Genomic DNA, 54,909 nt, shown 5'->3' with positions numbered 1-54,909 from the left:
GGGAGTTCGAGCGCAATCGCCGCGAGCAGCGGGTCCGGGTCAGCGGCCAGCTGATCTTCAACAGCATCTTCCACATCCGCGATGCCACGCTGGAGGGCTTTGGCCTTTCGTACCTGATGGAAGACCTGGTACGCGACGCGCTGGCCGATGGCCGGCTGGAGGCGGTGCTGGAAGACTGGTCGCCGCCCTTTGCCGGCTACCATCTCTATTATCCCAGCCGACGCCAGCCGACGCCGGCCTTCGCGGCGATCGTCGAGGCACTGCGCTGGCGCCCGGGGCGCGAGGCCCGGTCAGGCTGACCGGGCTCCGCCTCCCCTTGCATCAACGCAGCGAATAGGCCGTGATCGTGCCCCCGGGCGCCGTGCCGTTGATGATCGGCGTCACGATCAGCCGCCCCTCCGCGCCGATCGCCAGCGTGCCCGGCGTAGGTGCCGACCAGACGGTGGCATGCGTGTCGAGCGACACCGCATAGACCTTCGCGGAGGTGGAGAAGAGGACGAGATTGTCGGTGACAAGGATATTGCCGAGGAACGTCTCGCCTGCCGGAACCGGCCAGGACCAGCGGACCGCGCCATCCTCCTCGCCGATCGCGTCCAGCTGCCCGCGCGGATTGCTCGCGGCGAACAATACCCCCTTCGCCAGCGCCGGCGCGTTGCTGTAAGTGCCGGCGGTACGCCAGGCGATCTTGCTGCCCTCGATGTCGTAGCTGACCAGCGGGAAGGAAATGGGATAGATGCCCATTCCCGTGCCCGAATAGGCGATCGCGTTCTTGCGCGCGCCCAGGATCGGGCCGCCGGCATAGGAATAGCCGTTCCACACCCAGAAGGGATCGGCGATGCTCTTGACCAGCGCGCCATCCGAGCGGCGATAGACGTCGAGGCTGCCCGAGTAATAATAGACATACTGGTCGTCGGCCGCGGGCGTGGCGCCGTCCCAAACCTTCCCGGACACGCCGTTCGCCGTCCAGCGGGTGACGCCGTTGTCGAGATTGTAGCTGTAGACGACGTTGCCGTAATAGCCGGATGCCAGATACAGCTCACGCCCGACCGCGGTAGGCTGGGCGAAGACCGACCATTGCGAGGCGAACAGCATGTTGCGCACGAACTGGCCGTTCGCGGCCGTGAGCGTGACAATCCGATTCTCGCCGGAAGAAGTGAACATGGTGACGACCTGCAGCTGGTCGCCGCTCACCGTCGGGCCGCTGCCGTCGGAGATCGGGCCCAGGTCATAGGCCCAGCGCTGCGCGCCGGTGGCGCTGTCGAGCGCGTAAACGCTCGTGCCCGCGCTCGCCTTGCGCGTCAGGAAGATCGTGCCGCCCTTGGTCGATACCGGGCGGAAGCTGCCGGCATCGGCAAAGCTCTTGTCCCACAGTTTCGCGAACTTGGCCGGATCGAAGCTGGCATGGACATAGGCGGTGTGCCCGGCCGAGCGCTGGAACATCTCCCAATCGTTGAGCTTGACGTCGAGCGTGTAGCGGAAGGTCTGGGTGGAGCCGGGATATACCTCCGCGCACGCCGTGTCGCGGCAGAGCCGGAAGGTGACATCGCCGCTGCGCGACTCCGCGCTGAGGCCGGCAAGGCTCTTCAGCGAGACCGTGTAGCTCTTGCCCGACTGGACGATGTCCCCGTCCTGCGACAGCAGTTTGTCGTCGAAGCTGATCCGGGGATAGATCGCCGTACTCGCGGTGCCGCTATAGGTGGCGACGAAGGAGAAGCTCGCCCGGCTGTCGCTCTCGATTGCCGTCTGGCTCTGCGTCGCCTTGTCGAGCGTGACCGCCAGGGTCGGGACGGGTGTGGGAGTCGGCGTCGAGACACTGCCGCCCGTGCCACCACCCCCGCCTGAACAGCCGGCGAGCAACAACATCCCGCCGAACGGCATCAACTTGCGCATGGAAATCCCCCTCTTTGCCGCGCCACCCCGTGCCATCGGCACCGCGGATGTGACAGGCTGAGGAGTGTTCAACAAGGCACTGAGAAAAGGGATTATCCCGATTCGGTGAAATCACCCGGGCAAAGAAAAGGGCCCGCGTTGCCGCGAGCCCCTCTCATGCGTTTCGGGTTTCCCCGGACGATCAGTCGTCGGCGCCGGTGAGGAACGCCGGCAGGCCGATGTCCTCGCCGCCTTCGTCCTTCGACTCCGAGCGCTCGCGGCGCGGGCCGCGATCGCCCCGGTCACCGCGCGGACCGCGATCCCGGTCGCCGCCTTCGCGACGCGGACCACGATCGCCGCCACGGCCACCATCGCGACGACGGTCACCGCGGTCGCCACGATCACCGCGCGGCTCGCGCGGTTCGCGGGCCGGACGGGTGTCTTCCAGCTCTTCGCCGGTCTCCTGGTCGACGACGCGCATCGACAGGCGAACCTTGCCGCGCGGATCGATCTCGAGGACCTTGACCTTGACTTCCTGGCCTTCCGACAGGGCGTCCGAGACCTTCTCGACGCGCTCGTTCTTGATCTCCGAGACGTGGACGAGACCGTCCTTGCCGCCCATGAAGTTCACGAAGGCGCCGAAATCGACGAGGTTGACGACCTTGCCGGTGTAGATCTTGCCGACTTCCGCCTCTTCGACGATGCCCTTGATCCAGTTGATCGCGGCTTCGATCTGCGAGACGTCGCTCGACGAGACCTTGATCACGCCCTCGTCGTCGATGTCGACCTTGGCGCCGGTGGTGGCGACGATCTCGCGGATCACCTTGCCGCCGGTACCGATCACGTCACGGATCTTCGACTTGTCGATCGTGAAGGTCTCGATGCGCGGTGCGTGCGCCGAGAGCTCCGAACGGGTTGCCGACAGCGCCTTGTTCATCTCGCCCAGGATGTGGGCGCGACCGTCCTTGGCCTGGTTCAGCGCGGCTTCGAAGATCTCCTTGGTGATGCCGGCGATCTTGATGTCCATCTGCATCGTGGTGATGCCTTCGGACGTGCCCGCCACCTTGAAGTCCATGTCGCCGAGGTGATCTTCGTCACCCAGGATGTCCGACAGGATCGCGAAGTCCTTGCCCTCGAGGATCAGGCCCATGGCGATGCCCGAGACCGGACGCTTGATCGGCACGCCGGCGTCCATCATCGCGAGGCTGCCGCCGCAGACCGACGCCATCGACGACGAGCCGTTCGACTCGGTGATGTCGCTGGTCAGGCGGATCGTGTAGGGGAACTCTTCCTTGGTCGGCAGCACCGGGTGCAGCGCGCGCCAGGCGAGCTTGCCGTGACCGACTTCGCGGCGGCCCGGGGCACCGAAGCGGCCCACTTCGCCGACCGAATAGGGCGGGAAGTTATAGTGCAGCATGAAGTTCTGGTACGACAGGCCACCCAGGCCGTCGATCATCTGCTCGGCGTCCTTGGTGCCCAGGGTCGCGGTGGCGATGGTCTGGGTCTCGCCGCGGGTGAACAGGGCCGAGCCGTGCGCACGCGGGAGGAAATGCGTCTCCGCCTCGATCGGGCGGATCTGCGTGGTGGTGCGGCCGTCGATGCGCTTGCCGTCCTTGAGGATGGCGGTGCGGACGATCTCGGCTTCCAGCTTCTTGGTCAGCTTGATGCCGGCCATGACTTCCTGGGGCGAGAGGCCGTCCTCGGCGAACTTCGCCTTCGCCTTCGCACGCGCCTCGTTGAGGGCGTTCGAGCGGGCCGACTTGTCGGTCAGCTTGTAGGCGGCCGCGATGTCCTTGCCGACCAGCTTCTTGATCGAGTCCTTGAGCTTGGCGTTGTCGTTCGACGACGCGATTTCCCAGGGATCCTTGGCGGCCTGCTCGGCGAGCTTGATGATCGCCTTGACGACTTCGCGGCACGCATCGTGCGCGAACAGCACGGCACCGAGCATGATCTCTTCCGAAAGCTCCTTGGCTTCCGATTCGACCATCATCACCGCGTCATAGGTAGCGGCGACGACGAGATCGAGATCGCCGGCGGCGACCTGCTCGTCGGTCGGGTTCAGGATGTACTCGCCGTCGACATAGCCGACGCGCGCGGCGCCGATCGGGCCCATGAACGGCACGCCCGAGATGGTGAGCGCTGCCGAAGCGGCGACCATCGCGAGGATGTCCGGCTCGTTCTCGCCGTCATAGCTCAGGACCTGAGCGATGGCGTTGATCTCGTTGTAGAAGCCTTCCGGGAACAGCGGGCGGATCGGGCGGTCGATGAGACGCGAGACCAAAGTCTCCTTCTCGGTGGCGCCGCGCTCGCGCTTGAAGAAGCCACCCGGGATACGGCCGGCGGCCGAGAACTTTTCCTGATAGTGGACGGTCAGCGGGAAGAAGTCCTGGCCTTCCTTCACGCTCTTGGCGGCGGTCACCGCGCAGAGAACCACGGTTTCGCCGAGGGTCGCCATCACGGCGCCGTCAGCCTGGCGGGCAACCTTGCCCGTTTCGAGAGTCAGCGTCTTGCCGCCCCACTCGATCGATACAGTCTTCTTGTCGAACATTGTTTTTCCTTCACACCCGCTGCCCGATGCAGCGGGGGCCTATGGAGAGAGCCGTACGTGGCTCGTGGGACTGGCCGAATTGCCGATCCCCCGTCTGCTCCGCTGCGTGGGAGCCTGACGCCGGCACTAGCCTGCCGGGATGACAAAAAGGCGACCCGAAGGCCGCCTTTCCGGTTACTTGCGAAGACCGAGCTTCGCGATGAGGTCGGTGTAGCGACCCTCGTCCTTCTTCTTCAGATAGTCGAGGAGGCTACGGCGCTTGTTGACCAGCATGAGCAGGCCGCGACGCGAATGGTTGTCCTTGGCGTGCGTCTTGAAGTGCTCGGTCAGGTTGGCGATGCGCTCCGAGAGGATCGCGATCTGCACTTCGGGGCTGCCGGTGTCGGTGCCGCCGCGTGCATGTTCCTTGATCAGCGCTTCCTTGCGCTCTGCAGTGATCGACATAGTCTTTCCTTCGACATCGCTTAGATATTGAAGCCGCGGACGACCCGGATTTCACCGGATAGAGCCTCCACCAGCGCGATCGGGGTCTCCCCCAGGCACGCGAAATATTGGCCGTCTTCCTTGGCGATCCCGGCCAGAACCCGCCCCTGTCGGAGCAGCCCTGCCTGGTCGGGGGTGAGGGATAGAGCCGGGATGTCGTCCAGCCCCGCCCTCAATGGCAGGAGAAGTTGTTCAAGGGAGCGGCCCTTAGCGGCTTCGTCCAGTTTGTCCAGCGAAATCGCGGACTCCAGAGTGAAGGGACCAGCCTTCACCCGGCGCAGCATTGTGACATGGCCGACCGTGCCGAGCGCCAGCGCAATGTCACGCGCGAGGCTGCGGATATAGGTGCCCTTGGAGACATGGGCGGTGAAAGTGGCTTGGTCCAGCGGGCCTTGATAAGCGGGCATCAGAGCAAGCTGGTGGACCGTCACCGCACGGGTCGCCAGTTCGACGTCCTCACCCTTGCGGGCGAGATCATAGGCGCGCGCGCCATCCACCTTCAGCGCCGAATAGGCTGGTGGCACTTGCTCGATTGCCCCGGTGAATTGAGGCAGCACGGCCATCACGGCGTCGCGCGTAGGGCGGACATCGCTGGTCGCGATCGCCTTGCCTTCCAGATCGAGCGTGTCGGTCTGCACGCCGAACCCGATCGTAAAGTCGTACACCTTGTCGCTGTCGAGCATCCGCCCGGCCAGCTTGGTCGCTTCACCCAGCGCGATCGGCAGCACCCCGGTCGCCAGCGGATCGAGCGTGCCGCCATGGCCGACCTTGAACTTGCCGTACTTGCCGTCGCGCAGCGCGCGCTTGACGGCGCTTACGCCCTGGGTCGAGCCAAGGCCCAAAGGTTTGTCGAGAATGATCCAGCCATGCATCCGCGGCGCCCTAGCGGAGCCGCGGGCGCAGAGCCAGCATCACAGGGCCAGTATCAGGCTGCCGGCTTGGCCTTCTTCGCTTTCTTCGCCTTCACCGGCGGCGGTCCGCTGTGCACGATATTGGCGATCTGGCAGCGCTCGCGCCCGGCGAAGATCGTATCGCCGCGATCGATTTGCGAGGCACCCGGGAATGTCTTGAACCCGACGCCGATCGCGAAGGGCAGGTTGTTGCAGCGACCGAAGAACGAGACGTAATACCAGTTGCGCCGGGCATCCTGGATATAGACGCCGTCGCCGCTATCGGTGGCATCGAAGGTGCGGATGTCGCTCCGGGTGAAGAACGGGATAGAGGCCTGCTCGCCCGACTTGGGCCCGGGCGTCGGGCCCGATTGCTGGGCCGAGGCGGCGGTGGCGGCGAACATCAGCGGCAGGGCACAGGCGAGAATGGTCTTGCGAAACATGGGTCTTCTCCTTTGCGGAGAACGAGATGGGGCGCTCCTTGCCGCGCTTGTATAATACTTAGGCTGTACGCTGCATGAAGTGGCGGCGGCACAGCGCCACATAGCGCTCATTGCCCCCCACCTCGCGCTGCTCGCCCTGCCGCACCGCGTTGCCCTCGCCATCGACGCGCAGGTTCATGATCGCCTTGCGCCCGCATTCGCAGACCGACTTGATCTCGACCAGCGAGTCCGCGAGCGCGAGCAGCTCCGCCGAGCCGGGGAACAGCGCCCCCTGGAAATCGGTGCGCAGGCCATAGCAGAGCACCGGGATGCCGACCTCGTCCGCGAGATGCGCGAGCTGGCGAACCTGGATGGGCGAGAGGAACTGCGACTCGTCGACCAGGATGCAGGCGAGCGGCGCCTCGTAATGCGCATCCTCGGCAATGCGGCGCAGATCGGTGTCTTCCTCGAACGGGATCGCGCTGGCGCTGATGCCAAGCCGCGAATCGATCACGCCCCTGCCGCCGCGATCATGGATGCCGGCGGTGAACAACAGGGTGCGCATGCCGCGCTCGCGATAGTTGAAATCGGCCTGAAGCAGCGTGGTCGATTTGCCCGCGTTCATCGAGGCATAGTAGAAATAGAGCTTGGCCATGGGGCGATCTGCGCCCGCCGTCGCCACGCGGTCAATCGCCCCGTGCGCTTATCCTGTGGATGCAGGAAGCCTCAGCCCGCGGCGCCGTCCTCATCGCCCAGGTCCTGCGCCACCTTGGGATCGCGCAGCAGCTTGTCGATATGGCTGCCCTCGTCGAAGCTCTCGTCCGCAAGGAACTTGAGCTTGGCAGCGTATTTCATCTTCACCCGGTGGGCGACTTCGCGCTGGAGATAGGCGGTGTTGGTGCGCAGCGCCTTGATCACCACTTCCTCGTCCTTGCCGAGCAGCGGCTTCACGAACACCGTCGCGTGGCGCAGGTCGGGCGACATGCGCACTTCGGTGATCGAGACCATGTGCTTGGCCAGCACCTCGTCATGCACGTCGCCGCGCTGCAGGATCTCGCTCAGCACATGACGCACCTGCTCGCCCACGCGCAGAAGGCGGACGGAACGTTCTTCGGTGGTGGTCTGCGTCTTCATGGCCTGATCTCCGCTCCCTCCCCCACCTTGCAGGCAAGGAGAGGGAGGGAAAACAGCTTAGAGCGTACGCTCGCGCATCTCGACTTCGAAGGTTTCGAGATAGTCGCCCGCCTTGATGTCGGTGAAGTTCTGGCTGAACGTCACACCGCACTCCAGGCCGGCGCGCACTTCGGGGACATCGTCCTTGAAGCGGCGCAGCGACGCGATCTCGCCCTGGTAGATGATGACATCGTCCCGGGTGATGCGCGCCTTGAGCGCCTTGCGGATCGCGCCCTCGGTGACCAGCAGACCGGCAGCCTTGCCGTGCTTGCCTGCCGAGAAGACTTCCTTGATCTCGGCGCGGCCGACGACGGTTTCGAAGGCTTCCGGACCAAGCTGGCCGGCCATGCCCGCGCGGATCTCGTCGGTCAGGTCGTAGATCACGTCATAATATTTGAACGCGACCTTGTTGCGCTCGGCGATCTCGCGCGCCTTGGCGTTCGGGCGGACGTTGAAGCCGATGATCGGGGCACCGGCGGCGCCGGCGAGCGACACGTCGCTCTCGGTGATGCCGCCCACGCCCGAATGGAGCACGCGCGCCTTGATGTCGTCGGTGCTGATCTTGTTGATCGCCGCGACGATCGCCTCGACCGTGCCCTGGGTATCCGCCTTGACGACCAGCGGATATTCCATCGCCTGCTTTTCCTTGAGCGCCGAGAACATGCTCTCGAGGCTGGCAGGAGCCTGGGTCGTGCGCTTCTGCAGCGCAACGCCCTGGCGATATTCGGCGACTTCGCGGGCACGCGCTTCGTTCTCGACGACCTGGAGCGGATCACCCGCCATCGGCACGCCGGAGAGACCGAGCACTTCGACCGGAACGGCCGGGCCGGCTTCCTTGACCTGCTGGCCCTTGTCGTTGACCAGCGCGCGGACCTTGCCGCTCTCGGCGCCGACGACGAACACGTCACCGACCTTGAGCGTGCCGCGGTTGACCAGGATCGTCGCAACCGGGCCGCGGCCCTTGTCGAGCTTGGCCTCGATCACCGTGCCTTCGGCCTCGCGGTCCGGATTGGCCTTGAGGTCGAGCAGTTCGGCCTGGATCTGGATCTTGGCGATCAGGTCGTCGAGGCCGATCTTCTTGAGCGCCGAGACTTCGACGTCCTGGGTCTCGCCGCCCATCTCCTCGACGATCACTTCATGCTCGAGCAAACGCTCGCGCACGCGCTGCGGATTGGCGCTGTCGAGGTCGACCTTGTTGATCGCCACGATCATCGGCACGCCCGCCGCCTTGGTGTGATTGATCGCCTCGATCGTCTGCGGCATCAGGCCGTCATTCGCGGCGACCACCAGCACGACGATGTCGGTGATGTCGGCACCGCGGGCGCGCATCTGGGTGAACGCCTCGTGGCCCGGGGTGTCGAGGAAGGTGATCTTCGACTTGTCCTTCAGCGTGACCTGATAGGCGCCGATATGCTGGGTGATGCCGCCGGCTTCGCCCTTCACCACGTCGGTGCCGCGCAGGGCATCGAGCAGCGAGGTCTTGCCGTGGTCGACGTGACCCATGATCGTCACCACCGGGGCGCGCGGCTTCAGCGTCTCGGCCGCATCGGCCTCGGCCACGTCCAGGTCGACGTCGCTCTCGCTGACGCGCTGCAGGTTGTGGCCGAATTCGGTGACCAGCAGCTCGGCGGTGTCCTGGTCGATCGTCTGCGTGATGGTGACCGGCATGCCCATCTTGAACAGCGCCTTCACCAGGTCGCTGCCCTTCTCGGCCATACGATTGGCGAGTTCCTGCACGGTGATCGCCTCGGGGACGACCACGTCGCGGACCTGCTTCTCGCGCGGCGCCGACGAGCCACCGTACGAACGACGATGTTCCTTCTCGCGGGCGCGCTTCAGCGCGGCGAGCGAGCGGGCACGGGCGCCGTCCTCGCCACCCAGGGCGCGATTGACGGTGAGCTTGCCCGACTGGCGGCGGTCGTCGCCCTTGCGGTCGCGCTGCTGCGGACGCGCGGGCTCGGGGCCACGGCGCACCGGCGCACCGCCCGTGGGGGCGGGACGCGATGCGGGCGCACCGGCGCTGGCCGGGCGCGCGGCCTGAGTCGGGGCCGGGGCAGCAGCCTCGGGCTTCGGCTCGGGCTTGGGCTGCGGCTTGGGGATCTCGGGACGCTGCACCGGGGTGAACAGGCGCGGCGCCGGGCGGCTCGGGTCGAGCTGCAGCGCAACCGGAGCCGGCGGCGGGGCCGGAGTCGGTGCGGGTGCCGGAGCGGGCGCAGGCTTGGGCGCGGGCGCCGGAGCGGCGGCCTCCACCTTCGGCGCTTCCGGAGCGGGCGCAGGCGCGGGTGCCGGAGCAGGCGTGGGCTCGGGCGCCGGCGGCGCCTTGGCGGCCTCCGCTTCGGCACGGGCCTTTTCCTCTATGCGGCGCGCTTCGGCCTCGGCGGCCTCGGCACGTTCGCGCTCCTCGCGGCGGCGCGCTTCCTCGAGCGCCTGCATGCGCTGCTCGTCGGCCTCGCGCAGCAGACGGGCCTGGCGCTCCTGCGCGGACTCGTTCGAGACCGGCGGACGCGGGGCGGGCGGCGGAGGCGGCGGCGCGACCGACTGCGCAGGTGCTGCGACCTGCGGTTCAGGGGCGGGCGCTTCCGCCGGGCCTTCGCCCGGCTTGCGGAAGACGCGCGCCTTCTTGGTCTCGACGATCACCGTGTTCGAGCGACCATGGCTGAAGCTCTGCTTCACCTGGCCCGTCTCGACCGTGCGCTTGATCCCCAGCGGCGCGCGCATGCCCAGTTTCGGCTTATCGTTGTCCGTGTCGCTCATGCGGCTGCCTAAAGTCCTTCAGTCTGTCGTTCGTCTACGGACGCTTCCGACGGAAGCGCCGATGCGCCTTGCGAAGCGGTTTCGCAAGGGCGGGAGGTGGAATCGGGTCCGATAAAGTGCAGCCACCGATCGAGTGCTTCGCTCGTCCGGGCGGCTGCTTTGGCGTCGGTCAGGCCGGCATGTACCACATTTTCGCGGCCAAGCGCCAAGGACAATATGGTGCGCGGGATCGGCAATGTTAAGCCCTTGCGCCCGCTTCCTTCTTCATCGAGGCCGACGCGCCAGGCCTGGGCGAGCTTGCGCGCCCCGTCCTCGCTCGCGTCGCTCGCATGGAGCAGCAGGTGCAGGCGGCCGCTGCGCGCGGCTTCCTGGATACGGTCGCCGCCGATCGCGACATGCCCGGCCTTGAACTCGAGACCCAGCCGGTCGAGCGCGTTGCGCTGCAGCTGCTCCTCGATCCGCGCGCCGAGATCCTCGGGAATGCGCAGCTCGGCGCCCTTGAAGGCACGCGCCAGCACGCCCCGGAGCTTCTTGCCAGACGCTTCGAGTTCCGTCCGCGTCACGCCGATCCAGGCGCCGCGGCCCGGCGCCTTGGCGCGGACATCGGGCAGCACTTCGCCATCCGGCGACAGCGCGAGTCGAATCAGCCCGTCGCGCGGGGCTTCCGCACGCGACAGCACGCAGGTGCGCACCGGATCCTTCCCCTCCCGCGCCGCGGAAGGAGTGGTCCCTTTGGCCTTTAGCCGAGCGCTATCATTGTGAGGGTTCCGCATGCGCGTCTCCCTGCACCGGCGCGGCGTTGCGGTCAGCGATCAGCTGCCCGCCCGCACCGTAATTCTCGAGGCTCAGTTCCGTGATGTTGACCTGCACGGCAGCCGCCGGCTTGCCCAGGCGCGCGACCATGGAGGCCGTCACGTCAGCGACGATGCCGGCCTTCTGCTCGCGGGTAGCCGGGCCGGCCAGACGGATGTCGATGAACGGCATCAGGCATCACCCTCCGAGGCTTCGGCGGTCTCGGCCGCGGGGGCCTCGTCCTCGAACCAGTGGGCGCGGGCCGCCATGATGATCTCGTTGCCCTGCTCGTCGCTGAGGCCGTACTCGGCGAGGATCCCGCCCTTGTCCTGCTCGCGCTTCGGCGCGTCCTCGTTGCGGCGGCGCGGCTCGGCGCGCTTCTTCTGCACCAGCTCGTCGGTCGCCAGGTCGGCGAGGTCGTCGAGCGTCCGGATGCCGGCCTTGCCGAGCGTGACCAGCATCGCCTCGGTCAGATACGGCATGGTGGCGAGGTCGTCCTCGACGCCCAGCTCGCGGCGGGCGGTGCGATTGGCTTCCTCGCGGCGCTCCAGCGCTTCCTGCGCGCGGCTCTGCAGCTCCTGGCCGAGCTCCTCGTCGAAGCCCTCGATCGAAGCGATCTCGTCGAGCTCGACATAGGCGACTTCCTCGAGGCTGCTGAAGCCCTCGGCGACCAGCAGCTGGGCCAGCGTCTCGTCGACGTCGAGCTCGTTCTGGAACATCTCGCTGTTCGCGACGAACTCGGCCTGGCGCTTCTCGCTGGCGTCGGTCTCGGTGAGGATGTCGATCGCCTTGGCGGTCAGCTGCGAAGCCAGGCGCACATTCTGGCCGCGACGGCCGATGGCGAGGCTGAGCTGATCGTCGGGAACGACGACTTCGATGCGGTCCTCTTCCTCGTCGATCACGACGCGGCTGACATTGGCCGGCTGCAGCGCGTTGACGACGAAGGTCGCGGTGTCGGGCGACCAGGGGATGATGTCGATCTTCTCGCCCTGCATCTCCTGCACGACGGCCTGGACGCGCGAGCCCTTCATGCCGACGCAGGCGCCGACCGGATCGATCGACGAATCATGGCTGATGACGCCGATCTTGGCGCGCGAGCCCGGATCGCGGGCAGCGGCCTTGATCTCGATGATGCCGTCGTAGATCTCGGGCACTTCCTGCGCGAACAGCTTCTTCATGAAGTCCGGATGCGCGCGGCTGAGGAAGATCTGCGGGCCGCGGTTCTCGCGACGGACGTTGAGGATGATCGAGCGGACGCGATCACCGACGCGAACCACTTCGCGCGGGATCTGCTGGTCGCGGCGGATCACGCCTTCGGCACGGCCCAGGTCAACGACCACATGGCCGAACTCGACGCGCTTCACCACACCGGTGATGATCTCGCCCATCCGGTCCTTGAACTCGTCGAACTGGCGCTCGCGCTCGGCGTCGCGGACCTTCTGGAAGATGATCTGCTTCGAAGCCTGGGCCTGGATGCGGCCGAACTCGATCGGGGGCAGCGGATCGACGATATAGTCGCCCACGGCCGCGCCCTTCTGGAGCTTCTGCGCCTGGTTGACGTCGACCTGCTTGAAATAGTCATCGACCAGCTCGACCACTTCGACGACGCGCCACAGGCGCAGATCGCCGGTGTTCGGGTCGAGCTTGGCGCGGATGTCGTTCTCGACGCCGTAGCGATTCTTCGCGGCGCGCTGGATCGCGTCTTCCATCGCCTCGATGACGATGGCCTTGTCGATCAGCTTTTCCTTCGCGACCGAATCGGCGATGGCAAGCAGCTCGGCCTTGTTGGCGGAAATGGCGGTGGCCATCAGTCGTTTTCCTCTGCTTCGTATTCTTCGGCGCCCTCGGCGGAGAGCGGCACGGTTGCGGCAATGAGCTTGTCGGTCATCAGCAGCTTGGCGTCGGCGACGGCGCCGAACGGAACGCTGACCACCTTGTACTTGCGGACATCGATCGAGATCATGTCGCCCTCGGCGCCGATCAGGTCGCCGGTGAGCTGCTTGCGCCCGTCCTCGAGCGGCTCGACCAGGTTGAGGCGCGCCTCATGGCCCTTCCAGTCCTCGAAATCCTGCGCGCGGGTCAGCGGCCGGTCGATGCCGGGCGAGCTGACCTCGAGGCGATAGGCATGGTCGAACGGGTCCTTGCCCGCTTCCTCCAGCGCGTCGAACACATCGGAGATGCGGCGCGACAGGTCGGCGCAATCGTCGATGGTGAGCTGGCGGGTATCCGGGCGCTCGGCCATCACCTGCAGCGTCGGATCGCTGGTCCCGCCGAACATCTTGACGCGCACCAGCACGAGTCCGAGCGCCTGTGCTTCGGGTTCGATCAGCTTGGTGAGGTCGGCAATATTCGCCACGCGGGACTCCGGTAATGGTCAAGCAGCTTCGGAGCCGGAGCCCTGCGGGCCCCGACCTCGGCATGTTTGACGATGTCGAGAAAGCACTGGCGATATACGCACTTGCCCGGTTGGGGGCAAGAGGGGTTGGGAATCAGGGGAGACACCCCCTGCTCCTTCCCTCCGTCACCCCGGCCTTGTGCCGGGGGGCCACCGGGAGGCAGGCGCTGGACAAGAGGTTCTTTGCCGTATTGCGCAAGGCGCAGTGGACCCCGGCACAAGGCCGGAGTGACGATCGGAAACGAAGGAAGCCGCGCCTCCGCCTACCCGGGATTATGCGCCTCGAGGAACCTGCCCACCCGCACCAAGAAATCCGCCTCGTTCGCCGGATCGCGCATCGTGTGATCCTCGCCCGGATAGACGATGAACTCATGCGCCTTGCCCGCCCGGGTCAGCGCATCGTGCAGCCGCTCGGACTGGTCGACCGGCACGGTCTGGTCGGCAGTGCCGTGCGCGATCAGGATCGGCATCGCCAACTGGCCAGCATAGGTCACCGGCGAGATCGATTCGAGCGACGGCGCCCTGCCCTGGATGCGGGCCCGCCAGGCACGGAAGGCACGCTCCTCGAAGGTCTTGTGATCGTAATCGAGCTGGGCGCGCACATCGGAGATGCCGGCATAGCTGATCGCGCAGCGATAGGTCCGGTTGTCGCGCGCCGCCGCCCACATCGCGGCATAGCCGCCATAAGAGGCGCCCATGATGCACACCCGTTTCGCATCGATCGTGCCGCGCTTCGCCAGCCAGGCGACGCCGTCGTCGACGTCATCCTGCATGCCGCGGCCCCATTCGCCGTCGCCGCGCGCGGTCATCGCCCGGCCGAATCCGGTCGAGCCGCGATAATTGGGCTGGAGCACCGCATAGCCCTCGCCCGCGAGATACTGGACCCAGGGGTCATAGTCCCAGCTGTCGCGCGCGAACGGCCCGCCATGCGGCATCACGATCAGCGGCAGGTCCTTCGCCGCGCGTCCGGCCGGCAGGGTCAGATAGCCGTCGATCTTCAACCCGTCGCGCGCCGCATAATGGATGGTCGTCACCGGCGAGAGCTGCTTGCCGTCCAGCGCCGGGTTGATCGCGGCGAAGCGCCGGGCCTGGCCCTCCGCGAACAGATAGTAGATGCCCGGATCGCTCGCCGAGGCGCTATAGATGAGCAGCTCGCGCTGGTCGTCGCTGGCCGAGACCACCCGGTTGACCCGCCCGGGCAGCGCCGCGTCGATCGCCGCCTGGCGGGTGCGCATCGCGCCGTCGAACCACAGCATCCGGTCGCGGTCGTCGGTATAGGCGACGCCAGCGGGCTTGCCGTCCGGGGTGAGCTCGAACCCGTCGAGATCGGCCTTGCCATTCTCATAGACCAGCGCCCCCAGCCGGCCGGCACGGAAATCATAGGTGTAGAGACCAATCCGCCCGGAAGGGGCTTCCGCCAGCGCATAGCCCTGGTCGCTGCCCTGCACCGGCGCGAATTGCGCGATCTCTGGATCGGTCCCAGCGACGTCGTTACCTTCGCGGCTGAACCCGTCGCTTTCCCCCCGCCGATAGACAAGCCAGGCCCTGTCATCCTTGGCCCCCACGCCGGCGCGCACCACGCCGGCGCCATCGACCACCCAGTCCTGGACATGCGGCTGCGCCGCGACCGCGAGCGTCGCCGCGCCGCTGGCCAGGTCGATGCGCCACACCGAAGGCGTATCGCGGCGGCGGTCACGCGTCTTGAGCAGCAGAAAGCCGGCCTTGCGATCGACATGGAGCAGCTCCTCGCCCCTTCCCGCCGCACGCGCCTGCCCGAGCTGGGCGAGCGTGCCGCCCGCCACATCGATCTCGACCAGCCGGGTGGCCGGCTTGCCCTCGTCGCGAGTCAGGCTGGCGAGCAGCCGGCCCGGCGCCAGCCAGAAGACCCATTCGAGCCGCTCGCCCTGGGGCAGCGCCACGGAATGCGGTGCAAGATCGGGGCGTTTCGGATCGAAGATCGCCAGCCGCCGTTCCGCGCCGATCCGCGCGACGATGCGGCTGCCGTCAGGCGAAAGCTGCGGATCCTCGATCGCCGCCGGGGCGAGCAGTTCGGCCGCGCTCGGCGGCGTGGAAACCGGCCCGGGATCGGCCCGCGCCACGGTCATCAAAGCGAGAATGGCCGCCAATCCGGCGGCGCCTGCCCGGCGAAACTGCGTCAACGAAACCCCCACCCGAGTTCGACACCAAGGATGGAGGGAGACCGAAAATTGCGCAATACTGTAGATTTGCGCAACTTATTGAAACGGCAGCGTTATGACCTGCAATGCGGCGGCAAGCTTTGCCTTGGCAGCGCCCGCCGGACTGCACAGAATGGCGCGACATGCGGAGCCGGTGCCCGAACGGTGCGTTGGCTCCGCCAGAACCAAAGAGGGATCGTGGACATGAAGACGAAGCTTCGCGCGGCACTGCCCGCCATCGCCCTGCTCGCGGCGTGCAATGCCGGTGCAGGCGTGTCCGCCGAGCCCCAGGCGACGCCCAGCCCGGCGCCCGATCCCGAACTGCCCTTCACCATGACCCAGGTCGCCGATTTCGATACGCCCTGGGCACTGGCCTTCCTGCCCGACGGCCGCATGCTGGTGACCGAGAAGGCCGGCAAGATCCTGCTCGTCTCGGCGGACGGCAAGCAGTCGCAGACCATCGCGAACGTCGATGTCGTGTTCCAGGGCCAGGGCGGCCTGCTCGACGTGATCCCGGCGCCGGACTTCGCGAAGAGCCGCCAGGTCTATTACACCTATGCCGAGCCGCGCCCGGACGGCTCCAGCCTCGCGCTGGCCCGCGCCACCTTCGTCGATGGCACGACGCCCGCGCTCACCAATCCGCAGGTGCTGTGGCGCGCCGGGGCGGACGGCAAGGGCGGCCAGTTCGGTGCGGTCATCGCCTTCGCGCCCGACGGCAAGTCGCTGTTCCTCACCTCGGGCGAGCGCCAGCGCTTCACCCCCGCCCAGGATCCCAACCAGGCGCTCGGCAAGATCCTGCACCTGACGCTCGACGGCAAGCCGGCGGCCGGCAATCCCTGGGCGGGCAAGACCGGCAGCGCGACCGTGACCGTCACCGATCCGCCCAAGAACACCGAGCTCGCCAGGACCGCGCCCAGCCGCACCGTCGCGGTGGAGGGCACGAACCTGGTTCCCGCCGAGACCTGGAGCCTCGGCCATCGCAATCCCTATGGGCTGGTGTTCGATGGCGGCGGCCGGCTCTGGGAAGTCGAGATGGGCCCCAAGGGCGGCGACGAGGTCAACTTGATCGTCAAGGGCCGGAACTATGGCTGGCCCAATGTCTCCAACGGCGACAATTACGACGGCACGCCGATCCCCGATCATGCGCCGGGCGACGGCTATGAGGCGCCCAAGGTGTTCTGGAACCCCGCCATCTCGCCGGGCGGCATGGCCTATTATTCGGGCAATCTCTTCCCGCAGTGGAAGGGCTCGCTGCTGATCGGCGCGCTTTCCGGGCGCGGGCTGATCCGCGTGGCGCTCAACGGCGACAAGGCGAGCAAGGCCGACCAATGGGTGCTCAACATGCGCATCCGCGACGTCGTCCAGGGGCCGGACGGCGCGGTGTGGCTGCTCGAGGATGCCGGACGGGTCAACGGGCGGTTGTTCAAGCTGATGCCGAAGTAAGGGCTGCGGACAAACCCGTTCCCCGGCGAAAGCCGGGCCCGGGGTTTCTCTGCCGTGTCGCTCTTTTACCCTGGGCCCCGGCCTTCGCTGGGGAACAGGCAGGCTGGGAAGCGCAAGACCGGATCGACTGCTCCCACCGCTTGCAATGCAGGATTGCGCCTGCCGGGCTGATGCGGTCGGCTCCCCCGGGGCCGGCCGCTGTTTGCCCCTGTAGGAAAGATAGGATCGCGTGCACGCAACAATGTTGCGAGATGCGACGCGGACCCGGGAAAGTGGGCAGAATAGCAGCCCGCCAAACCGGCTCTTGGGCCTGTACTTCGTGTACTTTCGCGGGCCTCGCCCCAGTCGGTGTAGGACGCCGCCCTAGCGCAGGATCAGGTAGTTCATCCGCGCCGCGGCGATCGGCCGGTCGGGCTCGTCCTGCCAGGCGACTGCCTCGACATTGGCGACGCGGGTGCCGAGCCGGGTGACGATGCCGCGGGCACGCGTCGGCTTGTCGCGGCCACCGCGCATGTAATCCACCGTCAGGTTGATCGGCTTGACCTGGGTCTCGTCGGTGCCGAGCGCCTGCCATAGCGCGCCGACCGCCGCCATCTCGAGCAGCCCGCCGATCGCGCCGCCATGCAGGAAGCCGGGCCGGCCGAGCACATCGGGGCCGAAGGGCATCACCAGTACCGGCGCATCCTCGCCCGGTTCGACCGTGAGGCCGAGCAGTTCGGCGTAAGGGGGCAGGATCACCGGTATCCCTCCGTCGCCATGAAGGTACCGGCGACGTGCGCGATCGGGTCGTTCGGATCGCCGTCATGCGCCTGGCCGCGCACGAACGCGATCGAGCGGGTCAGGCGGTAGCATTCACCGCGGCCGATCACCGCGCGTCCGGGCGTTGCGGGGCGCAGATAGTCGATCCGCAGGTCGAGCGTCGCCTGGGGCACGAAGGTGCCGGCGCGCAGCCAGACCGAGACGGCGGTGGCCATGTCCATCAGCGCCAGGATCGGCCCCGATGCGAGCACGCCCGACGCCGGGTCGCCGATCATGTCCTCGCGGTACGGCAGCTCGAGCTCGGCCCAGTCCGGGCCATGGTCCCGGTAGCCGATGCCAAGCCGCGTGCCATGGCTGGCGAAGCGCAGCTCGAAGAAGCGCAGGGGATCGAAGGTGGAAGGGGCCGCTTGGCTCATAAGCCCGGCCCTAGCGCGGCGGCGGATGGCACGCAAATGGGGGCAATTACATGCTTGTAAGATGCACCATATCGACCCGCCCCTAGCCTCCCCTTTGTCGGGTCCTTCCCGGAAGAGGGGGAAATATGGGGTTGCTGAAGATCGATCTCGGCGAGATCGCCGAGCTGGGTACCAATGTCGCGATGCACGGCACGCTGGCCGCCGTGGATCGGGACGTCGATGACCTGTTCGAGCTGATCGTCGGCATCGCGATCCTGATCTACGAGATGGTGCCCGACTTCGCATGAACGGGATCGACGCGGCCACCCGCGCCGCGATCGTCACCGCCCGGGCTGCGGCGCCCGGCACGGTACGGGCGTGGCGCGCGGGGCCTGCCTATCGCACGCTCGCCGCCCGCTTCGCCGACTGCCCCGCCGGCGATGGGGAAGCAGCGATTGCCCTTGCCGCGGAGATGCTATGCGACGCCAGCTGGGCCGAGGCGCTGCTCGACCCTCTGGTCGAGGTGCTTGCGGCCGATCCGCTGTTCGAGCCGCCCTTCCGGGTAAGCCGCGATCCGCTGCGGATCGGCGCGGTGCTGTTCGAATGCCCGGCGGTGAAGCTCTCCGCCAGCGTCACCAGCGCGGCGGAGATGCGGCGCAGACCCCCGCCGTCCAGCTGCACCTTCACCGGCCGGCTGGCAGTGACGCGCTATGTCCGCGCGGGTGGCGCCACGCTGCGGCGCTGGCGCACGGCCCCTGCCGAGGCTGAATTCCGCGCTGATGCCGCTCCGCCCTGTTTGGAGGAAGCGCCGCTCCACCTTGCCGATGGCGCAGTGGTGGCGATCGACGGACGCAGCGAGGCGCAGTTGCTCGCCGATGCGACCCTTGACGTGGTCACGCTCGTCGCCACCGCCCGTGCCGGGGCACCGCTGATGCGCGAGCATGCGATCGCGGACGGCCGGCTGCTCCGTATCGCCAGCGGCGACGACCGCGCCTCGCGCACCGAGATGCTGCTCGCCTTCCTCCGCCTGGCCGGCCGCGCCGATGCTGGCCCCTGCTTCGAGCAGGCGACCCATGATCCGGCCTTCCACCTGCGCTGGGCGGCGATGCGCGAATGGCTGGCGCTCGACGCCCGCGCCGCCCTTCCGCGGCTGGGCGCAATGGCGGAAAGCGACCTCCATGCGGAGGTGCGCGAGGCAGCGGGCCGGACGCTGGCTGTGGTGCGCGCAAAGCTGGAAACGCCATGCCTCGCCTGATCGATCCCGGCACGGGCAATGCGATCGGCCTCTGCGATCTGGTCGAAGCGCTCGACGCCAACCCGGTCGATGCCCGTGACGAGGACGCCTTCGCCAGCTGGGGCCCGCTGCTTGCCCGACTGGGTCGAAACCCGGATTTCCTCGCCGATCTCGCCATCGCCGAGCTCAAGGCGAATTGCGCCGGGCAGGTCACAGGCAATGGCTATGGCGCCCAGGTCTTCCTGCTGCGCCCGCCCAATGGCCGCTATGTGCTGCGCGCCAATTTCTGGCCGGCACGCGAGGACCCGATCACCCGCGCCAGCGGCCCGGCGGCGTTCTTCTATGATCTGCCGCACGATCATAATTTTCCATTTCTGACATGGGGTTATCGCGGCCCGGGCTATTGGAGCGACTATTATGAGTATGATGTCGCCCCGCTCGCCGGCCTGCCGGGCGAGGATGCAGGGCTGCGCTTCGTCGAGCGATCGCGGCTCGAGCAGGGCAAGCTGATGCTCTACCGGATGCGGCGTGACATCCACCTCCAGCTGCCGCCGGACAGCATGTCGGTCTCGCTCAACATCCTCGGCGCCGATCCCGCCCAGCCCTGGCTCGACCAGTATCGCTTCGACATCGCACGCGGCACGATCGCGCAAGGCCTGACGGTGACCGCAGCCGAGGCGCTGGTCGCGATTGCCGTGCATCTCGGCAACGGCCTCGACCTGGCCGAACGCTTTGCCCGCGACCACCCCTGTTCCCGGATGCGGGTGACGGCGCTCGACGCCCTTGCCTCCGCGCTGCCGGGCGAGGCGGCGGCGCGCTTCGAAAAGGCGGTGGACGATCCCGACCGTATCGTCGCCGGTCACGCCCGGGCGCGACTGGGTCCGTAACGGACATGATCGCCACGGAAACGGAGCTATCGCCGTTACCCTCGCACCGTGACCGCCATCGTCGCCTGTAATCTGGAGATGCCCGGCCTGGCCGAAGCCGCCGCCGCACGCGGCCTTGGGCTGGTGCGGTTCGTACCCGGCGTGGCGGCGGATGCGGCGCTGGTGAGAGGAAGGCCCGAGACGATCGCGCGCATCCACGCGATCGGATGGCAGGGACCATTGCTGCTCCTGCTGGCCGATAGCGACAGCGTCGCCCTGGCGCTCGATGCCGGTGCCGAGGACGCGATGCCCGCCTCCGCCAGCGTCGAGGAGATCGTCGCCCGGCTTGCCGCGCGCATCCGGCGCCGGCCCGAGATCGTGCTGGGCGAACTGCGCATCGATCAGGTGGAGCGGCGGGTGACGCGGGCGGGCCATCTCATCCGGCTGCTGCCCCGCGAATATGCGCTGCTGCTCCATCTCGTCCGGCAGGGGGAGCGGCCGAGCGGGCGGAATGAACTGCTGTCCGCGGTGTGGGGGCTGGGATTCGATCCTGGCACCAACGTTGTCGAAGTTCATGTCTCAAGATTGCGTGCAAAGCTCGATCGCGGCTTTGCGATTCCGATGCTGCGCACCGACAAGGGGCGCGGCTACCGGTTGTGCGCGGCGTGATCGCGCCGCTATCGTGCCCCCATATAAGGGAGAGAGCCAAGCCATGACCGAGCAGCGTGTCACGATCGACATCCACGAAGGCGTCGCCGACGTAAGGCTGGCCCGGCCGGACAAGCTCAACGCGCTCGACCCGGCGATGTTCACCGGCATCATCGCCGCGATCGCCCGGCTGGACCAGGAACCCGGCCTGCGCGCCGTCGTCCTTTCCGGCGAGGGGCGCGGCTTCTGCGCCGGGCTCGACATGGCGAGCATGGCGCAGAGCGGCCTGGGCGGCGCCAAGGACCTCGACATCGCCGCGCGCACCCACGGCCTGGCCAATGACTATCAGCAGGTCGCCTGGGGCTGGCGCACCCTCCCGGTGCCGGTGATCGCCGCGCTCCACGGCGTCGCGTTCGGCGGCGGGCTGCAGATCGCCAGCGGCGCGGACATACGCATCGCCGCATCCGGCACCCGCCTGTCGGTGATGGAGATGAAATGGGGCATCGTGCCCGACATGGCCGGCTATGCGCTGTGGCACGGCAATGTCCGCGACGACGTGCTGCGCGAGCTGGCATATACCGCCCGCGAGTTCGAGGCCGAGGAAGCCCAACGCCTGGGCTTCGTCACCCGCATCGCCGAGGATCCGCATGCCGAGGCGATGGCGCTGGCCCAGGCGATCGCCGGGCGCAACCCGCACGCGATCCGCGCCGCCAAGCGCCTCGCCAACCTGGAGGGCGACGCCGGCGACATCCTGCTCGCCGAGAGCCGCGAACAGGCCGCGCTGCTGCGCACGCCGAACCAGATGGAAGCGGTGATCGCCAACATGCAGAAGCGCCCGCCAGTGTTCAAAGACTGACGTCGATCGCCTCGACCCGGTCGGGATAGAAAGCGAGATGGCCCCGGATCGCCTCGACCGCGGCATAGGGCGCCTCATAGCTCCACACCGCATTCTCCACGCCGCCGACGATCGAATAATAGGACGCGTCGCCCTTGTACGGGCAATAGCTGACATGGGCGGTGCGGCCGAGCAGCGCCATGTCGGCATCCTCGCGCGGGATGTAGAGGACCGGCGGATAACTGGCCTCGCGCAGCTCGAGCGCGCGGCGCGTATCCGCGATCACCCTGCCGGCGGCACGGACCACGACATGCGCGTCCGAACGCGTGATCGTGATCGGATGATCGGGCCCGGGAATCAGGATCGGCTTGCTCACCATGCACCACCTCCGACGGGCGATATGGGGCGGCGCGAGGCCATTGCAATCGCCCCGCCACGCCGCCATACCGCATCTTCGAAAAAGAACCGGGAAAGGGTGCCAGCATGCGTGAAGCAGTGATCGTCTCGACCGCGCGAACCGGGGTCGGCAAGGCGGGCCGCGGCTATTTCAACGACACCGAGGCGCCCGTTCTCGCCGCGCATGTGATGAACGCCGCGGTGGAACGCGCCGGGATCGATCCGGCGCGGATCGACGACGTGTTCTACGGCATGGGCAACCAATGGGGCACCGAGGGCGGCAACATGGCGCGGATGGCGCTGTTCGCCGCCGGGCTGCCGCACAGCGTGCCCGCCTTCAGCCTTGACCGCAAATGCGGATCGGGACTGACCGCGATTGCCCTCGCCGCGCGATCGATCATGACCGACGAGATCGACGTGGCGCTGGCCGGCGGCATGGAATCGATCAGCCTGACGATGAAGAACGCTCCGCGCTATGTGAACCAGTCGGTGATCGGCAAGGTGCCGGCGGCGTACATCCCGATGATCGAGACCGCCGAGATCGTCGCCGAGCGCTATGGCATCAGCCGCGCGGCGCAGGACGAATTCGGCGCGATGAGCCAGCAGCGTGCCGCAGCGGGGCTGGAGAACGGCGCCTTTGCCGAGGAGATCGTGCCGATCACGGTGGAAAAGGCGCTGTTCGACAAGGAAGGCAACCGCACCGGCAGCGCGACGGTGACCGTCACCCAGGACGAAGGCATCCGCGCCGGCACCACCGCCGAGGTGCTGGCCACGCTCAAGACCGTCTGGAAGGACGGGCAGTTCGTCAAGGAAGGCAAGTACATCACGGCGGGCAATGCCAGCCAGCTTTCCGACGGCGCCGCCGCCCAGATCCTGATGGAGCGGAAGACCGCCGAGGCCGAGGGCAAGGAGATCCTGGGCATCTATCGCGGCTTCCAGGCCGCCGGCTGCGAGCCCGAGGAAATGGGGATCGGCCCCGTCTTCGCGGTGCCGAAGCTGCTCAAGCGCGCAGGGCTGAAGGTCGAGGATATCGGCCTGTGGGAGATCAACGAGGCGTTCGCCAGCCAGTGCCTCTATTGCCGCGACACGCTGGGGATCGATCCCGAGAAGCTCAACGTCAATGGCGGCGCCATCGCGATCGGCCACCCGTTCGGGATGAGCGGATCGCGGCTGGTGGGCCATGCGCTGATCGAGGGGCGCAAGCGCGGGGTGCGCTATGTCGTGGTGTCGATGTGCACCGCCGGCGGGATGGGGGCCGCAGGGCTGTTCGAGCTTCCCTGACGCCCGCCTTCCTCCCTCGTCACCCCGGCCTTGTGCCGGGGTCCACCGGGAGGCGCGCGATGGGCAAGAAGCTCTTTCGTCAAAACGAGAGGCATAGTGGACCCCGGCACAAGGCCGGGGTGACGGTTAGTGGTTTTTGGCGACGGATTGATTCAGTCCAGCCCCACCGCGTCCGCCGCGCGCTTCTCGGCCGCGGCGTGCAGGTCCCAGAAACTCTCCACGGGCTCGCCGGCCAGGCGCCGCTGCAGCACTTCGAGATGGGCGCCCCAGCCGCCGCCGAAATTGCGCGCGTCCGCCGCCCCGCGCAGGCGGTTGTGGGTGAGCACCAGCCGGGTGCGGTCGGGGGCGAAGGCGAAGAGCTCGATCGTCACTTCACCGGCATCGCCATTGTCCCAGGTGAAGGCGAGGAAATGCGGCGGCTCGAAGCGCGTGATCGTCTCCGACCAGGCCTTGCCCTGATGCTGGGCGTAGCGCTCGGGATTGGGCACGTCGCCATCGGACAGGTTCTGGTGGTTGAAGGTCATGCCGAGCTTGCCGCCGACCTGCGGCTCGGTCGGACCGCCCATGAACCAGCGGGCGCGCAGCTCGGGATCGACCAGATATTGCCAGACGGTCTCGATCGGCGCGGCAAGGTCGCGCTCGAAGCGGAGCATCTGCGGGGTGATCGTGTCGGCGGCAAGCGTATCAACCATCGTGCTTCTCCGTGATACGGCCCAGGCCTTCGAGGATCATCGTCCAGCCCTTGCGGGTCTGGTCCTCATAGGCGGCCCAGGCGGGGTCCATTGCGTGGGTAAGGGTGAGCGTGCAGCCGCTGTGGCTGGGCGCGATGTCAATCGAGACGCGGGTCCATTCACTTTCCTCGACCGGTCCCGCCGCGAAGAGGAAGACGAGGCGCTGCGGGCGCTCGATGACTTCGAAGCGCAGTCGATGGGGCACTTCCCCGGTGCCGCGCCGCTCGACGATCAGCCCCTCGCCACCGACCCGCGCGTCGATCTCGCAGCGGACCATCTCGCCGTCCGGCGTGGCGAAGAGGAAGCGTGCCGCATCGGCGGGATCGAGCCAGGCATCGAACACGCGCTCGGCCGGCGCGGCGAATGCGCGGGTGATGCTGAGGATCGGGGCACTCATGCCAGGTTGACCTGCCAGGAGACTCCGAACCGGTCGTTCAGCCAGCCGAAGCGGGGGCTCCAGCCATAATTGTCGGGCGGCATCAGCACGCCGCCGCCCTCGGACAGGGCCGCGAACAGCCGGTCGAACTCGGTTTCGTCCGCGACATCGAGGAAGAAGGACCAGCTCGGGGTGAAATCGAAGCCGTGCGTGATGAAGCTGTCATGGATCATCACCGCCTGGCCGGCGATCACCGCATGCGCCCGGAGGATCGTGCCTGCGGGGCCGGGCCCGTCGGGGCCGAAGCGCTCGACCGACTCGATGCGGCTGCCGGGCACGGTCTCGATCCAGAAATCGAGCGCGGCCTGGGCCTTGCCGTGCTGGAACATCAGGAACGGGGTGGCCCGGGTCATGAGCGGGTCGCCTTCTGGTCCGCGGCGATGATCGCTTCGAGCGCATCGAGGCGGACGGTCCAGAACTTCTCCCATTGCTTCAGCCATTGCTCGGCTTCGGCAAGCGGCGCGGGCTTGAGTGCGCACATATAGCTGCGTCCCACCTTGCGCCGCGCGACCAGCCCCGCGCCCTCGAGCACCTTCAGGTGCTTGGACGCGCCGGCGAAGCTCATCGCAAAGGGCTGGGCGAGATCGCCGATCGATTTCTCGCCCTGGGCAAGATGGGCGAGCATGCCGCGCCGCGTGGGATCGGCGAGGGCGTGGAAGGTGGCGTCGAGTCGATATTCAACCATGTGGTTTAATATCTGCGCGCCAGCCGGGATAGTCAACCGATTGGTTGAATAATTTTCGGCGGATTTCCGCGATTCCTCCGGAGAAATGTTGAATCTCTTGTCACGCTTGCGCGCAAAGAAGGCGTCGCGCTCGGCTTCAGCCGCGGCGCGGGCTTCGGAGGTCATGGAGGGTCCGGTGGAGTCGGCCATATGCCGACCCCATCAGACAAAATCCTACATTGATAGCGTTATTTACGCCTCAGCCGGCACCGGTGCGCGGGCGGCGCGGATGCTGTCCCAGGCGTAGAGCGCGCAGCCGGCCCAGATCAGCGGGAAGGCGACCAGGTGGACCGTACGCAGCGGCTCGCCGAGCGCCAGCGCGACGAAGAATTGCAGCGTCGGCGCGATATATTGGAGCAGCCCCATCATCGACAGCGGCAGCAGCCGCGCGGCGGCGGCGAACATCAGCAAGGGCGTGGCGGTGATGACGCCGGCGGCGATGAGCAGCGCGTTCTGGCTGGTGGAGACACCGAAGCCGCTGGTCCCCTGCCCCGCCGTATAGGCCAGCCAGACAGCGGCGAAGGGAATGAGCAGGATCGTCTCGACCGTGAGCCCGCCGAGCGAATCGATCGCCACCACCTTGCGGACCAGGCCGTAGAAGCCGAAGCTCAGCGCCAGAGCGAGCGAGATCAGGATCGCCCCGCCGCCCTCCAGCGCCATCACCAGCACGCCCGCCGCGGCGATGCCGATCGCCACGCCCTGCCAGCGCCGCAGCCGCTCGCCGAGCACGAGCATGCCGAGCGCGACATTGACCAGCGGATTGATGAAATAGCCGAGGCTCGCCTCGAGCACATGGCCCGTCTCGACCGACCAGATATAGACGAACCAGTTGATCGCGATCAGCGCCGCGCTGGCGCAGAGCAGGAGGAGGGTGCGGCCGCGGGCCGCGCGCCAGATGTCGCCTGCCCGGCCGAACGCGAAGACCAGCACGCCGAGCAGCAGCACCGACCAGACGATGCGGTGGGCGAGGATCTGGAGTGCCGGCACGTTCGACAGGATGTGGAAATAGATCGGCAGGAAACCCCAGATGCCATAGGCGCCGACCGCAAGCGCAAGGCCGCGATTGGCGGAAGCGCGGGCGGGATCGGCGGACGCTGGACTGCTGCTCATGCCGCCTCCTTGCGCGGACCTTCGACGGCGCGCAAGCAAGCCTCGCTTTGCCGTCGCAAAGCGATTGCACCGAAATGCTTCCTCGCTACTCTTGTCAGACAAGAGGGGGAATCATGTCTGACGAATGGGATCGGGAAGGCCCTTATGGCCATCCGGTAGTCGCGACTCTGGTGGGAGGCGCCATCCTGGTGCTGGCCGCCGTGCTGGGGCCGCATTTCTGCGAGCCCGTGCCGCTGCCGGCGCTGCTGGTGGGGGGGGCTGCCGCCGGGCTGGTGCTGTGGCTGATCGGATTCCTGGCGACGACGCGCCATGCCGGGCTGGGCTGGAAGCTGGGCTCGCTGGCGCTGCTGATCGGCGCGGGCGCCGGGGCGGCGCTGGTTGCGCATGGCCAGTTCCAGACGCGATCGCGCGCCGATGCCAGCAGCTTCGCCGACATGGAGCTGGGCACCGACGGCACGCCGTCGCTGCCCGCCGGCGCGGCATCGCGCGGGCCGGTCTCGAGCCTCTATCTTTCGTCGATCAAGGAAGACCAGGCCGCGGCGCGCGCCTATGGCGAGGCGCTGGGCAAGTTCGGCGCGGGGGCGCTGACCAGCCCCTATATGCTCCAGCAGAACCCGCAGGTGATCGGCCATTGCGGCGATATCGCGCAGGTCCGCGCGCTCGCCGCCGAGCAGAGCGTGGCGCGGCTCGCCCGGCGCAAGGCGCTGGCCGAGGCGATCGGCGGCGCGAGCCTGCCCAAGGCCGCCAAGCTGGGGATCGCGAAGATCGCCGGCGATGCGCAGGCCGATCCGCTGCTCGCCAACCAGCAGGCGATGCTCGATGCGACGGCGGAACTCTGCACGCTGCTCGCGCGCAAGAGCTGGACCAACGCCAATGGCTATTTCGGCTTCGGCAGCGGCAGCGATGCGGCGGCGTTCAAGGCAGTGAGCGCGAAGCGCCAGGCGATCGCGAAGGAGGCCGAGGCGCTCGACCGGGCCGCGCGCGAGCGGATCCTTGCCGGGCGCGAGCAGGTGCGCACCGCGCTGAGCCGCTCGATCTACGCGGGGGAGTAAGGCTCAGCCGCCGATCCGCAGCCAGAGCGCGGTCGCGTCGTCCGAGGTCTTGAAACGCGGGAAGCGGGTGCAGGCGGCGTCGCCCTGCTCGATCGCGCGCAGCTCCTCGGCGATAGCGGCGAGGCCGCGGCTGCGGATCGCCTCGATCAGGGTCGTGTCGTCATAGGTGCCGTAGCTGTCGATCAGCGCGGCATAGCCGTCGCTCATCAGGAAGAGCTCGTCGCCCGGCGCACAGGCGATGCTGGCGCCGGCGACTTCCGACATATGCTCGGGATCGACGCTGAGCACGCGCATGCCGGGGCGGCCGCGGGTGGCGCGGAGATTGGCGAGGATCGGGGCGGAGCGCTTGGGGCTGCCCAGGCCGTGCACGGCAAGGCTGGCGGCGCGTTCGGCCTCCGAATCGCGGATCTCGCGGACCGGGCCGAGCCGGGTGACCGGGCCGCCGGACCAGAGGAAGCCGACACAGTCGCCGAGCCAGCCGATCTCGAGCACGCCCTCGCCGAGCCGGGTGGCGAGCGAGGAGGCGAGCGGATATTCCCAGCGATCCTCGGGATCGCGGGTGCGGTCGCGCTCCCAGCCAGCGAGGATCGCATCGCAGACATCGCCGAACAGCGCTTCGACCGACGCGGCCGGGGAGACGGTGAAGGCACCGTGCGCGATGCTCGCCAGCCAGGCCGCGCCGCCCTGGCTGCCGACCAGCCCGGGCGGGCCGAGATCGGTCGCGCCGTCGATCACCCAGGCATGGCCGCGCACGAAGCCGGCGCGGTCGTCATTGGGAACGGAGACATCGCCGGCGAGGCTGATCGACTGGAGGAGATCGAAGTGCATGATCCCCTCCTAGCAGGCCGGCGTGACACCTGTCAGTCGCCTGGTGGCGGACGATGCGCGATTTCGACGAGTATCTTGCCGGGCGCGATGAAGTAGAAGGCGAAGGCGCCGCGCTGGTGGACGGGCGGATCGCCGGCCAGCCCCTCGGCAGCCAGCGCCGCGTGGAGCGCGGTCACCGCCACCTCGTCGGCCAGGTGGAAGCCGATATGGAAGCCCTCGGGGAAGCCCTGCGCGCCGCCACGCTGGAGGCGGCTGAGCACCAGCACGAGGCCGGCGCCGTCGACAAGGATCGACAGGCCGTTGTCGCCCAGGGTCTGGAGGTGGCGGAAGCCCAGCCAGCGCTCGAAAAAGGCGCGGGCCTCGGCGATGTCGGGGACGGGAAGGTCGAGATGGTTCAGGCGCATTGGTCGTTCCTCAAGTTGAGGCCCGGCGCGTGCATGGGATCGTTCAGGTCACACCCGCCGAGCCACCGGCGCGCAACTGCGCCGGCGTCTCGTCGCGGGTCCCCTTGCGGGGTACAGGTTCTCCGCGGACAGCGGAGCGACCGGGCTTACCTATCCGGTCCATGGCCCTTTATCGACGGCAGGATTTTGCGGCTTTGCGGGCGCTCCGTCAACCGGCCGGGCGGATCATGTAGCGGGCGTCCGGGCCATAGCTGGCGAGCTTGGCGCGGAGTTCGGGGCTTTCCCGGGGCACGAAACCCTGGGCCTGCCAGAAACCGGCGGATTGGTTGACCGAGACCAGCGCGATAGGCGCATCGACCTGCGCGAACAGCAAAGCGAGCCCGGCGCGGGCATTGCCGCCGCCCCGCGCCTCGGGAAGCAGAGCGAGATCGTGGAGATACCAGCTGGCCCGGCTCTCGGGCAGCGCGCCGAGCAAGGTGTCGAGCGGGGGGATGGCTCCCTGCGGCCAGGGATAGGCGATGAGGTATCCGGCCACGCCGCGCGCGCCATCGAGCACGAAACAACTGTCCGGCGCGAGCGCGAGCCGCTCGGCGAAACAGGCCCGCCCCTCGGGATGGTCCGGGAAGGCGATGCGGGCGACCGCGACGACACCGTCGAGGTCCTCCGCCTCCATCGCCCGCCAGCGCATCAGTCGGCGAACAGCAGCACGGGGGTCTCGACCAGCTTCTTCACCGCCTGGACGAAGCTCGCCGCATCCCAGCCGTCGACCACGCGGTGGTCGCACGAGATCGACAGGTTCATCAGCTTGGCGCGGACGATCTCGTCGCCCTGGAAGATCGGGCGCTCGACGATCTTGTTCGGACCGATGATCGCGACTTCCGGACGGTTGATCACCGGCGTGGTGGCGATGCCGCCGAGCGGGCCGAGCGAGGTCACGGTGAGGGTGGAGCCGGACAGCTCCTCGCTCTTCGCCTTGCCGGTGCGCGCGGCCTCGGCGAGGCGCGAGATCTCGCTGGCGAGCTGCCAGACATTCTTGTCCTGCGCATCGCGGATCACCGGCACCATCAGCCCGGCATCGGTCTGCGCCGCCATGCCGAGATGGACACGGCCATGGCGCGTGACCACGCCGGCCTCATCGTCATAGCGGGCGTTGATCATCGGGAAATCGGGCAGCGCCCGGCAGATCGCGACGATCAGGAACGGCAGCATGGTCAGCTTGGGGCGCTGGCCGCGATTGTCGTTGAGGTCGGCGCGCATCGCTTCGAGCGCAGTCACGTCGATCTCGTCGACATAAGTGAAGTGCGGGATCGCGCGCTTCGATGCAGCCATGTTCTCGGCGATGCGGCGGCGCATGCCGATGACCTTGACGGGCAAGTCCTCGCGGGCACGCGACGCATGCGGGGCGTGATAGCCCTGGGCGCTGCCGTAGCGGAGATAGGCGTCGAGATCGGCGTGGCGGACATGGTTGCCATCCGCCTTCACGCTGGCGAGATCGATGCCGAGATCCTTCGCACGCGCGCGAACCGCCGGGCTGGCGAGGACCTGCTTGTGCGGGGCCGGCTCGGGCAGGGCGACGGGTGCGGGTTCCGGAGCGGGAGCGGGCGCCGGAGCAGCCTCGGCAACTTCCTCGACGCCCGGCGTTTCCGCCTCTACCTGATCCTCGACAGGAGTCTCGGCAGCGGCAGGCGCGGCCGCTTCGGCATCGCCCTCGACTTCGATCACCATCAGCCCCGAGCCGATCGCGACCATCTCGCCGACTTCGCCGGCCAGCGCGACCACCACGCCGGAGACGGGCGATTCCATCTCGACCGTGGCCTTGTCGGTCATCATGTCGGCGACCTGCTGGTCCTCCGACACCTTGTCCCCGACCTTGACGTGCCAAGCGACGATCTCGGCCTCGGCAATGCCTTCGCCGATATCGGGCAGGCGGAACGTGAAGCGTGCCATGCGGATCAGTCCTTCAGGATCTTCTTGAGGGCGGTGCCGATACGGACCGGGCCAGGGAAATAGGCCCATTCCAGGCTATGCGGATAGGGCGTGTCGAAGCCGGTGACGCGTTCGATCGGCGCTTCGAGATGGTAGAAGCAGCGCTCCTGCACCTGCGCCGAGAGCTCGGCGCCGAAGCCCGAGGTACGAGTCGCTTCGTGGACGATCAGGCAGCGGCCGGTCTTCTTCACCGATTCCTCGATCGTCTCGATGTCGAGCGGAACGAGGGTGCGCAGATCGACGATCTCGGCGTCGATGCCGAGTTCCTCGACCGTGTTGGCGACGACATGGACCATCGTGCCGTAGCAGAGGATCGTCACAGCCTCGCCCGGGCGGACGACCGAAGCCTTGCCGAGTTCGACGCGGTAATGGCCCTCGGGCACCTGGGCGCCGGGATGATCGGCCCAGGTCTTGGCCGGGCGGTCATAATGGCCATGGAACGGGCCATTGTAGATGCGCTTGGGCTCGAGGAAGAGGACGGGATCATTGTCCTCGATCGCCGCGATCAGCAGGCCCTTGGCGTCGTACGGCGTCGAGGGGATCACCGTCTTCATGCCCGAGACATGGGTGAAGATGCCCTCGGGCGACTGGCTGTGCGTCTGGCCGCCGAAAATGCCGCCGCCATAGGGCGAGCGGATCGTGATCGGCGCGGTGAAGTCCGCCGCCGAGCGATAGCGCAGGCGCGCCGCTTCGGAGACGAGCTGGTCGAGCGCCGGATAGATGTAATCGGCGAACTGGATCTCGGGGACCGGGCGCAGGCCATAGGCGCCCATGCCGATCGCCACGCCCATGATACCGATCTCGGTGATCGGCGTGTCGAAGGCGCGGGTCTTGCCATATTTGGCCTGGAGCCCGGCGGTGGCGCGGAAGACGCCGCCGAAATAGCCGACATCCTCGCCCATCACGACCACGTTCGGGTCGCGCGCCATCATCACGTCCATGGCGGAGTTGATCGCCTGGATCATGTTCATCTGGGTGGTTGCACCCGTCTCGGTGACCATCTCGGTCATGCCTGTGCCTTGCGAAGGGTCCAGCGGTCGCCCGCCGAAGGTTTCCATGTATCGAGCTTGCGGCGCGCGCCGGCGTCGCCCAGGCCATAGGCCTCGACGAACAGCTTCACCGGCGCCTCGGTGCGCGGGAAGCGGACGGCGTCGTCGACCAGCTGGTGATCGCCGCCCTCGACGACCAGTGCATAGGTGCCCGCCGGTGCAGTCTCCGCCGGGAAGAGATGTTCGCTCGCCGGGGTGGCATGGCCCATGACCGGCGGCAGCGCGTCCGCAGTGCCGGTCACCATCATCACCGGCACCTGGACGCTGCTATACGCACTGTCCGGAACCAGGCCGGGCTGCTTGCCGGGCGACGAGAAGCCGAGCACCGCCTTCACCGCAGGGATGCGTCCCTTGAAGTTCGGAAGCGCACCACCGAGGCACAGCGAGGTAAGCGTGCCGTAGCTGTGCCCCGCCGCGATCACCGGCAGCACGGGAAAGGCCCTGGCGGCATGGGCAGCGGTGGCGCGCATGTCGGCCAGCCGTTCGGTGAACGAGGACAGGAAGGTGAACTTCTCGCGCTCAGGATAGTGCATCGAATCGACATGCAGCGGCGCGAGCACGACAAAGCCCTCGCCAAGCAGCACCGAGATCAGCCGCGCATAGCGCTCGGGCCAGGAGCCATGGCCGGTCGAGAACAGCACCACGCCCCGGGGGCTGGCGGGCTTCCAGATCAGCAGCTTGGTCGAGCGCGTCGGCGAGACGGCGAGGTCGATCGTCTCGGGATCGCCGATCGGGGCGGCGTGGAGCAGGCCGGGCGGGAGCAGCGCAAGCGCGCCGAGCGCACAAGCCCCCTTCACCAGCGCGCGGCGGGTGAGGACCAGGGTCACAGGCCTGCCGCCTTCTGCTCGTCGAGCATCTGCTGCTGCTGTTCCTTGAGGTGCCAGGGGATCGTCTCGAACACGCCTTCGAACATCGATTCGAAGGGCTGGTGCATGCCGTGGCCGAGGATGCCGTTCTTCTCGGCTTCCTTCTGCGATGCCTTGACCAGCTCGGCGAGCTCGAGGTCCTGCGCGGCGTGGCGCTCCTCGTCCCATTCGCCGAGCTTGATGAGATGCTCCTTGAGGCGGCGGATCGGATCGCCGAGCGGCCAGGCATTGGGCTCGCCGGCCGAACGGTACGCGGTCGGATCGTCCGAGGTCGAATGGCCTTCGGCGCGATAGGTGAAATGCTCGATCAGCGTCGGGCCCTGGTTGGTCCGCGCGCGCTCGGCGGCCCATTCGGTCGCGGCGTACACCGCCAGCGCGTCATTGCCGTCGACGCGAAGGCCGGCGATGCCATAGCCGATCGCGCGCGCCGCGAAAGTGGTCGCCTCGGCCCCGGCAAAGCCCGAGAAGGAGCTGATCGCCCACTGATTGTTGACGACGTTGAAGATCACCGGCGCCTTGTAGACGGTCGCGAAGGTGAGCGCCGAGTGGAAGTCGCCCTCGGCGGTCGAGCCCTCACCGCACCAGGTGGCGGAGATGCGGGTGTCGCCCTTGGCCGCGCTCGCCATCGCCCAGCCGACGGCCTGGGGATATTGCGTCGCGAGATTGCCCGAGATCGAGAAGAAGCCGAATTCCTTCGAGGAATACATGATCGGCAACTGGCGGCCCTCGAGCGGATCGGCCTTGTTCGAATAGATCTGGTTCATCATCGACACGATCGGATAGCCGCGCGTGATGAGGATCCCCTGCTGGCGATAGGAGGGGAAGCACATGTCATCGCTGGCGAGCGCGCTCGCCGCGCCGATCGACACCGCCTCCTCGCCGGTGGACTTCATGTAGAAGCTGGTCTTGCCCTGGCGCTGGGCGCGGAACATGCGCTCGTCGAACGCGCGGGTGAGTGCCATCGACCGGAGCATGCGGCGCTTGGCATCCGCATCGAGCCGCGGATCCCAGGGGCCGACGGCATTGCCTTCGTCATCGAGGACGCGGACCAGGCCATAGGCCAGCTCATGGAAGCTGTCGGCACGGTCGGCGGTGTCGGGCCGGCGGGTGGCGCCGGCGGGCGGCACCACGATGTCGCTGAAGTCCGCCTCGTCACCCGGGCGGAAGCGCGGCTCGGGCACGTGCAACGCAAGCGGGGGCAGGTTGGCGCGGTCGCGCTCGCTCACATGGACTCTCCGGACATAGGTTCCCGTTGCCAAACGCTCGGGAATCACGTTTCGCACCTTTGTTATAAAATTTCAAAGACTGACGCAAGTAGGTCAGGGGTGCTGACCTGAAATGCCGGGTGGGCCGCTGGGAATTCGAGCCCGACCGATGTTCAATACTGCTCCCCGGCTTTCGCCGGGGAAGCGGAAGGCAAGGGGTTAGGAGGCTTACGCGACCGGGAAGCCGCGCCGCTTGAACAGTGCCGACACGTCCGGATCGCGCCCGCGGAACGCGCGATAGGCGAGCTTGCGGTCGGTCTCGTTGCCGGTGGAAAGCAGGGTGGCGCGGAAGCGGTCGGCCGTGGCCTTGTCCCAGACATTGCCGGTTTCCTGGAACGCCGCCCAGGTGTCCGCGTCCATCGTTTCGGACCAGAGATAGGAATAATAGCCGGCCGAATAGGCGTCCGACGAGAAGAGGTGGCTGAACTGCGGCAGCCGGTGGCGCAGCACGATCTCCCTGGGCATGCCGAGCGCGGCAAGCGCTTCCTTCTCGAACGCGGCGATGTCGGTGACCGGCACTTCGCGATCGTGCAGCTGCATGTCGAGGATCGCGCAGGCGAGATACTCGACCGTGTCGAAGCCCTGATTGAAGGTGGAGGACTTCTCGATCTTGTCGACCAGCGCCTGCGGCATCGGCGCGCCGGTCTTGTAGTGCTTGGCGTATTTGTCGAGCACGTCGCGGGTGAGCAGCCAGTTCTCGTTCACCTGGCTGGGATACTCCACGAAATCGCGCGGCGTGCCCGCGAGCCCCGGATAGGTGATGTTCTGGAGCAGGCTGTGGATCGCATGGCCGAACTCGTGGAACAGCGTGGTCGCATCGTCGAGGCTGATCAGAGTCGGCTCGCCGGCGCCGCCCTTGACGAAATTGTTGTTGTTCGAGGCGAGCGTGTTGCGGGCGCCGCCGAACTTCTGCTGGCCGCGATAGCGCGTGGCCCAGGCGCCGGAGCGCTTGCCCGAGCGGGCATAGCCGTCGAAATAGAAGACGCCGATATTCTTGCCGGTACGCGTGTCGGTAACCTCGAAGGTGCGCACTGCCGGGTCGAACACCGGCACGTCCTTCACTTCCTTGAAGCCCAGGTCATAGAGCCGGCCGGCGGCGTAGAAGGCGCCCTGGAGGATGTTGTTCAGCTCGAGATACGGCTTCACCTCGCTCTCATCGAGGTCGTACTTCGCCTTGCGGACCTTCTCGGCATAGAAGCGATAGTCCCAGGGCTCGATGGTGATCTTCGGGCCTTCCCCCCTGGTGCCTTCGGCGTCGGCGAGCGCCTGCATGTCGGCGACTTCTTCGGCGACGCGGGCGCGGGCGGCAGGCCACACCGCCATCATCAGCTTCATCGCATTGGCCGGGGTCTCGGCCATGGTGTCGTCCATGCGATAGTATGCATGGTTCTTGAAACCGAGCAGCTTCGCACGCTGCTGGCGCAGCTTGAGGATCTCGGCGATGCCGGCCTTGTTATCGCTGGCATTGCCATTGTCGCCGCGCGAGACGAAGGCGCGCCAGACCTTTTCGCGCAGGCCGCGGTTGGTCGAGTAGGTGAGGAAGGGCGAGACCGAGGAGCGGGTGTTGACCACCGCCCATTTGCCGGTGAGCCCGCGCTCGGTCGCGGCACTGGCGAGCGATGCCTTGAAGCTGTCCGGCAGGCCGGCGAGCTGGGCTTCGCTGTCGAGGACGATCCAGGTCTCCTCGTCGGCAAGCAGCTTGCGGCTGAAATCGGAGAAGGCGGAGGCGAGCGCCTGGTTGAGGCGGCTGACTTCGGCGCGCTCGGCATCGGAGAGCGCGGCGCCGCGGCGAACGAAGCCGCGATAGCTCCGCTCGAGCAGGCGAGTCTGCTGGGCATCGAGCTTCTGCCGGGCGCGCGTGTCATACGCCCCCTTCACCCGGGCGAAGAGCAGGGGATCGAGGAACAGCTCATCATTCGCCTTGGTGAGCTTGGGACTCCACTCGCGGTCGATCGCCTGCACCTGCTTGTCGGCGAGGTTGCTGGTGTAGACGCCCCAGGCCGACAACACGCGGTCCATCGTGTCGCCGGCCTTCTGCATCGGCTCGATCACGGTGTGGAAAGTGGAGGCGCTGCGCGCGTTGCGGATCGCGTGGATCTCCTGGCGCTGCTCGGCGACCGCGACTTCAAAAGCGGCGGGGAACATCTCGGCCTTGAACTTGTCCCAGGGGGGCACGCCGCCATAGCCGCCCGGCCAGGGCTTGAGCAAAAGCGAGGCATCGACGGGTTCGGCAGCGTGGGCCATCAGGCTCCCCAGGAAAGGCGTGGCAAGTGCGGCACTGGTGCCGAGAAGCGCCTGACGGCGGCTGAAGTTGCGGATCATCTGCGCGGGGTCCCCTGAATTCTGCGATTGCGGCCAGCTTAGGGGGCTGGGGCGGAATGGCAATTGACTCCGGACGAATAGGGAACACAATAAGAACATTCCGTTCTCCCGAGTCGTGAGGCCATGGCCGATCCTGCCGTCCTGAAGCAATTGCGCGAGAGCCTGAAAGGGCTCGAGACCGGCGGATTCCGCCGGCGCCCGGCATTGCCCTTCGGGATCCCGGAGATCGATTCGCGGCTGGCGGACGAGGGGTTGCGGCTCGACGCACTGCACGAAGTTGCGGCGGGCACCAGCGACATGGCGGATGATTGCGCGGCAACGCTGTTCCTCGCCGGCATCGCGGCGCGCGCCTGGGGGCCGGTGCTTTGGGTGGTCCGGCGGCGCGACCTGTTCGCGCCGGGGCTCGCCCAGTCGGGCCTCGATCCCAAGCGCCTGATCTATGCCGAAGCCAAGGACGATGCCGAGCTGCTCGCGGTGATGGAGGAAGGGCTGCGCCATCGTGGGCTCGGCGCGGTGATCGGCGAAGCCAAGCGCGCGGACATGACCGCGACCCGCCGCCTGCAGCTGGCGGCCGAGGGCGGGCGGACGATCGCCCTGCTGATGAAACGCGCGGGCCGCGAAGGCAGCGATCCGATCGCCATGCCATCGGCGGCGGTGACGCGCTGGCGGGTGACCTGCGCGCCCTCGACGCCCCTGCCCGTGGCCGGTGTCGGCCGACCACGCTGGAAGCTGGCGCTGGCGCGGCAAAAGGGGGGAGAAGGTTTCGAGACAATCGTGGAGGCATGCGATGCAACGGGTCGCTGCGCTCTTCCTCCCGTTATGGCCAATCGAAAGGCTGTGGCGGGCGGAACGGCGCCCCGCCGCGCAGCCTGACGCGCGCGCCCTCCCCACGCCCCAGGCGCCCTTGCGCAAGCCCGCACAGCATGCGGGGCATTGGCGGCCGGGCGCGAAATGGGCCCGGGAGGATGACTCTCTCCCTCTCCCGCTTGCGAGAGAAGCTCAAGGTGAGGGTGGCTCGGACGCGGCTCGTTCACACCCTCACCCGACCTCGCTGCGCTCGGCCACCCTCTCCGACAAGCGGGAGAGGGAATTGGAATTCGCCCCGCTTATCACCACCCTGCGCAACGGCAGCCGGATCGAGATCGCCGCCGCCTGTCCCGCCGCCCAGGCGCTGGGACTGCGGCCCGGCATGGCGGTGACCCAGGCACGCGCGCAGGTCCCCGGGCTCGACATCCGCCCCGCCGATCCCGAGGGCGATCTCGCTTCGCTAAGAAGCCTCGCCATCCTCGCCGCCCGGCGCTGGTCGCCCTGCGTGGCGCTGTCGGGCGAGGACGGGCTGTTCCTCGATCTCTCCGGCACCGCGCATCTGTTCGGCGGCGAAGCGAAAATGGCGCGACACATCGTCCGCCTGCTCGCGCGCGCCGGCTTCACCGCGCGGATCGCGATCGCCGACACGCCCGGCGCCGCCTGGGCATTGGCACGCTATCATGGCCATTGCCTCTGCCCGCCGGGCGAACAGGCGCGTGCGCTGGCCGGGCTGCCCACGCCGGCGCTGCGCATCGACGAAGCCGCAGCGGAGCTGCTCAAGCGATTGGGAGTCGACCGGATCGGTCAACTCGCCGCCCTGCCCCGCGCACCGCTCACGCGCCGCTTCGGCGCTGCGACGGTCCTGCGGCTCGACCAGGCGCTGGGTCGTATCGCCGAGCCGCTCGATCCGGTGATCCCGCCCGAAAGCATCGCCGTGCGGCAGCGCTTCGCCGAGCCGATCGCCAGCGCCGAGGCCATCGAGCATTGGCTGGGCCAGCTCACTCCGCGCCTTGCCGCCGCGCTCGAGGACGAAGGGCTGGGGGTGCAGGCGCTCGAATGCATCGCCGATCGGATCGACGGGGTGCCGCAGCGCATCCGCATCGGCCTGGCCCGGCCCAATCGCGACCCCGCGCATCTGCTCCGCCTGCTCAAGCGGCGGATCGAGGATGTCGAGCCGGGCTATGGGATCGACGCGATCACCCTGCATGTCCGCCGCGCCGCGCCGCTCGGGCCCGAACCGGTGGTCGAACGGCTCGACGAGGAAGCGGCGCCCGACATCACCACGCTGGTGGACACGCTGGCGACCCGGATCGGCCAGGACGCGATGTGGCGGATGCGTGCCGTGGAAAGCGACATGCCCGAGCGCTCCCTGGCACGGGCGCCGGTGCTCGACCCTCCCATACGCAGCGGCGAGCGTCCGAAGGTCGACGATGTCCGCCAGCTCGATCGCAGCGCCGCGCTCCATCCCTGGCATCCGGCCTGGCCCAAGCCCGCCCGGCTGCTGCGCCGGCCCGAACGGCTCGATCACGTCATCGCCGAGCTGCCCGACCAGCCCCCCCGCCGCTTCACCTGGCGCGGGCGCCCGCACCAGGTGATCCGCGCCGATGGGCCCGAGCGGGTGCAGGGCGAATGGTGGAAGCGCGATGCCGAGCGGCTGAGCGTGCGCGACTATTTCCGCGTCGAGGACGAGGCCGGCCGCCGCTACTGGCTGTTCCGCGCCGGCGATGGCGAGCGCGCGGCGACCGGCGACCTCAGCTGGTATCTCCACGGCGTGTTCGGATGACCTATGCCGAACTCCAGGTGACGACGCATTTCTCGTTCCTGCGCGGAGCGTCCTCACCCGAGGATCTGTTCCGGCAGGCCGCCCTGCTCGGCCTGCCGGCGCTCGGCATCGTCGACCGCAATTCGGTGGGCGGCGTGGTGCGCGCGCTGGTGGCCGCCGAGCAATTCAGCGCGCTCGGCGTGCCGATCCGGATGATCGCCGGCTGCCGGCTCGACCTGGTCGATGGCAGTTCGGTGCTGGTCTGGCCCGAGGATCGCACGGCGTGGAGCCGGCTCACCCGGCTGCTCACTCTCGGCAAGTCGCGCGCCGATGCGCAGAAGGGCGAAAAAGGCCAATGCTTCCTCCATTGGGACGATCTGGCCAACGCCGCACAGGGGCTGGTCGGCGCGCTGGTGCCAGGACTGGCCGATACCGGTGATCCGGTTTCACTCCGCTGGATGGCGGATATCTTCGGGGCAAGCGGCCATCTCTGCCTCACCCAGCATCGCCGCCCGGGCGACGCACTGCGACTGCACGAACTCAATCTTGCCGCCGGGCGCTTCGGGCTCACCCCGCTCGCCACCAGCGATGTCCTCTACGATACGCCCGACCGGCGGATGCTGCAGGACGTGGTCACGGCGATCCGCGAGAAATGCACGATCGACGAACTCGGCTTCCGCCGCGAGCGCAACGCCGACCGGCACCTAAAGTCGCCCGCGGAAATGGCGCGACGCTTTCGCGACTATCCGCAAGCGCTGGCGGCTTCGGAAGCGATCGCCGAACGCTGCACCTTTTCGCTGCGGGAGCTGAAGCATCAATATCCCGAGGAAGAAGTCCTCGATGGCCGCACCGCGCAGGAAGCGCTCGCCGCGCTCGCCTGGAACGGGCTCAAGCAGAAATTCGCGGGCAAGCCCTCGCAGGCGCATCAGGACCTGCTCCGGCACGAGCTCGGGCTGGTCGAGCAGATGGACTATGCGCCCTATTTCCTCACCGTGAATTCGATCGTCCAGTTCGCGCTCAGCCAGCAGATCCTCTGCCAGGGGCGGGGCAGCGCCGCCAATTCGGTGATCTGCTTCGCGCTCGGCATCACGTCGATCGATCCGATCGTCCACCAGCTGCTGTTCGAGCGCTTCATCTCGACCGAACGCAAGGAGCCGCCCGACATCGACGTCGACTTCGAGCATGAGCGACGCGAGGAAGTGATCCAGTGGATCTATGACAGCTATGGCCGTGACCATGCCGCGCTGACTGCCGTCGTCATCCGCTTCCGCTCGCGCAGTGCGCTGCGCGAAGTCGGCAAGGCGATGGGCCTTCCCGAAGACATGACCGCGGCGCTCTCCTCGCAGGTCTGGGGTTGGTCGAACGACGTCGACGACAAGCATGCCGACGCGCTCAACCTCGATCGCAGCGACCCGCGGCTGGCGCTGACGCTGGAACTGGCGCGCCAGCTGGTGAACACACCGCGCCATCTGTCGCAGCATCCCGGCGGCTTCGTGCTGACCCGCGACAAGCTGCACGACCTGATCCCGGTCGAGCCCGCGGCCATGGCCGAACGCCATGTCGTCGAATGGGAGAAGCTCGATATCGAGGAGCTGGGCTTCATGAAGGTCGATATCCTCGGCCTCGGCATGCTCGGCTGCATGCGACGCACGTTCGACCTGCTGGCGGAGCACAAGCGGACCTACCTGACATTGGCCTCGCCGAAGATGCAGGAGGAAGACCCCCTGACCTTCAAGATGATCCAGCAGGCGGACACGCTCGGCGTGTTCCAGATCGAGAGCCGCGCGCAGATGTCGATGCTGCCGCGAATGAAGCCGGTCTGCTTCTACGACATCGCCATCCAGGTCGCGATCGTCCGGCCAGGGCCGATCCAGGGCAACATGGTGCATCCCTATCTGAAACGCCGGCAGAATCCGGAGCTGGTCGATTATCCCTCGCCCAGGCTGAAAGCGGTGCTGAAGAAGACGCTGGGCGTGCCGCTGTTCCAGGAGCAGGCGATGCAGGTGGCGATCGTCGGGGCGGACTTCACGCCGAGCGAGGCCGACCGGCTGCGCCGGGCGATGGCGACCTTCAAGTCGAGCGGCGATATCGGCGAATTCGGCCCGAAGCTGATCGAAGGCATGCGCCGCAACGGCATCAACGAGACCTTCGCCGCGCAGCTGGTCGAGCAAATCAAGGGCTTCAGCAATTACGGCTTCCCCGAGAGCCACGCCGCCAGCTTCGCCAAGATCGCCTATGCCTCGAGCTGGATGAAATGCCATCATCCGGACGTGTTCTGCACCGCGCTGCTCAATGCGCAGCCGATGGGCTTCTACGCGCCCGCGCAGCTGATCCGCGATGCCCGCACCCACGGTGTCGAGGCGCGCGCCGTGTGCATCAACGACAGCGACTGGGACACGCGGATGGTACCCGAGGGCCCGAACCTGCGCGAACAGGACGCACGTTTCTGCGGCACCGAGGCGGATTGGAAGAGCCTGCAGCCGATCCGACTCGGCATGCGGATCGTGCAGGGACTGGCGCAGGAAGATGCGCGCAAGGTCCTCGACGCCCGCGCAGAAGCCCCCTTCACGTCGATCGAGGATATCTGGCGCCGCTCCCGGGTGAAGCCGGCCGCGCTGGAACGGCTCGCCCGCGCCGATGCCTTCCAGGCGCTGGGCCTCAACCGGCGCCAGGCGCTCTGGGCGATCAAGGGGCTCAGCCAGGCACCGCTCGACTTGTTCGCCGCTGCCGATGCACGCGAGGGTGCAACCGTGGCCGAAGTGGTCGAGCCGCAGGTGGCCTTGCTCCCCCTCAGCGCCGGCCGCGAAGTGGTGGAGGATTATCGCGCGACCCAGCTCTCGTTGCGCGCCCATCCTCTCACTTTCCTGCGTGATCGCCTGGCGGCACGACGGATCGCGCAGTGCGCGGACCTGCTGAACATGAAGGATGGCCAGAGGGTGGAAGTCGCCGGACTGATCCTGGTCCGCCAGCGGCCGGGCAGCGCCAAGGGCGTGGTGTTCGTCACCCTGGAGGACGAGACCGGCATCGCCAATGCCGTGCTCTGGGCGGACCGGTTCGAGGCCAATCGCCGCACCGTGATGTCCGCCACGATGCTGGCGATCAAGGGCAAGGTGCAGCGCGAGGGGATCGTGATCCACCTGGTCGCCGAGCAGATCACCGACCTCACTCCGTGGCTGCGCGAAGTCGGCGAGCTCGAACTTCCCCGCATGACCATGCCCGGTGACGGCGCGACGCATGGCGGCGAGATCGATCCCCGCGACCGGCTCAAGCTGCCGCGCCAGCGCGCGCTCGAAAGCTGGCCGCCCCGCCGCAGCCTCAAGACGCCGGACCTGATCCCGGTACGCTCAAGGGACTTCCACTGATGCCTGGAAACCGTTTCTTCTATGCGCTTCGCCCCTCGCCGCTCGCCCGCAACCTGATCGGGGTGCAGCGCGACCAGCTGGGGCTGGCCGAGACCATCGTCGAGAATGACCGGCTGCACATCACGCTCGGCATCACCGAGGATTATGCGCGCCAGCCCTATGCCGAGATGAAGCGGCTGATCGAGATCGGCGAGCAGGTCTCCGCCGCGCCGGTGCCGGTACGGCTCGACCGGGTCTCCGCCGGCAACGAGACGATCGCGCTCAAGCCCAGCCGCAGGATCGATGCGTTGGCCGAACTGGGCCGCAAGCTGCAGGACGGGCTGCGCCACGCCGGACTGCTGCGCGGCGCCTGGGATTTCCACCCGCACGTCACTCTGCTCTACCGCAAGGGCCGGCCGTTCACGCGGACGATCGAGCCGATCGGCTGGGACGCGACCGACTTCGTGCTGATCCATTCGATCCTGGGCGCGCACCGGCATATCGAACTGGGCCGCTGGCCACTGATCGAACGGCAGGGCGGGTTCGGCTTCTAGAAACCCAATCCCAGCTGCGGCACGTCACGAGTGACCACGCCGTCCCGCACCTCCACACCCTCGATCGCGAGCATCTGCGCCTTGGAATGCGAACCGCCGGGCGCCGAAAAGCCGCCGATCCGCCCGTTCGCCGCCGTCACCCGGTGGCAGGGGATGATCAGCGGCACCGGATTGGCTGCCATCGCCTGGCCGACATCGCGGGCGAATTCAGGGCCGGCATCGAGCAGCTTCGCGATCGCGCCATAGGTCGCAGTCTCGCCCCAGCCGAGGCGGCGGACCGCGGTGTAGACCCGCTCGAAGAAGGGCTGTTGCGGCCCGAGATCAACGGGCACGGCTGCAAAGTCGACACGCTCCCCGGCAAAATAGCGCAGGGCTTGGTTGATTACCGCCTGCACCGGCGAAGGCGGAACCACCGCCCTCGCGTCCGGAAGGCGCCGGAGCAGCGCGCGTTCGGCCTCGCCCGCGGTGCCCGCCGGCAACCGGAAGCTGTTGATGCCCGTGCCGTTCCAGCCGATCGCGGCGAACCCCGCCACGGTCTCGAACACGGTATAGAAGCGCTCGCCCGTCATGATGCGGAGATCGGCACTCGTTCCGCCGTTCGCAACCGGCTCAGCGCTCGTTGCGACGCCAGGGGCGGCCACGCCCGATCGCGCGCGCATCACCAAAGGGCAGCCGCGTCTCGAAGCGATCGAGTTCCAACCCGGAATCGTTGTCGCCGAGCATCTGGGCCCGCCGCAGCCACAGGCGGTAGCCGTGCAAATCCCCGATGTTGAACCGGCTCATCGCAAGATTCTGCGCGGCGAGGCACGCATACGGGCCACCCCGCACCCACACACGCCGATAGAGCCAGGCCGGTGTTCCCGCCCGAGACATCACGCCCAGGTCCGCCGGATCGTTACCCTGGCTGAACAGCCCGGCCAGTTCCAGCATCGCATGCGCATGACCGCGCCGGGCGAGATGGCGGAGGATCGGCCGGTAATGGCCATTGGCCCGCCGCTGCATGATCGCGCGGGCGCGCTCGAACAGCCGATCCTCCCGCGTCATTCAGCCCCCGACGGTCTGCTCGATCACGCCGAAGATCGGGTGGTGCTTGTCGTCCTCGGCCCAGATGCGCACCGTGTCGCCCTTCTTGAGGAACGGCGTGACCGGGGCGCCGCCGCGGATCGTCTCGATCGTGCGGATCTCGGCGAGGCAGGAATAGCCGACGCCGCCTTCGCTCACCGGCTTGCCCGGGCCGCCATCCTCGCCCCGGTTCGAAACCGTGCCCGAGCCGATGATCGTGCCGGCGCCCAGCTTGCGCGTCTTGGCGGCGTGGGCGACGAGCGTACCGAAATCGAAGGTCATGTCGACGCCGGCATCGGCGCGACCGAAAGCCTGGCCGTTAACATCGACCATCAGCTTGCGGTGCAGCTTGCCGTCCTGCCACCAGTCGCCCAGCGAATCGGGCGTGACGAAGACCGGCGAGAAGGCGCTGGCCGGCTTGGACTGGAAGAAGCCGAAGCCCTTGGCGAGCTCGCCTGGGATCAGGTTGCGCAGGGAAACGTCGTTGGTGAGGCCGACCAGGCGGATCGCGGCGAGCGCCTCTTCGCGCGAAGCCCCGAGCGGCACGTCGCCGGTGACGACCACCACTTCGCCCTCAAGGTCGCAGCCCCAGCTCTCATCGGCGAGCGGGATCGCGTCGCGCGGACCGAGGAAGCCGTCGCTGCCGCCCTGGTACATCAGCGGATCATGCCAGAAGCTGTCGGGCATCTCGGCATTCCGCGCCTGACGCACCAGCGCGACATGGTTCACATAGGCCGAGCCGTCCGCCCATTGGAACGCACGCGGCAGGGGTGCGGCGGCGAGCCGCTCGTGGAAGCGCTCGCGCGGGATCACCTCATGATCGAGATCGGTCGCGAGGTTGCGCAGATCGGCTTCCACCCGGTCCCAATTGTCGAGCGCCGCCTGCAGGGTCGGGGCGATCATGTCGGCACTGGCATACCAGGCCAGATCGGTGGAAACGACGACCAGCTTGCCGTCACGGCCGCTCTTCAGGCTTGCGAGCTTCATAAGTCTCTCCTTTGCCCCATCCATAGCCGTCCGCGCGGCCAAGTCGAGTTGATCCAGTCAGTTGACTCGGCCGCGCACGCCCCGCATCGAAGGGTCATGGGGGCTGCGTTGCGCTTTCTGGATCACGAAGGCGAGATGGCGGCGCGGATTCGTGCGTTCGACTGGTCGAACCATGTGCTCGGCCCGCCCGAAACCTGGCCCGAGGCGCTGAAATTCGCGCTCGACGTGGCACTGGGCTCGACCTTCCCCACCGCGGTCTATTGGGGGCCCGAGCTCTTCCTCCTCTACAACGACGCCTGGGCGCCGATCCCGGCCGAGCGGCATCCCTGGGCATTGGGCCGGCCTGGCGGCGAGGTATGGGCGGATATCTGGGATATCGTCGGCCCGCAGATGCGCGAAGTGCTCGCCACCGGCCGCGGTTTCGCGATCTACGACCAGCGCCTCATGATGGCGCGGAACGGTCGCCCGCAGGAAACCTGGTGGAACTACAGCTTCACCCCGGTGCGCGATGCCGAAGGCCGCGTCTCCGGCATGCTCAACCAGGGCAATGAGACCACGCGCACGGTGCTCGCCGAGCGCGCACGGCTCGCCGAAGTAGCGCGGCTGCGCGACCTGTTCGAGCAGGCGCCGGGGGCGATCGCGCTGCTCCACGGGCCCGAGCATCGCTTCGAATTCGCCAATTCCGAATATCTCGCGCTGGTCGGCGGTCGCCCGGTACTGGGGATGACCGTCGCCGAGGCGCTGCCCGAGGTGGTCGACCAGGGCTTCGTCTCGCTGCTCGACAGCGTCTATGTGAGCGGCGAGCCGTTTCGCGCCGACGGCATTCCGGTACTGCTCCAGCGCCAGCCCGGCGCACCACCCGAGACGCGCTTCCTCGATTTCGTCTACCAGCCGATCAAGGATGCAAACGGCAACCCGACCGACATCTTCGTTGCCGCCAATGACGTCACCGAGCGGACCAGCGCCGAGGAAGCACTGCGCCGAAGCGAGGAGCGCCTGCAACTGGCGCTGAACGCCTCGCTCGGCGTCGGCACCTGGGTCTGGGACGTGCCCGCCAACCTGGTTACCGCCGATGCGCGCTTCCTGCGACTCTACGGGGTGGACGAAGCGCTTGCCGGCAAAGGCACCCCGATCGAGCAGTTCTTCGTCAACGTGCACCCCAAGGATCGCCCCAGGCTCGAGGCGGGGATCGCCCGCACGCTGCAGGAGCGCATGCCGTTCAACGAGGAATATCGGCTGCTCCAGCCCGACGGTACCGCGCGCTGGGTGAGCGCGCAGGGCCGGGCGACCTTCGACGAGAATGGCGATCCGCTGCGCTTCCCCGGCGTCGCCTTCGACATCACCGAGCGCAAGCTGGCCGAGGAAGCCGCGCGCGACGCTGCCGAAGAGCTCCGCGAAGCGAACGAGGCCCAGGCATTCCTGGGCGCGTTGGCCGACCAGCAGCGCACGCTCGATACCGCCGACGCGGTGATGCGCTTCACCGCCGCCGCCCTGGGCGAGCAGATGCGGCTCGACCGGGTGAGCTTCTACCGGGTGCACGGCGCCGAAGTGCGCTTCGGCCCCTCCTGGGCCAGTGACCGGCTGGCGCCGCTTGAAGGCACGCTGGCGATCGAGGCGCTGGGCGACAATGCCCGGGCCTATCGCATCGGGCACAGCGTCGTGCTGGACGACATCGCGAGACAGGCGCCCGGCCTCGCCCATTTCGCCGGTGCCGGCGTCGGCGTCCCGCTGCTGCGCGGCGGGCAATGGGTGGCCGTGATGTCGCTCAATACCGCCGAGCCGCGCCGCTGGTCGCCGGAGGAAGTCGCGTTCATCGAAGCGGTGGCCGAGACGACCTGGGATGCAGTGGAGCGGATCGAGGCCGTCGCGGCGCTACGTGAGAGCGAGGCCAAGTTCCGCGCCATCGCCAATTCGATCGACCAGATGGTGTGGTCGACCCAACCCGACGGCTATCACGATTACTATAATGACCGCTGGTACGAATATACCGGCGTGCCGGCGGGCAGCACCGACGGCGAGGCCTGGAACGACATGTTCCATCCCGAGGACCAGGAGCGCGCCTGGGCCGTCTGGCGCCAGAGCCTGGCCACCGGCGCGCGCTACCGGATCGAATATCGGCTCAAGCATCGATCGGGCCGGTATCGCTGGGTGCTCGGCAGCGCCCAGCCGGTGCGCGACGAGCAGGGCGCGATCACCCGCTGGTTCGGCACCTGCACCGACATCCAGGACATCGTCGATGCGCGCGAAGTCCTCGCCCGGTCGCGCGAGGCGCTGGAAGCAGCGGTGCGCGAGCGGACCGAGCAGCTGATGGCGGCCGAGGCACGGTTGCGCCAGGCACAGAAGATGGAGGCGGTGGGCCAGCTCACCGGCGGCATCGCACACGACTTCAACAACATGCTCGCCGTGGTGATCGGCGCGCTCGACCTGCTCGAGCGCCGCGTGAAGCAGGGCAACCGGGACCTCGACAAATATATCAGCGCCGCCCGCGAAGGCGCCAATCGCGCCGCCACGCTCACCCAGCGGCTGCTCGCCTTCTCGCGCCAGCAACCGCTCGCCCCGATGGCGATCGATGCCAATGAGATGGTGCGCGGGATGATCGAGCTGCTCGTCCGCACGCTGGGCGACGATGTCACGGTGGAAACCGTGCTGCCCGCCGGCGTGTCGCCGCTGCTCGCCGATCCCAACCAGCTCGAGAACGTCATCCTCAACCTGTCGGTCAATGCGCGCGACGCGATGCCGCATGGCGGCAAGCTGGTGCTCGCCACCGCCAATGCCCGGTTCGAGGCGGCCGAGGCGGCGGAGCTGGAACTGCAGCCCGGCGACTATGTCGAGATCGCGGTGACCGACAGCGGCACCGGCATGACCCCCGAAGTGGCAGCGCGGGCCTTCGATCCCTTTTTCACCACCAAGGGGGTTGGCAAGGGCACCGGGCTGGGCCTGAGCCAGGTGTTCGGGTTCGTCCGCCAGTCAGGCGGCGCGGTGGGGATCGATACCGAGGAAGGGCGCGGCACTACCGTGCGGCTCTATCTGCCGGCCCATTCGGGCGCCGCGCTGCAGCCGCGCACCGAAACTCCGGCCGCTGCTCCGGCACGAGGGCATGAGGGCGAGCTGGTGCTGGTGGTCGAGGACGAGGAGCGGGTACGCAATTTCTCGCTCGAGGCGCTGCGCGAGCTTGGCTACCAGGTGGTCGGCGCCCGCGACGGGCCCGAGGCATTGCGGCTGATCGACACCGGGCTGCGCGTCTCGCTGCTGTTCAGCGACGTGGTGATGCCCGAGATGACCGGCCGCGAGCTGGCGGAGCATGCGCGCGCCAGGGTGCCGGGGCTCAAGGTGCTGCTGACCAGCGGCTATGCCCCGGAAACCGCCCGGGTGGCCGGCGAGACGATCCTCGCCAAGCCCTTCGACCTGGACCGACTTGCCGCCGCGGTGCGCACCGCGCTGGACGCATAAAGCCTTGACCGAATCGCGCATGCAGGCCATGCGCGCCGCGGCTTCGGCGCCCCGCGCCTGTGCCCCCGTAACGCCCAGCCGCCGAGTCCTGTCGAAGGGCGGCTTGTGGCCCGCCCCGGCAGGCGGAGACGTGTATCCATGGCAAATGTAGCGGTTATCGGCGCCCAATGGGGTGACGAAGGCAAGGGCAAGATCGTCGACTGGCTCGCCGAGCGTGCCGACATGGTCGTGCGCTTCCAGGGCGGCCACAATGCCGGCCACACGCTCGTCGTCGGCGAGAATGTCTACAAGCTCTCGCTGCTCCCCTCGGGTATCGTGCGTGGCACGCCTTCGGTGATCGGCAATGGCGTGGTGCTCGATCCCTGGGCGCTCAAGGCCGAGATCGAGAAGCTGCGCGGCCAGGGCGTGGAAGTGACGCCCGACACGCTGAGCATAGCCGATACCTGCCCGCTGATCCTGCCGCTGCACGGCGAGCTCGACGGTCTGCGCGAGGACGCCAGCGGCGCCGGCAAGATCGGCACCACCCGCCGCGGCATCGGCCCGGCCTATGAGGACAAGGTCGGCCGCCGCGCGATCCGCGTCTGCGACCTGGCGCATCTCGGCGAGATGGAGCCGCAGCTCGATCGCCTGCTCGCGCATCACGACGCGCTGCGCGCCGGCTTCGGCGTCGGCCCGATCGACCGCGCCGCGCTGGTCCGGCAGCTCGAGGAAATCGCCGGTTTCGTGCTGCCCTTCGCCAAGCCGGTGTGGCGCGACCTCAACGCCGCGCGCGAGCGCGGCCGCCGCATCCTGTTCGAGGGCGCGCAGGGCGTGCTGCTCGACATCGATCACGGCACCTATCCGTTCGTCACCTCGTCGAACACCGTGGCGGGCACGGCTTCGGCCGGTTCGGGCATCGGCCCGGCGGCGGTCGGCTTCGTGCTGGGCATCGCCAAGGCCTATACCACCCGCGTCGGATCGGGTCCGTTCCCGAGCGAGCAGGACAATGAAGTGGGCGAGCGGCTCGGCACGCGCGGCCATGAGTTCGGCACCGTCACCGGGCGCAAGCGCCGCTGCGGCTGGCTCGACGCGGTGCTGCTGCGCCAGTCGGCCGCGGTCTCGGGCATCACCGGCATCGCGCTGACCAAGCTCGACGTGCTCGACGGGTTCGACGAGATCCAGGTCTGCACCGGCTACAGGCTGCACGGCGAGGAGATCGACTATTACCCGTCGAACGCCGCCGATCAGGCCGCGGTCGAAGCGGTCTACGAGACGATGCCGGGCTGGCAGGAAACCACTGCGGGTGCGCGCAGCTGGGCCGAGCTGCCGGCCGCCGCGATCAAGTATATCCGCCGTGTGGAAGAGCTGATTCGCTGCCCGGTGGCGCTGGTCTCGACCAGCCCCGAGCGCGAGGACACGATCCTGGTCCGCGATCCTTTCGCGGACTGATCTGGCCTGGTCCGCAATCCCTTCGCGGACTGATCTGGCCTGGTCCGCGATTCCTTCGCGGACGGATCGAACCAAGGCTATGCGCTACCCGTCCGGCCAGAGCGGGTAGCGCAACGCCCTGTGGCTTAGTTGGGCTTCTTCTTCTTGCCCTCATATTTGCGGTCCCGCTTGTCCGCTTCGTTCGATGCCGAGGCATCTTCGGCGGGAGCAGCGGGATCCGGGGCCGTCGTGGCCGTGCTGGCGTCCGGCGCAGGTGCCGGCGCAGTAGCGCTCGGATCGGGCGCCGGCGCAGGGGCGGGCGTCTCGGTCGGCGTCGTCGTGGTGGACGGATCGGTAGGAGTGGTGGTCTGGGCGAAGGCCGCCGGAGCGGCAAGCAGCGCCGCGGCGCCGATCAGGGTTTTGAGCAACATAACTGGGCAATCCTCCTTCGGTTTTTGCCGAGGACCGTTGGAGCGGTTGCGCATGTCTGGATTGTTTCCAAGCGTTTCAGCCAGCCCTGCGAGGCACACGGCTGGGCAGCGAACAGAGCCGGAAGAGAGATGGGCCGAAATGTGGCAGACAAGTAAAAGCCGGCCGAATTCGCCGATCCGGCCGGCTTTCGAAGCCTGAACTGGTTTCCGCGGTTACCGAACGAATCAGCCGACCTGGGCGCGGTGCAGCAGCTTCTGGTCGGCCAGGACCAGCGCCATCATCGCCTCGACCACCGGCACGCCGCGAATGCCGACGCACGGATCATGCCGACCCTTGGTGCGGATCTCGGCTGCCTCGCCTGCGCGGTTGATCGTCTCCACCGGCGTCAGGATAGAACTGGTCGGCTTGAACGCCGCGCGCACCCGCACCGGCTGGCCGGTCGAGATGCCGCCGGCGATGCCACCCGCATGGTTGGCAAGGAACTCGGGACCATCGGCACCGGGACGCATCGGATCGGCATTGGCCTCACCGGTCGCCAGCGCGGCGGCGAAGCCGTCGCCGATCTCGATGCCCTTCACCGCGTTGATCGACATGATCGCGGCGGCAAGCTCGCTGTCGAGCTTGGCATAGAGCGGCGCGCCCCAGCCCGCCGGCACGCCGGTCGCCTCGCAGGTGACCGTGGCACCCAGCGACGAGCCGGCCTTGCGTGCCGCGTCGACCAGCGCCTCCCACTGGGCCGCCGCTTCGGCATCGGGCGAGAAGAAGGCGTTGCGGTCGATCTCGGCGGCGTCGAAGCGCGAATAGAGGATCGGCGCATGGCCGATCGCCTCGACCCAGCCGGTGATCGTCACTTCGGGGATGACCAGCCGGGCGATCGCGCCGGCCGCCACTCGCGCCGCCGTCTCGCGCGCCGAGCTGCGCCCGCCGCCGCGATAGTCGCGGAAGCCGTATTTGGCGTCATAGGCATAATCGGCATGGCCGGGGCGATAGGCGACCGCGACTTCGGAATAGTCCTTGGAGCGCTGGTCGACATTCTCGATCATCAGGCTGATCGGCGTTCCCGTCGTCCGCCCTTCGAACACGCCGGAAAGGATGCGGACCTGGTCCGGCTCCTGCCGCTGGGTGGTGAAGCGCGACTGGCCGGGACGGCGCTTGTCGAGATAGGGCTGGATATCGGCTTCGGACAGCGCGATCCCCGGCGGGCACCCGTCGACGACGACGCCCAGCGCCGGGCCATGGCTCTCGCCCCAGGTGGTGAAGCGGAAGACGCGTCCGAAGGTATTGTAGCTCATCGCCTTGCTACTGTCCGATCCCACAAGGTTTTGAAAGCGAGAAGCACGGGGATGGCGACCACCAAAAGGAGCGCGAAAACGCCAAAGCCGGCCAGTGAGAAGAAGGAAAGATCGAGCAAGTTCAAGGCGGCCCAAGGGAAGAGGACCAGAATATACAATCCAGGCAGCCCTCTCGCGGCCTGCAGCAAGGCCGGCCCTGTCGGCACCCGTGATTTGCGGCTCACGACCAACCGATCCACCCCCCACGAGAGCGGCAAGACAAACAGAAAGAGATTGGCGTTCAGCTCAAACATCGCGGCCCAGCTCTGCGAACGCCGATGCATGCGTCGCGGCGCCGCGCACCCCGCACGGCATGGCGCCGCCCTGGAGCGGCAACGCCATCAGATACTCACCGGCATAGGGCGAGGCAAATCCCTGCGCCCATTCGGCCACGAAACCAAAACGCTCATAATAGCCCGGCTCGCCCAGCACGAAGCAGAGCATCGCGCCGGCCGCCTGCAGCTGCGCGATCCCGGCCTGGACCAGCGCCTCGCCGACACCCTGCTGGCGCCAGGCCTTTTCCACCGCCAGCGGCGCCAGTGCGACTGCCGCGATCGGCTTGTCCGCGATGGTGACGTCCATCCGGCTGAACGCGACCATGCCGGCAAGCGCGCCGGTTTCCTCGTCGTCGGCCACCAGCGTCAGCACCATGTCGCCGTCGATGCACAGCCGCTGGACCAGCCGCGCCTCGTCCTCCGCCGGGAAGGAACGGCGCAGCAGCGCGTCGATCGCCGCCACGTCCCCGCCGGTAGCGGGGCGCACGACGATGCTCACGAGAGCGCGATGTCCGGCGCGTCCTCGGCCTTCATGCCGATCACATTGTAGCCCGCATCCACATGGTGGATTTCGCCGGTCACGCCAGCGGAGAGATTCGAAAGCAGGTACAGGCCCGCGCCGCCAACGTCCTCGATCGTCACCGTACGGCGCAAAGGCGAGTTCAGCTCGTTCCACTTGAGGATATAGTTGAAGTCGCCGATGCCGCGCGCCGCCAGCGTCTGGATCGGGCCGGCCGAGATCGCGTTCACCCGGATATTCTCCGGTCCCATGTCGACCGCGAGATACTTCACGCTGGTCTCCAGCGCGGCCTTGGCGACGCCCATCACGTTATAGTGCGGGATCACCTTCTCGGCGCCGTAATAGGTCAGCGTGAGGATCGAGCCGCCCTCCGGCATCATCGCGCGCGCGCGCTTGGCGACGGCGACGAGGCTGTAGGCCGAGATGTTCATCGTCATCAGGAAGTTGTCGAGCGTGGTATCGTAGAACTTGCCGCGCAGCTGCGACTTGTCCGAGAAGCCGATCGCATGGACGACGAAGTCGATCGTCGGCCACTTCGCCTTGAGCGTGTCGAACGCCACATCGAGCGCGTCCATGTCCGACACGTCGCAATCGATCAGCGTGTCCGAGCCCAGCTGCTCGGCCAGCGGCTTCACGCGCTTCAGCAGCGCATCGCCCTGATAGCTGAACGCCAGCTCGGCGCCCTGCTCGCGCAACTGCTTTGCGATGCCCCAGGCGAGGCTCTTGTCATTGGCGAGGCCCATGATCAGCCCACGCTTGCCCTGCATCAATCCGGTCACGACGCACTATTCTCCATTCTTACGCGGCTCCTCTAGACCCGTTTCGGGCGTTTCCGCCAGAGCCGCGTTCAACTCGGCGCCGACTACCAGCCCCAGCCCAACGAGGAAGAAGAAGATCAGTGCGATCATCACGCCTGCAAGGCTTCCATAGGTCAGATCGTAATTTCCCAGCGTACCGAGGATTTTGGGCAACAGGGCGGTAACCAGCAGCCACCAGGCCGCCGTGAACAGCGCGCCCGGCCATTTCGGGCATTTGCTCTTCCGGTATCGGCTGGGGGTGAGCGAGTAGAACAGGATGTAGAGCGCGCCGAACAGCGCGATCGCCGGGGCGATCTTGCTGAGCGAGACGATGCGCTGCGCCTCGGACGCCCAGGGGAAGATATTGTATAGGAACTGCTCGACGCCGGTGAGGATCACCTGGAAGCTGAACGCCGCCATGGTGATGATGACCGAGGCGATGATCATCCCGATCGCCCCCAGCCGATATTGCCAGAAGGGCGTGCTCGAGCGGACACCATAGGCCTGGCGCAGGATGCCGCGGATCGTCTCGATGAAGCCGGCCACGGTCCACAGCCCGACGATCGCGCCGAACCAGAGCAGATTGCCCGTCCGCGCCATCAGCACGTCGGACACCGGCTTGCGCAGCAGGTCCGCCACGTCGGGCGGCACGGTGTGGAGAAAGGCCTCGAGCGTGTGAATCCCCTCCGAGCTGCGGCCGAACAGCTGGGCGATCGCCGCCGCGACGATGAAGAAGGGGAAGAGCGTTACCAGGCTGAGATAGGCAAGGTTGCCGGCATAGGTGAAGCCGTCGTTGAACGTGCCGATCACCACCCGCTTGGTGACATGCCAGAATTTGGGTCCCAGGCCGATGCGGGCGAGCAGGCCGAGGATGCGGGATCCAAGCCCCGGCTTCGCCTGCGCGGCGCCCGTATCTTCCCCTGTCGTCACAAGGCGTTAGACGCCCATGCGGCCACGCGGGTTCCCCTTGTCGGTCCAGCCCCGGGCGAACTCGATCAGCGCATCGTCATTTACCGGCAGCTCGACCATCAGCGTGACGAGGAGATCGCCGCGGCCGCCACCGGTTCCTGGCGCCTTCTTGTGGAAGCCGCGGCCCTTGAGGCGGAGCACCTTGCCCGAGGACGAGCCCTTGGGAACCTTGAGCATCACCGCGCCGTCCGGCGTCGGCACCCGCACTTCGGCGCCGAGCACGGCTTCCGACAGCGTGACCGGCAGGTCGAGCCGGATATCGTCGCCCTGGCGCTCGTAGAAACGGTGCGGCTGGATCTCGATCGTGACGATCGCATCGCCGGGCTCGCCGGCGCCTTCCTCGCCCTTGCCGGCGAGGCGCATCTGGGTGCCGGTCTCGACGCCGGCGGGCAGCTTGAGGTCGAGCGTCTTGCCGTCGCGCAGCGTGATCCGCTGCGGCGCCAGCTTCGCCGCATCCTCGAACGACACCGCGAGGCGATAGGCCACGTTCGCGCCCTTGGGCGCCGCGCGCCGGCCGAAATCGCCGAAGCCGCCCGAGAAGCCGCCGCCACCGCGCCGGCCGCCCATGCCGCCGAACAGCCCCTCGAAGATGTCGCCGAAGCCACCGCCATCGCCGCCGCCGAAATCGGCGCGGAAACCGCCCTGGCCGGCGCCGGGATTGCCCCCGCCAAAGCCACCGCCGAAGCCGGCCCCGAACGGGTTCACGGGATTGCCCTCGCCATCGATCTCGCCGCGATCGAAGCGGGCGCGCTTGTCCTTGTCGGTCAGCAGGTCATAGGCCTGAGTGACCTGGCTGAACTTCTCCGCCGCCTTGGGATTGTCCTTGTTGCGGTCCGGATGCAGCTCCTTGGCGAGCTTGCGATAGGCCTTCTTGATATCGGCCTCGCTCGCGCCACGTGCGACATTCAGGACGGAATACGGATCAGCAGCCATCAAAACCCCTTTGGACGCGCCGTATTTCGGCGTGTCTGGTTCCTAACGCAAGAGTTGCGGATAAAACTCCCGCCCGCGAGAAAGCCGACTGTTCCAGTGCTTCCCCGGGGCAAGCCCGGGGCCCGGGGCGCCAGGGGCCTGGGGGTGGT

54 protein-coding genes (1 of these 54 only partly in view) are annotated in these 54,909 nt (G+C 67.7%); 15 read left to right on the top strand and 39 right to left on the bottom strand.

The genetic code is table 11. The features are described from left to right. On the top strand, positions 1-299 hold the 3' end of the coding sequence (locus AAHM44_RS11145) for a LysR family transcriptional regulator (RefSeq protein WP_342250026.1). It extends 616 nt beyond the left edge of the window; 299 of the gene's 915 nt are visible here — the last part of the coding sequence; the start codon falls outside the window, past its left edge; the stop codon is at positions 297-299. A 22-nt stretch (positions 300-321) separates the two neighbouring features. Here AAHM44_RS11145 and AAHM44_RS11140 read toward each other — a convergent pair whose 3' ends face one another. The 13 genes from AAHM44_RS11140 to AAHM44_RS11080 form a co-directional block, all read right to left on the bottom strand. Further along, a complete protein-coding gene (locus tag AAHM44_RS11140; protein ID WP_342250025.1) occupies positions 322-1,890 on the bottom strand; it encodes an outer membrane protein assembly factor BamB family protein in 1,569 nt (522 codons plus the stop codon). Between the two features lie 181 nt (positions 1,891-2,071). Next, the gene (gene pnp / locus AAHM44_RS11135) at positions 2,072-4,417 is read right to left on the bottom strand and encodes a polyribonucleotide nucleotidyltransferase (RefSeq protein ID WP_269573552.1); all 2,346 of its coding nucleotides are present in this window, start codon (positions 4,415-4,417) and stop codon (positions 2,072-2,074) included. Between the two features lie 174 nt (positions 4,418-4,591). Beyond that, on the bottom strand, positions 4,592-4,861 hold the full coding sequence (gene rpsO, locus AAHM44_RS11130; RefSeq protein ID WP_116839282.1) for a 30S ribosomal protein S15: 270 nt from the start codon (positions 4,859-4,861) through the stop codon (positions 4,592-4,594). 20 nt (positions 4,862-4,881) lie between these two features. Continuing rightward, the gene (gene truB / locus AAHM44_RS11125) at positions 4,882-5,772 is read right to left on the bottom strand and encodes a tRNA pseudouridine(55) synthase TruB (RefSeq protein WP_342250024.1); all 891 of its coding nucleotides are present in this window, start codon (positions 5,770-5,772) and stop codon (positions 4,882-4,884) included. Between the two features lie 53 nt (positions 5,773-5,825). Beyond that, positions 5,826-6,233, bottom strand: a complete 408-nt coding sequence (locus AAHM44_RS11120) for a DUF6491 family protein (protein ID WP_342250023.1) — start codon at positions 6,231-6,233, stop codon at positions 5,826-5,828. Positions 6,234-6,291: 58 nt separating this feature from the next. Then, entirely contained in the window at positions 6,292-6,867 is a 576-nt protein-coding gene (locus AAHM44_RS11115) for a thymidine kinase (protein ID WP_269573549.1), read from the bottom strand. A 71-nt stretch (positions 6,868-6,938) separates the two neighbouring features. Further along, a complete protein-coding gene (gene rbfA / locus AAHM44_RS11110; RefSeq protein WP_184162529.1) occupies positions 6,939-7,346 on the bottom strand; it encodes a 30S ribosome-binding factor RbfA in 408 nt (135 codons plus the stop codon). 57 nt (positions 7,347-7,403) lie between these two features. Then, complete coding sequence (gene infB, locus AAHM44_RS11105) at positions 7,404-10,139, bottom strand: translation initiation factor IF-2 (RefSeq protein ID WP_342250022.1); 2,736 nt, start codon at positions 10,137-10,139, stop codon at positions 7,404-7,406. Between the two features lie 8 nt (positions 10,140-10,147). Then, entirely contained in the window at positions 10,148-10,912 is a 765-nt protein-coding gene (locus AAHM44_RS11100; protein WP_269573547.1) for a DUF448 domain-containing protein, read from the bottom strand. Further along, complete coding sequence (locus AAHM44_RS11095) at positions 10,893-11,123, bottom strand: tautomerase family protein (RefSeq protein WP_184162536.1); 231 nt, start codon at positions 11,121-11,123, stop codon at positions 10,893-10,895. Before AAHM44_RS11095 ends, AAHM44_RS11100 begins: the two co-directional genes overlap by 20 nt. Further along, a complete protein-coding gene (gene nusA / locus AAHM44_RS11090) occupies positions 11,123-12,739 on the bottom strand; it encodes a transcription termination factor NusA (RefSeq protein ID WP_269573546.1) in 1,617 nt (538 codons plus the stop codon). The genes AAHM44_RS11095 and nusA overlap by 1 nt, the downstream gene beginning before the upstream one ends. Then, positions 12,739-13,287 (bottom strand): ribosome maturation protein RimP, encoded by a 549-nt coding sequence (gene rimP, locus AAHM44_RS11085; protein ID WP_342250021.1) that lies wholly within the window; start codon positions 13,285-13,287, stop codon positions 12,739-12,741. The genes nusA and rimP overlap by 1 nt, the downstream gene beginning before the upstream one ends. A 302-nt stretch (positions 13,288-13,589) precedes the next feature. Next, entirely contained in the window at positions 13,590-15,431 is a 1,842-nt protein-coding gene (locus AAHM44_RS11080) for an alpha/beta hydrolase family protein (RefSeq protein WP_342250020.1), read from the bottom strand. Positions 15,432-15,707: 276 nt separating this feature from the next. Between AAHM44_RS11080 and AAHM44_RS11075 the strand changes: the two genes are divergently transcribed. Then, positions 15,708-16,946, top strand: a complete 1,239-nt coding sequence (locus AAHM44_RS11075) for a PQQ-dependent sugar dehydrogenase (RefSeq protein ID WP_342250019.1) — start codon at positions 15,708-15,710, stop codon at positions 16,944-16,946. Between the two features lie 363 nt (positions 16,947-17,309). Here the strand turns inward: AAHM44_RS11075 and AAHM44_RS11070 are convergent, their stop codons facing one another. Further along, positions 17,310-17,684 carry a PaaI family thioesterase gene (locus AAHM44_RS11070; protein WP_269573542.1) on the bottom strand — a complete coding sequence of 125 codons (375 nt, stop codon included), beginning with the start codon at positions 17,682-17,684 and terminating at the stop codon, positions 17,310-17,312. After that, complete coding sequence (locus AAHM44_RS11065; protein ID WP_269573541.1) at positions 17,681-18,121, bottom strand: PaaI family thioesterase; 441 nt, start codon at positions 18,119-18,121, stop codon at positions 17,681-17,683. Before AAHM44_RS11065 ends, AAHM44_RS11070 begins: the two co-directional genes overlap by 4 nt. Before the next feature lie 125 nt (positions 18,122-18,246). Between AAHM44_RS11065 and AAHM44_RS11060 the strand changes: the two genes are divergently transcribed. From AAHM44_RS11060 to AAHM44_RS11040, 5 genes are read left to right on the top strand one after another with little or no spacing between them, the layout of a single operon-like run. Next, on the top strand, positions 18,247-18,408 hold the full coding sequence (locus tag AAHM44_RS11060) for a hypothetical protein (RefSeq protein WP_184162555.1): 162 nt from the start codon (positions 18,247-18,249) through the stop codon (positions 18,406-18,408). Then, positions 18,405-19,355, top strand: coding sequence for a hypothetical protein (locus AAHM44_RS11055; protein WP_342250018.1), 951 nt, complete (start codon positions 18,405-18,407; stop codon positions 19,353-19,355). Before AAHM44_RS11060 ends, AAHM44_RS11055 begins: the two co-directional genes overlap by 4 nt. After that, positions 19,343-20,221, top strand: coding sequence for a transposase (locus tag AAHM44_RS11050; RefSeq protein ID WP_342250017.1), 879 nt, complete (start codon positions 19,343-19,345; stop codon positions 20,219-20,221). Before AAHM44_RS11055 ends, AAHM44_RS11050 begins: the two co-directional genes overlap by 13 nt. 48 nt (positions 20,222-20,269) lie before the next feature. Beyond that, positions 20,270-20,869, top strand: coding sequence for a winged helix-turn-helix domain-containing protein (locus AAHM44_RS11045; protein ID WP_342250016.1), 600 nt, complete (start codon positions 20,270-20,272; stop codon positions 20,867-20,869). Positions 20,870-20,912: 43 nt separating this feature from the next. Next, positions 20,913-21,704 (top strand): crotonase/enoyl-CoA hydratase family protein, encoded by a 792-nt coding sequence (locus AAHM44_RS11040; protein ID WP_342250015.1) that lies wholly within the window; start codon positions 20,913-20,915, stop codon positions 21,702-21,704. Here AAHM44_RS11040 and AAHM44_RS11035 read toward each other — a convergent pair. Then, complete coding sequence (locus AAHM44_RS11035) at positions 21,694-22,062, bottom strand: DUF427 domain-containing protein (RefSeq protein ID WP_342250014.1); 369 nt, start codon at positions 22,060-22,062, stop codon at positions 21,694-21,696. The two genes, AAHM44_RS11040 and AAHM44_RS11035, sit on opposite strands and share 11 nt — an antisense overlap. Positions 22,063-22,166: 104 nt before the next feature. Between AAHM44_RS11035 and AAHM44_RS11030 the strand changes: the two genes are divergently transcribed. Beyond that, a complete protein-coding gene (locus AAHM44_RS11030) occupies positions 22,167-23,360 on the top strand; it encodes a thiolase family protein (RefSeq protein ID WP_342250013.1) in 1,194 nt (397 codons plus the stop codon). Between the two features lie 152 nt (positions 23,361-23,512). On the opposite strand, the gene AAHM44_RS11025 is transcribed toward AAHM44_RS11030, so the two are convergent. The 5 genes from AAHM44_RS11025 to rarD all read right to left on the bottom strand — a co-directional run bounded on the left by AAHM44_RS11025 (position 23,513) and on the right by rarD (position 26,361). Continuing rightward, positions 23,513-24,052: an SRPBCC family protein gene (locus AAHM44_RS11025; RefSeq protein ID WP_269573534.1), complete on the bottom strand. Its 540-nt coding sequence runs from the start codon at positions 24,050-24,052 to the stop codon at positions 23,513-23,515. Then, positions 24,045-24,488 carry an SRPBCC family protein gene (locus tag AAHM44_RS11020; protein ID WP_269573533.1) on the bottom strand — a complete coding sequence of 148 codons (444 nt, stop codon included), beginning with the start codon at positions 24,486-24,488 and terminating at the stop codon, positions 24,045-24,047. The genes AAHM44_RS11025 and AAHM44_RS11020 overlap by 8 nt, the downstream gene beginning before the upstream one ends. Next, positions 24,485-24,880 carry a VOC family protein gene (locus AAHM44_RS11015; RefSeq protein ID WP_269573532.1) on the bottom strand — a complete coding sequence of 132 codons (396 nt, stop codon included), beginning with the start codon at positions 24,878-24,880 and terminating at the stop codon, positions 24,485-24,487. The genes AAHM44_RS11020 and AAHM44_RS11015 overlap by 4 nt, the downstream gene beginning before the upstream one ends. Further along, complete coding sequence (locus AAHM44_RS11010; protein ID WP_342250012.1) at positions 24,877-25,212, bottom strand: ArsR/SmtB family transcription factor; 336 nt, start codon at positions 25,210-25,212, stop codon at positions 24,877-24,879. Before AAHM44_RS11010 ends, AAHM44_RS11015 begins: the two co-directional genes overlap by 4 nt. Positions 25,213-25,443: 231 nt before the next feature. Continuing rightward, positions 25,444-26,361 carry an EamA family transporter RarD gene (gene rarD, locus AAHM44_RS11005; RefSeq protein WP_269573530.1) on the bottom strand — a complete coding sequence of 306 codons (918 nt, stop codon included), beginning with the start codon at positions 26,359-26,361 and terminating at the stop codon, positions 25,444-25,446. Between the two features lie 113 nt (positions 26,362-26,474). Here rarD and AAHM44_RS11000 point away from each other — a divergent pair, with 113 nt between their 5' ends. Next, positions 26,475-27,413, top strand: a complete 939-nt coding sequence (locus tag AAHM44_RS11000; protein WP_342250011.1) for a hypothetical protein — start codon at positions 26,475-26,477, stop codon at positions 27,411-27,413. Positions 27,414-27,416: 3 nt separating this feature from the next. Here AAHM44_RS11000 and AAHM44_RS10995 read toward each other — a convergent pair whose 3' ends face one another. The 8 genes from AAHM44_RS10995 to AAHM44_RS10960 form a co-directional block, all read right to left on the bottom strand. Continuing rightward, positions 27,417-28,241, bottom strand: coding sequence for a hypothetical protein (locus AAHM44_RS10995; RefSeq protein ID WP_342250010.1), 825 nt, complete (start codon positions 28,239-28,241; stop codon positions 27,417-27,419). Between the two features lie 32 nt (positions 28,242-28,273). After that, entirely contained in the window at positions 28,274-28,645 is a 372-nt protein-coding gene (locus AAHM44_RS10990) for a VOC family protein (protein WP_342250009.1), read from the bottom strand. Between the two features lie 208 nt (positions 28,646-28,853). After that, positions 28,854-29,333 carry a GNAT family N-acetyltransferase gene (locus AAHM44_RS10985; RefSeq protein ID WP_342250008.1) on the bottom strand — a complete coding sequence of 160 codons (480 nt, stop codon included), beginning with the start codon at positions 29,331-29,333 and terminating at the stop codon, positions 28,854-28,856. After that, positions 29,333-30,592 carry a dihydrolipoamide acetyltransferase family protein gene (locus AAHM44_RS10980; protein ID WP_342250007.1) on the bottom strand — a complete coding sequence of 420 codons (1,260 nt, stop codon included), beginning with the start codon at positions 30,590-30,592 and terminating at the stop codon, positions 29,333-29,335. Before AAHM44_RS10980 ends, AAHM44_RS10985 begins: the two co-directional genes overlap by 1 nt. A 5-nt stretch (positions 30,593-30,597) precedes the next feature. After that, the gene (locus tag AAHM44_RS10975) at positions 30,598-31,602 is read right to left on the bottom strand and encodes an alpha-ketoacid dehydrogenase subunit beta (protein WP_184164977.1); all 1,005 of its coding nucleotides are present in this window, start codon (positions 31,600-31,602) and stop codon (positions 30,598-30,600) included. 35 nt (positions 31,603-31,637) lie between these two features. Further along, positions 31,638-32,507, bottom strand: a complete 870-nt coding sequence (locus tag AAHM44_RS10970) for a hypothetical protein (protein ID WP_342250006.1) — start codon at positions 32,505-32,507, stop codon at positions 31,638-31,640. Beyond that, complete coding sequence (locus tag AAHM44_RS10965; protein WP_342250005.1) at positions 32,504-33,772, bottom strand: 3-methyl-2-oxobutanoate dehydrogenase (2-methylpropanoyl-transferring) subunit alpha; 1,269 nt, start codon at positions 33,770-33,772, stop codon at positions 32,504-32,506. The genes AAHM44_RS10970 and AAHM44_RS10965 overlap by 4 nt, the downstream gene beginning before the upstream one ends. Positions 33,773-33,979: 207 nt before the next feature. Next, positions 33,980-36,133 carry a M3 family metallopeptidase gene (locus tag AAHM44_RS10960; protein WP_342250004.1) on the bottom strand — a complete coding sequence of 718 codons (2,154 nt, stop codon included), beginning with the start codon at positions 36,131-36,133 and terminating at the stop codon, positions 33,980-33,982. Between the two features lie 123 nt (positions 36,134-36,256). Here AAHM44_RS10960 and AAHM44_RS10955 point away from each other — a divergent pair, with 123 nt between their 5' ends. Genes AAHM44_RS10955 through AAHM44_RS10940 form a run of 4 tightly spaced genes read left to right on the top strand, consistent with a single transcriptional unit; the run spans position 36,257 to position 42,597 of the window. After that, positions 36,257-37,006: an ImuA family protein gene (locus tag AAHM44_RS10955; RefSeq protein ID WP_342250003.1), complete on the top strand. Its 750-nt coding sequence runs from the start codon at positions 36,257-36,259 to the stop codon at positions 37,004-37,006. Continuing rightward, a complete protein-coding gene (locus AAHM44_RS10950; protein ID WP_342250002.1) occupies positions 36,921-38,723 on the top strand; it encodes a DNA polymerase Y family protein in 1,803 nt (600 codons plus the stop codon). The genes AAHM44_RS10955 and AAHM44_RS10950 overlap by 86 nt, the downstream gene beginning before the upstream one ends. Continuing rightward, on the top strand, positions 38,720-42,064 hold the full coding sequence (locus tag AAHM44_RS10945; RefSeq protein WP_342250001.1) for an error-prone DNA polymerase: 3,345 nt from the start codon (positions 38,720-38,722) through the stop codon (positions 42,062-42,064). The genes AAHM44_RS10950 and AAHM44_RS10945 overlap by 4 nt, the downstream gene beginning before the upstream one ends. Further along, entirely contained in the window at positions 42,064-42,597 is a 534-nt protein-coding gene (locus AAHM44_RS10940) for a 2'-5' RNA ligase family protein (protein WP_342250000.1), read from the top strand. Before AAHM44_RS10945 ends, AAHM44_RS10940 begins: the two co-directional genes overlap by 1 nt. On the opposite strand, the gene AAHM44_RS10935 is transcribed toward AAHM44_RS10940, so the two are convergent. Genes AAHM44_RS10935 through AAHM44_RS10925 form a run of 3 tightly spaced genes read right to left on the bottom strand, consistent with a single transcriptional unit; the run spans position 42,594 to position 44,646 of the window. Then, positions 42,594-43,166, bottom strand: a complete 573-nt coding sequence (locus tag AAHM44_RS10935; RefSeq protein ID WP_342249999.1) for a methylated-DNA--[protein]-cysteine S-methyltransferase — start codon at positions 43,164-43,166, stop codon at positions 42,594-42,596. The genes AAHM44_RS10940 and AAHM44_RS10935 overlap by 4 nt on opposite strands. 40 nt (positions 43,167-43,206) lie before the next feature. Next, entirely contained in the window at positions 43,207-43,641 is a 435-nt protein-coding gene (locus AAHM44_RS10930; RefSeq protein WP_342249998.1) for a hypothetical protein, read from the bottom strand. Next, positions 43,642-44,646 carry a fumarylacetoacetate hydrolase family protein gene (locus AAHM44_RS10925; protein WP_184162625.1) on the bottom strand — a complete coding sequence of 335 codons (1,005 nt, stop codon included), beginning with the start codon at positions 44,644-44,646 and terminating at the stop codon, positions 43,642-43,644. It abuts the gene before it with no gap. Between the two features lie 96 nt (positions 44,647-44,742). Between AAHM44_RS10925 and AAHM44_RS10920 the strand changes: the two genes are divergently transcribed. Both AAHM44_RS10920 and AAHM44_RS10915 read left to right on the top strand, forming a co-directional pair. Then, positions 44,743-48,096, top strand: a complete 3,354-nt coding sequence (locus tag AAHM44_RS10920) for a PAS domain-containing protein (RefSeq protein ID WP_342249997.1) — start codon at positions 44,743-44,745, stop codon at positions 48,094-48,096. 138 nt (positions 48,097-48,234) lie between these two features. Then, a complete protein-coding gene (locus tag AAHM44_RS10915; RefSeq protein WP_342249996.1) occupies positions 48,235-49,524 on the top strand; it encodes an adenylosuccinate synthase in 1,290 nt (429 codons plus the stop codon). 125 nt (positions 49,525-49,649) lie between these two features. Here AAHM44_RS10915 and AAHM44_RS10910 read toward each other — a convergent pair whose 3' ends face one another. From AAHM44_RS10910 to AAHM44_RS10880, 7 genes are all read right to left on the bottom strand, one after another. Beyond that, a complete protein-coding gene (locus AAHM44_RS10910) occupies positions 49,650-49,934 on the bottom strand; it encodes a hypothetical protein (protein WP_269573513.1) in 285 nt (94 codons plus the stop codon). Between the two features lie 225 nt (positions 49,935-50,159). Continuing rightward, complete coding sequence (gene aroC / locus AAHM44_RS10905; RefSeq protein WP_342249995.1) at positions 50,160-51,227, bottom strand: chorismate synthase; 1,068 nt, start codon at positions 51,225-51,227, stop codon at positions 50,160-50,162. After that, positions 51,224-51,520 (bottom strand): hypothetical protein, encoded by a 297-nt coding sequence (locus AAHM44_RS10900; RefSeq protein ID WP_342249994.1) that lies wholly within the window; start codon positions 51,518-51,520, stop codon positions 51,224-51,226. The genes aroC and AAHM44_RS10900 overlap by 4 nt, the downstream gene beginning before the upstream one ends. Further along, positions 51,513-52,040: a GNAT family N-acetyltransferase gene (locus AAHM44_RS10895; RefSeq protein WP_269573511.1), complete on the bottom strand. Its 528-nt coding sequence runs from the start codon at positions 52,038-52,040 to the stop codon at positions 51,513-51,515. Before AAHM44_RS10895 ends, AAHM44_RS10900 begins: the two co-directional genes overlap by 8 nt. Continuing rightward, positions 52,037-52,840 carry an enoyl-ACP reductase FabI gene (gene fabI, locus AAHM44_RS10890; protein WP_269573510.1) on the bottom strand — a complete coding sequence of 268 codons (804 nt, stop codon included), beginning with the start codon at positions 52,838-52,840 and terminating at the stop codon, positions 52,037-52,039. The genes AAHM44_RS10895 and fabI overlap by 4 nt, the downstream gene beginning before the upstream one ends. Positions 52,841-52,846: 6 nt before the next feature. Next, positions 52,847-53,731, bottom strand: a complete 885-nt coding sequence (locus AAHM44_RS10885) for a YihY/virulence factor BrkB family protein (protein ID WP_446745984.1) — start codon at positions 53,729-53,731, stop codon at positions 52,847-52,849. Between the two features lie 63 nt (positions 53,732-53,794). Then, positions 53,795-54,760 (bottom strand): DnaJ C-terminal domain-containing protein, encoded by a 966-nt coding sequence (locus AAHM44_RS10880; protein WP_269573508.1) that lies wholly within the window; start codon positions 54,758-54,760, stop codon positions 53,795-53,797. Between the last annotated feature and the right edge of the window lie 149 nt (positions 54,761-54,909).

Origin of the sequence: Sphingomonas sp. OTU376, assembly GCF_038440415.1 — a bacterium.
Taxonomy (GTDB): domain Bacteria; phylum Pseudomonadota; class Alphaproteobacteria; order Sphingomonadales; family Sphingomonadaceae; genus Sphingomonas; species Sphingomonas kyeonggiensis_A.
The sequence above is the reverse complement of the archived record's forward strand: the minus strand, read 5'-3'. Positions and strand labels throughout refer to the sequence as shown.

Excerpts from the sequence above, each read along its gene's own strand:
- AAHM44_RS11140 (WP_342250025.1), bottom strand. The coding sequence starts at position 1,890 with ATGCGCAAGTTGATGCCGTTCGGCGGGATGTTGTTGCTCGCCGGCTGT.
- pnp (WP_269573552.1), bottom strand. The coding sequence starts at position 4,417 with ATGTTCGACAAGAAGACTGTATCGATCGAGTGGGGCGGCAAGACGCTG.
- rpsO (WP_116839282.1), bottom strand. The coding sequence starts at position 4,861 with ATGTCGATCACTGCAGAGCGCAAGGAAGCGCTGATCAAGGAACATGCA.
- truB (WP_342250024.1), bottom strand. The coding sequence starts at position 5,772 with ATGCATGGCTGGATCATTCTCGACAAACCTTTGGGCCTTGGCTCGACC.
- AAHM44_RS11120 (WP_342250023.1), bottom strand. The coding sequence starts at position 6,233 with ATGTTTCGCAAGACCATTCTCGCCTGTGCCCTGCCGCTGATGTTCGCC.
- AAHM44_RS11115 (WP_269573549.1), bottom strand. The coding sequence starts at position 6,867 with ATGGCCAAGCTCTATTTCTACTATGCCTCGATGAACGCGGGCAAATCG.
- rbfA (WP_184162529.1), bottom strand. The coding sequence starts at position 7,346 with ATGAAGACGCAGACCACCACCGAAGAACGTTCCGTCCGCCTTCTGCGC.
- infB (WP_342250022.1), bottom strand. The coding sequence starts at position 10,139 with ATGAGCGACACGGACAACGATAAGCCGAAACTGGGCATGCGCGCGCCG.
- AAHM44_RS11100 (WP_269573547.1), bottom strand. The coding sequence starts at position 10,912 with ATGCGGAACCCTCACAATGATAGCGCTCGGCTAAAGGCCAAAGGGACC.
- AAHM44_RS11095 (WP_184162536.1), bottom strand. The coding sequence starts at position 11,123 with ATGCCGTTCATCGACATCCGTCTGGCCGGCCCGGCTACCCGCGAGCAG.
- nusA (WP_269573546.1), bottom strand. The coding sequence starts at position 12,739 with ATGGCCACCGCCATTTCCGCCAACAAGGCCGAGCTGCTTGCCATCGCC.
- AAHM44_RS11080 (WP_342250020.1), bottom strand. The coding sequence starts at position 15,431 with ATGACCGTGGCGCGGGCCGATCCCGGGCCGGTTTCCACGCCGCCGAGC.
- AAHM44_RS11075 (WP_342250019.1), top strand. The coding sequence starts at position 15,708 with ATGAAGACGAAGCTTCGCGCGGCACTGCCCGCCATCGCCCTGCTCGCG.
- AAHM44_RS11065 (WP_269573541.1), bottom strand. The coding sequence starts at position 18,121 with ATGAGCCAAGCGGCCCCTTCCACCTTCGATCCCCTGCGCTTCTTCGAG.
- AAHM44_RS11060 (WP_184162555.1), top strand. The coding sequence starts at position 18,247 with ATGGGGTTGCTGAAGATCGATCTCGGCGAGATCGCCGAGCTGGGTACC.
- AAHM44_RS11055 (WP_342250018.1), top strand. The coding sequence starts at position 18,405 with ATGAACGGGATCGACGCGGCCACCCGCGCCGCGATCGTCACCGCCCGG.
- AAHM44_RS11050 (WP_342250017.1), top strand. The coding sequence starts at position 19,343 with ATGCCTCGCCTGATCGATCCCGGCACGGGCAATGCGATCGGCCTCTGC.
- AAHM44_RS11040 (WP_342250015.1), top strand. The coding sequence starts at position 20,913 with ATGACCGAGCAGCGTGTCACGATCGACATCCACGAAGGCGTCGCCGAC.
- AAHM44_RS11035 (WP_342250014.1), bottom strand. The coding sequence starts at position 22,062 with ATGGTGAGCAAGCCGATCCTGATTCCCGGGCCCGATCATCCGATCACG.
- AAHM44_RS11030 (WP_342250013.1), top strand. The coding sequence starts at position 22,167 with ATGCGTGAAGCAGTGATCGTCTCGACCGCGCGAACCGGGGTCGGCAAG.
- AAHM44_RS11025 (WP_269573534.1), bottom strand. The coding sequence starts at position 24,052 with ATGGTTGATACGCTTGCCGCCGACACGATCACCCCGCAGATGCTCCGC.
- AAHM44_RS11020 (WP_269573533.1), bottom strand. The coding sequence starts at position 24,488 with ATGAGTGCCCCGATCCTCAGCATCACCCGCGCATTCGCCGCGCCGGCC.
- AAHM44_RS11015 (WP_269573532.1), bottom strand. The coding sequence starts at position 24,880 with ATGACCCGGGCCACCCCGTTCCTGATGTTCCAGCACGGCAAGGCCCAG.
- AAHM44_RS11010 (WP_342250012.1), bottom strand. The coding sequence starts at position 25,212 with ATGGTTGAATATCGACTCGACGCCACCTTCCACGCCCTCGCCGATCCC.
- rarD (WP_269573530.1), bottom strand. The coding sequence starts at position 26,361 with ATGAGCAGCAGTCCAGCGTCCGCCGATCCCGCCCGCGCTTCCGCCAAT.
- AAHM44_RS11000 (WP_342250011.1), top strand. The coding sequence starts at position 26,475 with ATGTCTGACGAATGGGATCGGGAAGGCCCTTATGGCCATCCGGTAGTC.
- AAHM44_RS10995 (WP_342250010.1), bottom strand. The coding sequence starts at position 28,241 with ATGCACTTCGATCTCCTCCAGTCGATCAGCCTCGCCGGCGATGTCTCC.
- AAHM44_RS10990 (WP_342250009.1), bottom strand. The coding sequence starts at position 28,645 with ATGCGCCTGAACCATCTCGACCTTCCCGTCCCCGACATCGCCGAGGCC.
- AAHM44_RS10985 (WP_342250008.1), bottom strand. The coding sequence starts at position 29,333 with ATGCGCTGGCGGGCGATGGAGGCGGAGGACCTCGACGGTGTCGTCGCG.
- AAHM44_RS10980 (WP_342250007.1), bottom strand. The coding sequence starts at position 30,592 with ATGGCACGCTTCACGTTCCGCCTGCCCGATATCGGCGAAGGCATTGCC.
- AAHM44_RS10975 (WP_184164977.1), bottom strand. The coding sequence starts at position 31,602 with ATGAACATGATCCAGGCGATCAACTCCGCCATGGACGTGATGATGGCG.
- AAHM44_RS10960 (WP_342250004.1), bottom strand. The coding sequence starts at position 36,133 with ATGATCCGCAACTTCAGCCGCCGTCAGGCGCTTCTCGGCACCAGTGCC.
- AAHM44_RS10955 (WP_342250003.1), top strand. The coding sequence starts at position 36,257 with ATGGCCGATCCTGCCGTCCTGAAGCAATTGCGCGAGAGCCTGAAAGGG.
- AAHM44_RS10950 (WP_342250002.1), top strand. The coding sequence starts at position 36,921 with ATGCAACGGGTCGCTGCGCTCTTCCTCCCGTTATGGCCAATCGAAAGG.
- AAHM44_RS10945 (WP_342250001.1), top strand. The coding sequence starts at position 38,720 with ATGACCTATGCCGAACTCCAGGTGACGACGCATTTCTCGTTCCTGCGC.
- AAHM44_RS10940 (WP_342250000.1), top strand. The coding sequence starts at position 42,064 with ATGCCTGGAAACCGTTTCTTCTATGCGCTTCGCCCCTCGCCGCTCGCC.
- AAHM44_RS10935 (WP_342249999.1), bottom strand. The coding sequence starts at position 43,166 with ATGACGGGCGAGCGCTTCTATACCGTGTTCGAGACCGTGGCGGGGTTC.
- AAHM44_RS10930 (WP_342249998.1), bottom strand. The coding sequence starts at position 43,641 with ATGACGCGGGAGGATCGGCTGTTCGAGCGCGCCCGCGCGATCATGCAG.
- AAHM44_RS10925 (WP_184162625.1), bottom strand. The coding sequence starts at position 44,646 with ATGAAGCTCGCAAGCCTGAAGAGCGGCCGTGACGGCAAGCTGGTCGTC.
- AAHM44_RS10920 (WP_342249997.1), top strand. The coding sequence starts at position 44,743 with ATGGGGGCTGCGTTGCGCTTTCTGGATCACGAAGGCGAGATGGCGGCG.
- AAHM44_RS10915 (WP_342249996.1), top strand. The coding sequence starts at position 48,235 with ATGGCAAATGTAGCGGTTATCGGCGCCCAATGGGGTGACGAAGGCAAG.
- AAHM44_RS10910 (WP_269573513.1), bottom strand. The coding sequence starts at position 49,934 with ATGTTGCTCAAAACCCTGATCGGCGCCGCGGCGCTGCTTGCCGCTCCG.
- aroC (WP_342249995.1), bottom strand. The coding sequence starts at position 51,227 with ATGAGCTACAATACCTTCGGACGCGTCTTCCGCTTCACCACCTGGGGC.
- AAHM44_RS10900 (WP_342249994.1), bottom strand. The coding sequence starts at position 51,520 with ATGTTTGAGCTGAACGCCAATCTCTTTCTGTTTGTCTTGCCGCTCTCG.
- AAHM44_RS10880 (WP_269573508.1), bottom strand. The coding sequence starts at position 54,760 with ATGGCTGCTGATCCGTATTCCGTCCTGAATGTCGCACGTGGCGCGAGC.